We start from the raw sequence: 56,409 nt of genomic DNA on the forward strand, positions 1-56,409 counted from the left end.
ACTGGGTGATCGAACGAACCCTGGCCTGGCTGCTGGGCTACCGGCGGCTGACAGTCCGCTACGAACGCCACGGCCACCTGTTCACCGCCTTCCTCACCCTCGCCGCCGCCATCACCTGCTACAAGAACCTCGCCCAACCCCCCACATGAGACACGCTCTTAGTCACTTTAAGTTGCTCTCCAGTCCGGTTATCGCCTTCTCGGCCTCGTCTCGTTGGCCCGCGACAATCATGATCGCGAATCGGCTGATCGGAGAAGGGCGTCCAGCGTGTCGGCCCGCAGGGCGCAGAGGGCGTGAGCAGACGATGCCACGGATAAGAGAGCCTTATCTGTGGACGCGCAATGCACTGAACCCGGCCCCTGACCTGCGGCCAGTAGGTCAACGGCGGCGGCGAGTTCGGCGAGGGCTTTGGCGGTTTCGGGCCGATATGCGGGAGGATGCCCGAGACTGTGCAGTCCTTGGTGTTCGGACGGGGGCCTGGAGACGCGAGTGTTCGCGAAGCCGCACGCCCGCTGAACAGCCGGCCGTTCAGCGGGCGACGAGGATGTCCTCGCGATCCGGTCAGGCTCTCACGGGCACAGCGCGGCGTTGAGCGCGGTGCCTAGCGTGGTAACGAGTCCCTGCACGGCTTGCGGCCCGTTGAGGGTTGCCGAGGCGGCGAACCAGCGGCGTCCATCCTTGGAGGCGGCGGTCAGCGTGAAGTATCCGGGGACGCCGCCCGCGTGGCCGTAGAAGGTGCCGCACTTCAGCGGGATGTTCTCCACTCCGGCGCCGTAGCTGCCGCCGGGTGTGGGGGTGCGCATTTCGTTCAGCTGCGCGGGGGCCAGTATCCGCGTCAGGCCGCGCTGGAAGGTCGCCAGATCACGGGTGTCGGAGACGATCCGCCCGGCCGCGTCCATGATCGAAGGATTCAGGGCGGTGACGTCGACGTACCGGCCGTTGTCCAGTACGTAGCCCCGGTTGTGCCTTCCCTTCAAAAAGGTTTCCGTGCCCGGCACATAGGTGTGGGTCAGGTTCAGGGGGCGAAGGATGCGTTGCCTGACCGCCGTCGCGTAGCGCGTCCCCGTGACCTTCTCGATGATCATGCCGAGCAGCACGTAGTTGGTCTGCGCGTAGTGGAAGGTGCCGAGCGGCTCGCGTGGTCGGCCCTTGATCGCGGATAGGAGCGCGCGCGGCGTCCAGGTACGGAACGGGTCCTTCAGCGCCCCGCTACCGTCGAACGCGGACTCGTCGGGATACTCCGGCAGCCCCGAGGTGTGCCGCAGCAGGTGCCGCACAGTGATTCCCGACGCCCCGCCGGGGACGGCGCCCGGCAGCAGCCGTTCCACATCATCGGTCAGCGAGAGCCGTCCCTCTCCCACCATCTGAAGGATCACCGTGGCCGTGAAGGTCTTGGTGACGCTGCCGATGCGGAAGACACCCTGCACAGGCGGGGCGTGCCCACCAGCCCTGCGGACCCCGTACCGGAATTCATAGGACCTGCCGTCCACGCCCCACCGGGCGATGACCGAGGGCGCCTTCGCCTCGGTCACCACCTTGGTCAGCGCGTCCCCTGCCGTGGGCGTCTGCGCTACAGCCGTCGCGGGCACGGCCGCGACCATTACGACGGCCAGCGCCGTGGCTCTCATCACTGTCATGCGGGCCAGCCTCCCCAATGATCACCCCCGCCTGGCATCGGGGAAGGACCCCCAGATCCCCCCTAGGCCGCTAGGAGGACGCGAATTGCCTATACGGCCGATTGCGCTGGTCGCCGTACCACGACCTGACCCCCGCTCCCAGAGCGTGATCTTGGTGTCGGCGGTCTCAGGGGCCTATTGGGGGTGTCGCTCGTCCTTCGTCGGGGGCATCGGGGTCGCGGAGCTCACGGACGGCGCCGTGCAAGATCGACCCAGCCGAACGAGTACGTCCCGTGCACGCGCGGGTGTTTGCGTACGAACAAGGACCGCCGAGCGGCGTCGTCCTCGAACACGGATAGCGCCCATCTGGCTCATGTCCGGCGAGGGCCTACGCGCCGACGGAGTCTGCCGGGCGAAAACGGCCAGGTCGCAACGGCGGCCGCCCTCCGGGCTTGGACCCCACCCCCTACAAGCGCCGCAACCTCGTCGAACGCCGCATCAACCGGCTCAAGCAATGGCGCGGCATCGCGACCCGAGACGACAAGCCACCCCTACCAGGAGCCATCACCCTGATCAGTGCACTTCTCTTGAGCAACACATGATCTACCGGACACGCCCTAGGAGTCAGTGTCGCCGTGTCGCCGCCGTGAGGTGCCGGCCAAGCCGGCCTCGCGGCGTTCTTCCTCGCTGAACCCGCGAGTGTCGCGGAACTGCACATACGGTTCGCGGTCGGCCGGCTGTCCGGCGGCGATCGCCCGGCCGCGCTCCAGTTCGGCGTTCATCTCCGCGCCCAGCAGGATCGCCAGATTGGTGATCCACAACCAGACCAGAAAGATGATCACAGCGGCGAGGCTGCCGTAGGTCTTGTTGTAGTTGGCGAAGTTCGCCACATAGAGCGCGAACAGCCCGGACGCCGCCAGCCACACCACCAGCGCTAGCACCCCACCCGGGGTGACCCAGCGGAAGGAGCGCTTGGCGTTGGGTGCCGCCCAGTACAGCAGCGCGAACAGGAAGCTGACCACGAACAGCATGACCGGCCATTTGGCGATGTTCCAGATGGTGACGGCGGTCGAGCCGACGCCGAGCATGTCGCCGAACTTGCGGGCGACCGGTCCCGACACGACCACCGCGATCGCCGACGCCGACAGGAGCACCAATGTCACCACCGTCGTGGCCAACCGGGTCGGCAGCGTCTTCCAGAACGGGCGGCCTTCGGGGATGTCGTAGATGGCGTTGGCGGCGCGCATGAACGCCCCGACGTATCCCGACGCCGACCAGATCGCGGCGAGCAGGCCGATCAGCGCGATGAACCCGGCGCCGCCGCGACCGCCCTGCAGTTGAGTGAGTGCGCTGGTCAGCAGGTTCTTCACCGCGCCGGGCGCGATGGAGCCGAGGTTGTCGATCAGGTCGTTGCTGACGGAGGTGCCGGCCAGCCCGATCACCGAGACCACCACCAGCATCGCCGGGAAGATCGACAACACCGAGTAGTAGGTGAGGGCGGCGGCCCAGTCCGAGAGGTTGTCGCGCTTGTACTCACCGGCGGCCCGTTTGGCCGCCTGCCCCCACGAGCGGGCCGATAGGTCGGAGGGTGCCGCGACTTTGCCCATGATGTCCCTTCTTGAACCTCAGCGGTGTGTCAAAAGCTGACCCGTCTGCGCCGCCCGATCGCCGCGCCGAACTGCGCCGCTCTGGACTTGGCCTGCGGGGCGGTAACGGGCCCGCTTCACCCGCTCGACGCCTTCACCGGCTGCGCCGCAGACCTGCTTGACCTTCTGCGGGGACAACACCTTCCCAACGGCCTTGGCCACCAACGCCTCGATGGTCTCCACGAGCTCGCACCGGGCTCGTCCGCCCTGGCGCTGGCCCTGTGCATGGCTGCTCTGCCACGTGTACTGCATCTTCCGCAGGGGCATCCGTGCGTCGCCCTTTCCGGTGGGGCCAGGCGGTAGGGCCATAGGCTGACGGTCCCTACCCGCTCGGTTCCCTAGCTCTCCCTGGTTGCGACGGCTGACCTTCCATCCGCACAATTCCCCCCTTACTGGCCCTAAACGTGCGGACCAACGGAGTGATCAAGGCAGGAGGGACCAGGTTTCAGTAGATCGTCACGGGTCCGCCCGGACGCAGTCGAGGGAGCCCGGTTGGCTTCAGGGATGACGACCATCGGGATCAGGTCATCCCAAGAAGCGGTTCCGGTTGGAGTTGCGAGGAGGGGCGCGGGCGAGACCCGCACGGCCATCTACCCTGAACCTGATCAACAGCTCGATCAGCGGGGAGCCGAGCCGCAAGGGCACCAGTTCCCCGCCAGAGGCACCATCTCGCTTCCATAGCCGGATCCACCGCCTTGAGCCCGGCGAATCACCAAAGGCCGCCTGTGCCATCTCCGACACGAGACGCCGCACGGCGCGCCCGCCAGGAGGCCGAGCGGGCCGTGTCCGCTGAGGCGCGGCGCACCGCCCTAATGCCAGGCGGGCCACGGAGCGCACCAAGAGCGACACAGGATGCTCCTTGCAGAAGTCTGCGGAGGACGCCACACGTCGGCAGCGCCGAGGAGACCGTCCTACATAGGATCGGCCGGACCACCGGGCCATGCGCCTGGTTCCCCGTCAAGATCGCCGGACGCGCCGCCGTCGGACACTTCAGGAACGCCACGGACGAGTCCGCGCCGCCTTCCGTCCGCGCCGCCTTCCGTCCGCGCTGCCTTCCGTCCGCGCCGTCCCCGGACGGCAGCCGAACGAGCCGACCACGAGATCGAGCACACCGCCTACTGGCAGCCGACTCTTGCCGCAGCCCAGACCGCCGCCGAGCAGGCCCTCGCGTCCACCCTCGCCGTAATACAGACCCGCATCCGACCTGTCTGACCGGCTGATCAGCGTCTGAAGCGACCAACAATGCCGGTACCACTCGGGGACCCTGATTTTGCTCCCGACGCCTGACCTCCTGCAGAGCGCCTTGTACTCGCCGGCTTTGGCCACCTCGTGACCCTCTTCCGGCAGCCGCAACGCTGGCCACGCTTGGTGGACCCGTCATCGCGTGTGCAAGGCACGCTGGGCGCAACGTGGAAGGCGGGCGGCGGGGCGGCCGGGCACTACGGGTGCTGGTTGATGGCCTCCCACTCACGCAACGCCGGTGGTACCGAGCTGGATGCTGCCGGATGGTGCGCGGTCTGGTCGAGCGTGTCTGGGATCGGGGTCCGCGATGCTGTGCCGGGTCGGTTGCCGGACGTCCGGTTCGGTGGAGGGCGCGCCTCGGTGGCCGTCCTTCCAGGATCTATCGAGGGTGGCCGGGACGACGGTCATCAGGGCGCAGCGGATCGAGATCGCCCCGACCACATACAGCAGGACCAGCAGGATCAACGGCGGCGCCAGCACCCCGATCTTGGAGACCGCCGCGACCACGATCCGCTCCAGGCCCTCCCGCTGGACGACCCGGTGGCGGCGTGGGCGAGGGCCTGGCGCAGCATCGCCAGGTCCGCCTCGTCCAGGGTGGCGTCCTCGGCGGGCGGGGGCGGCGGTGCTGGTCGCGCTGGCTGCGGGTGGAGGCGCTCTGTCGACCGCGCAACGACGTCGCCCTGCGCTGGAGCAGAGACGCATTGAAAAGGCCGTCCGGAAGCACCTGAAGGGCTCGAACGTGGTGATAACGACGGTGACCGGACGCGAAGGCACCGAACTGGTCCGTGTCCGTCGAGATGTCCCCGGTGACCGAGGTGATTGAGGATGAGATCGCCGACCGCATTGGTGATGACGGACGGCGTCGACCATCGCGGCTGCATCCCTGCCGATGGTGGGAATCACTCGATCTGGCCTCCGGAGGAAAGGCGGACAGCCGATCAGCTTGGCACTGGCTCCCCCCGGACTTCATCGCTCGCGCTCTTCGATCTTGGTTCGGCCATGCCTGACAATTTCGCGGGTCGGGAAAGTTGGTGGAGGCTCGCCAGCCTGGAGTGGGCTTCGATCCTCGTCGATGGCGGAAGTGCTGGGAACAACCGTCAAGGCGGTCGGGTGGTTGGGGTGGCGACCGGGTGGGCTGCTCGCTGGCCTCATGCTCGGCAGCGGGCTGCTCCGAGCGCAACGGCTGCTGTTCTGTTGCCAACCTGATCGGCGGGACGGCCCTCGGGTGGTGGGGTCAGGCGGCCTGGGGGAAGGGAGGATCGGCGGGGGAGCTCAGGACGTCGTGCAGGCTCGTTGGGAGGGTGTCGCCCCACAGCCAGTCGTTGGTGGTTCCGTCGAAGGTGGGCGGTGGGGCGACGGACCAGAGGCGAGGGGTGATCGGGGTGAGGTGGGCTTCGAAGGCGCTGGGGTGTGTGCGGGGCTCGCGGGTGGAGCCCCAGAAGTCGTTGAAGTCGCTTTCGGTGAGGTGGCGGGCGGCGGTGATGGTGCGGGTCTGGTCGGCGGGGCCGGTCGCCAGCCAGTGCCAGTGGTCGGTCAGCAGGTGGCGGGCCGTGGTGCGGAGGACGTTGAGGGCGACCAGGTCGTGAGGGCAGGCGACATCGGTGATCTGGAGTTCGGGAAGGCCGAAGCGGCGCAGGCCGCAGGTGCGCAGGCGGACGCAGGAGCAGCCGTTCACCCCTTCGGGGTCATGCTCGGGGTCGGCGGCCGTGCAGCGGCCGTTGGCGCGAAACGGGGGCAGGGCGTCGCCGAGCCACTGGTCCGCCAGCACGAAGCTCGTCCTTTCGGTGCGGGGAGGGCTCAGGATGTGGCCGGTGACCAGGTCGGCGACCACTCCGCCGGTGGCGTCGGCGAGGGCGTGGGCGGCGGCTCGGGCGACCTGGGCGCCGCGGGGCTGGTCGGTGACCGGTGCGGTCGATGTGACGACGGCGAATTCTGCCGCCTGGTGGAACGCCCACTGCGCTCGTCGCTGACCGGGATGGACGGCCGTGATCCGTGCGGGGTCCCAGCGGAGGTCGGCGAGGGTCTCGCGCTGGAGGGTCAGTTGCGGTGTGCCGAGCCGTCCGGCCAGGTGGGGGCTGAAGGCCACGATGCGGCTGCGGGCGGCGCCGGCGAGGTCGTGCGGAATGTGGTCTGCCGCCACGGCGAACCGGGACGTCGTGCTGGAGGGGACGGGGAACATGATGCTGGTCATCGGGCTGATCCTTTCGGGACGAGGTCTTCGGCAAGCATGCGTCCCCGCCCGGCGGCGCGGCACTAGAACGCCATTCTGGGGATAACCCGGCTGGGTGGAGCCGGGGTCGGGAGGTGACGAGCAGGTGGTGCTTGGGGGAGGCGGCGGAAAATTCTGTGCGCGAGCCAAGGGGCAGCGGCCAGACTTGGCCCCATGAAGATCGAAGGCGAGCGGGTCGTCCTGCGAGCGGTGAAGGACGAGGATTCCGGGGTGCTGGAGGAGATCCTCCGGGAGCCGGAGGTCGCGGCGTGGTGGGGTCCGACCGACGACTTCGAGGACATGCTCGCGATCGTGCTGGACGGCCAGGTGGTGGGTGCCATCCAGTACGACGAGGAGGACGACGAGGACTACCGGCACGCCAGCATCGACATCTTCCTGAGCGCCCGCCACCACGGCAGGGGGCTCGGCACCGACTCCGTGCGCACGTTGGCGCGGTGGCTGATCCGGGACCGTGGACACCACCGGATCACCATCGACCCGGCGGTCGCCAACACGGTCGCGATCCGCTGCTACACCAAGGTGGGGTTCAAGCCGGTCGGCGCGATGCGCGAGTACGAGCGCGACCCGGTGTCGGGGGAGTGGCGTGACGGGCTGCTGATGGACCTTCTGGCGCGTGAACTCCTCGACTGAGGCCGGATCGGGCCAGTAGGGCCTGGACACGCCGCCGTCGTAACGCTCAGGTACGGCCGTGAGCCCCCGAGGAACCCTCGCCTAGGGGGCCCGGAGGCCGCCAGTCCAGCTTCGACACGCCGTTGACCACGGAAAAGACCAGCTTCGGCCGAATTCGCGTCGTTTCGCACGGCATCGAGAGCGGATTCAGGGGGAATGTGTACGTTGGGTAGATCAATGCAGCTGTGAGCTGCGGGGACGACCCCGCCGCCCAGCTCGGAACAGGAGGTCTCCGTGACCCGAACGCTGTCGAGGGGCACCCGTGTCACCGGTGCCGAGCGGACGCGGCTTGCCGCGGAGCTCGCCCCGCGCTACGTGGCCGGCGAGAGCATCCGCGATCTGGCCGCCGAGACCGGCCGCTCGTACGGATTCATCTACAACGTCCTGAAGGAAGCGGGTATCCAGTTGCGCGGGCGGGGTGGCAACACCCGCCGCAAGAAGGACTGAACCGCTCCCGAGAGAAGAGAAGCAAGCAAGATGGCCGGATGTCCCCCTCGCCCCCCGGGGGGACCCCGTGCGCTAGGAACGGCGGAAGGCTCCGGTGACCTCGGAGCGGCCGTTCAGGCTGGCGAGATCGGCGGCAGCCCGTCCCGCCACCCATCCCTCGTAGTTGGAGACCGAACCCGCCCGGCTCTTGGCCAGGTTGGGGAACATCTTCTCGACGGCCAGTTCGACGGCCTGGTCACGTGCGGCGAGGACGGGAAGCAGATCCTCTCCGTCCGTGCCCGCCGCCGCCCGGCTCGTCGCCTCGTCGGCCGCCCCACGCAGCCGCTCCCCGATGCGGGCCGCATAGGCGTTGAGGAAGGCGTGACGGAACGAACGGGTTCGTGACCGGCCACGCGCGTCCCGTCTGGGGCCCGCGTGGACCATGGCCGCCGTCGCCTGCACCAGCAGCGATGTGAACAGCATCTCCACCGCGGCCAGATCGGCCGGGAACCCCAGAACGGTGGAGAAACCCAGCTCCCTGTGCCAGACCGCGCGGCATCTGTTGGCGTCCGCCACCACGGTGAGCAGGACGGCCTTGGGCGCGTCATAGGGATTGTCCACGGCGATGCGCCGTCCGGCGGGCCCGCCCGGGTTTCCGGTCTCCGCGGCCAGCAAAGCGTGGTCGATGCTGTGCCGGGCTATGAGCTCCTGAGCGCGCGCGCTCAGCGCCTCCGCCTCCTCTGGGAACTCCGTGGATTCGGCCTTGGCGAGCAGGGCCCGTACCTTGGCGAGCATCCGCTGGTCGACGTCGCGGACGCGGTCCCGTGAGGGCGCGTGCGTGCGGGGTGTGCCCGGCGGAGGGCCGATGCTCGCCAGACGAGGCAGGCCCTCCAGCAGGTGGACGAGTTCGATGGCGCTGGTGACGAAGGCCGTGCGGTCGACGCCTTCGCGTTCGCACCAGGACTCGGGGTAGGCGTCGTCGTGCTCCCACCACACCTCGGCTCCGAGGACGGCGAGCTGTTCGCGCCACTGCTCGTCCACCGTCGTGGCGGCGTAGGAGCGCATCTGGGCGGCGATCGCGTCGGTCGCCAGGCGCGCGTGCCGGGCCGTGCGGCGGCGTCCTACGTACCGGACCACGTCGGCCGGCTGCCAGCCCCGCTCCCACGCGGTGGCGACCGACCGCAGCAGCCGCGCGGCCAGGCACCGGTCGGCGACACGGGGCCAGCCGGGTGGGTCCGCGCGTTGCGCGAGCGCCTGGATGAGGCCGGTGAACAGGGTCTCGTCGGCGCGGGGGAGGGCGCGCAGCGCCTCGGCCACCAGCTCCCCGATCTCCTCGGTGGGGGACGGCGGGTCCTCGACGAAGCCCGCGGCGTCGGGGAGACCCGCCGCATCACCCGATCGTGGCTTCCACCACGCCTTCCGCACCCGGCGCTCCCGTCTTCTCGTGACTCGTCAGTAGGCCACGACGATCCTGCCATGCGGAGTACACCGCCGTCGCTGGTGGACGGAACTGTTCGTGGACGGTTCGAGGCGAAAGTCAGCGCCCCTGGCCGATCGGCCAGGGGCGCTCTGGTGAAGGGGTTCCGCGGGCAGGGCTCTACTCGGCGTGGTGCTCCTGGCCGCGCATCTCCTCGACGACCACGCTCTGGTAGGCGCGGGAGGTGTCCGGGACGTAGCTGAGCCGTGCCAGGGGCTTGCCGTCCTGGCCCCGGATCTCGAAGTGGTAACCCTCCCCGGCCTCTCCGACGTGCGCGACGGCCTGGTCGTGCCTGAGCCGGCACATCGTGTCCACCTTCTCTAGAGCGACCTCCAGGCTGCCCGCGTCGCTGATGAGCCGCGCCGGCTCACTCGTCTCCCAGATCTCGAACATCGTCATGTCCTGTCGGCGGTCGGTCGGAGGAACGGGCGGGGCATTCCCTACGTCGGAGCAAGCTTGCGCCGGTTCGGTGGATCTTTCAATCAGCATAGATATCGGATTGATCACTATTCGAAGTTTTGTACGTCCGCAGCTTCATAACGGTGCGTGACGGAGCGGAATCTCGGCCAGGTCAGGATAGGGGGACGGCCGTCGAGACGCGAAATCGAGAGTTGCACGGAGCGTCGCGGAGATGGTCCTGTGGACCACCCCGGAACTCACGGAATCAGAGGACCGCCATGGGTGGGTCAGTCCTCCGCCACCGCCACCACGGTTTCCTTGGCGTCGGGTTCGGTGAAGCGGAGCAGCGAGTGCCCTTCGGTTGTGAGGCTCTCGACGGCTCCGGAAGGCAGAGGTTCGAACGGGCGCAGTGTCATTGTGGCGACCTTGCGCTTATACACCATGTCCCAGATGCCGTGCGCGAAGCCGTCCCACAGGAACACGGAACGGACGCGGAGGTTCTTCGACGTGAGGGACGGGCGGTCCCTGTCGGAGATCACGCGCCTGCGGTCGGCGTGGGCGAGGACGAGATTGTCGAACTCCGGGAGGAAGCGCGCCGGGGCGGGGGCGTCCTCGGGCGGACGAGGCGCATCGGGGAGGTCGAACAGTTCCCGACCCTTGTCATCAGCGAAGACGCGGAGGTCGGGGCGAAGGCGTTCGAAGACCTCGCCGAGCGCGGTCAGCCCGGACCAGGCCTGCGCGTCCGCCGCAGAGGCCGGGCCGAACGCCGCCAGATAGCGCAGCATCAACGCGTCGACTTCCGGCGCGGCGGCCGGCGGCGTATCCAGCCAGGTGTCGGCGAGGGCGAATTCCGATGTACGGGGGAAGGCCCATCTGTCCTGTGTCGGAACCATCACCAACGGTACGCACATCCGGACCGCGTAGCCGAGAGCGCGGTCGTTGACGTCCGGGAATTCGGCCTGGAGCAGCGCACGCACGTCGTTGAAGGTGCGAGGCCGCTTTTCGAGGAGGGCCCTCGCCGCGGGGACGACCTGCTCCAGATCGAGTCCTTCCGCCCGATCGCCCAGGACGCGCATGGCCCCGTCCAGCATCGGCTGTATCGCACTGCGGAACGCTGTGTAATCGGTCGCTGTCACCAAGTGCAGAGTGGCGCGCATCATGGTCGCTCGGACAAGTGTTCGGTCGTGCACCGCGGCATGCAGATCGGCAGCCTGGAAGTCGCTTATGCGGGTCCACAGACCGAGGAAAGGCGGCTTGGGTTCCTGCGCCTGCATTCCGCACAGCCGTGCCACAGCCTCGGCGACCGGCGCGGATTCCCGCGCGAGCAGGAGCTGCCGTGCGAGCGTGGCCCGGTTCAACGCCCGGACGCTCAGAGTCTCCGTCATCGTGACCGTCCTCCCGCAGACCCGGACGCCGCCGGGACACCTCGTTGGCTGCCCGACCCTATCCGCGCCGACCGACATCGCCGCAGGAGCGCGACGCCTTGACCTGGGTCGCTGGCCATCGTGTGTCCGTCGTGCATCACGGAGTCACCGGCGAACGGGCGCCCTTCGCTGGAGGAGCGCGCCCCGATGGCCATGTCGTGTCGTCGGCATCGGGCGCCGCCCTAAGCCGGCGGTGGCGTGCCGGTGTCGTCGGCGATGCCGTGCACCACCTCGCGTACGCAGCCCCGTAGCCATGCGTGCGCGGGATCGGCGTCGTAGCGCGCATGCCATCCCATGGACAGGTGCAGGGGCGGCAGCTCGAACGGGACGGGCACCCATACGAGCCCGAGGCGGTCCACCAGGCGCCGGTGCAACCGCTCCGCGGCGAAGCCCATCAGGTCCGTCTCCTGGACGATCAACAGGGCCGTGCTCACCGTGGGCACCGTCCCCGCCAGATGCCGTTCCCGGCCAGTCTCCGCCAGCAGTTCGTCCATCGGGCCTTGGAGGCGCCCACGCCGGGTGTTGGTGAGCTGGGGTACGGCGGCCCACTCGTCCAGTGTCACCTCGCGGCCCAGGAGGGGGTGCCCAGGCCGGACCACCGATTTGAAGCGGTCCTCCAGGAGCGGCTCGGTACGTGTCTGCGCCGCTTCGCTGATGACGCCGATCTCCAGGTCGACGGTGTCGCGCCTGAGGTCGTGGGTGTCGCGCGGGCCTTCCCCCAGGAACCGCAGGGTCAGGTCCGGAGCCTCACGTCCGACGCGCTCCAGCAAGGGACCGGCCAGGACGGCGACGGTGCCCTCCTCCGCCTGGAGGCTGAAGGTGCCGGACAGTTCCGCAGGGTCGAGGTCGTCTTCCGCTGCGAAGAGCGTCCGAGCGCGCTGGACGAGCTCGTGGACCTCACCTCGGATGGCCAGGGCACGCGGCGTCGGCGCCATCGCCCGGCCGGCTCGGACGAGCACGGGATCGCCCAGGGCTTTCCGAATGCGTCCTAGCGTCCGGCTCATCGCCGGACCCGACAGGTGGAGCCGCTCGGCCGCACCGCTGACGCTGCCCTCTTCCAGCAGGGCGTCCAGCGCCACAAGCAGGTTCAGGTCCAGTCTGGATTGCACAGAACGCATTCCTCATCTGCAAAAGATGCATTTGAAAGCAAGTCAGCCCCACCTTACGTTGGGGGCACGGAGGCGGCGCGCGCGGCCTGGATATCCCCTCCGCCCCTATGGACGCGGCTCCACGCGTCCTCCGATCGACCCGCAAGGAATCCCCATGACACTGGATGCTGCCCGCATCGCCTCGCCACCCGAACGTGGCCGGGCCTCCGCGCGCGGGATGACACCCCTGATGTCCGCGTGCGTCGTCCTGGTCGTGGCGACGGTCGCCGCCATCAACCTGGCCATCCCCAAACTGTCGGCGAGTTCCCTCGCGCCCGGCTCCACCGGCCTCCTCTGGATCGTCGACTCCTACGTGCTGGTCTTCGGCTGTTTGCTGATCCCCGCCGGGGCTCTCGGTGACCGGTACGGGCGCAAGGGGGTCCTGCTCGCGGGCCTCGGCGTCTTCACCGCGGGCTGCCTGCTGTCGGCCGCCGCTCCCGGCGTCGGCGTCCTGGTGGCCGGACGGCTCGTCACCGGCATGGGCGCCGCCCTGATCATGCCCGCGACCCTGTCCCTACTGCTCCAGGTGACAGAGTCCCCACGCAGGCCGCAGGCCATCGCGACCTGGACGGCGGCCACGGGCATCGCGGGAGCCGTCGGAAACCTTGGCGGGGGAGCGGTCCTCCAGTGGCTGCCCTGGCAGGCGCTGTTCCTGTTCAGCGCTCCCCTCGCGGCCGTCCTCGGTGTCCTCGTCGCGCGGCTCGCGCCTCGCGGCGACAGGCATCCGGCCGACCTCGACCTGGTGGGCACCGTGCTCCTCACCGCCGCCCTGTTCACGCTGCTGTTCGGGATCATCGAGGGTCCTGAGCGCGGCTGGACGTCCGCGCCGGTGCTCGGAGGCTTCTGCTCCGCCGCCCTCCTGCTCGCGGGATTCATCCTGCATGCGCTGCGTGCCGAGCATCCTCTGCTCGATCCTCGCGTCTTCGCGATCGCGCCCCTGCGCAGTGGGGTACTCGGAATCGCCCTGGCGTTCTTCGGCCTCTTCGCTCTGTTCTTCGTCAACGCCCAGTACTTGCAGTACGCGAAGGGCTACTCCCCGCTGGTGACCGGCGTGGCGATCGCGCCTCTCGTCGTCGGGATGATCGTGATGTCCAAGCGGAGCGTCGGTCTGGCGCGGCGGTTCGGCGCCCGCCCGGTGGTGGCGTTCGGCCTCCTGACCCTGGCGGCAGGGCTGGGGCTACTCTCCCTGGCGGACGCGTCCACCCCCTACGCGCTCTACGCGGCGGACCTGGCCGTCATGTCCCTGGGCATGGGCCTGTGCGTGCCCTCACTCTCGGTGGGGGTGATGGGCGCGCTCCCGCCGAGCCGTGCCGGGCTCGGCTCCGGGCTGAACGGGGCGGCGCGGGAGATCGGGAGCGCGCTCGGTGTCGCCGTCCTCGGGACGGTCCTCACCGGCCGTTTCGCGGACGAACTGCCGCCCGCCCTGTCGGGGCACGCGCACTCGGCGGGCGAGGCGCTCGCGGCCGCCGACGCGGCGGGGGCCGGACCGTCCACCCATGCGCAGGTCGTCGATGCCTTTACCGAGGCCATGGCCACGGGCTACCGGCTGGTCGCGATGGTCGTGTGCGTCGCCGCCGTGGTCGTCGCTCTGGGCACGCCGCCCCGCGAACGTGAGCCTCGGACGCCCTGACGGGGCGGGCGTCCCACCGGCTTTTCCACAGAATTCCGTTCTAGTGCGCGGCGACCGCCAGGCGTTCGAGCATGGGCGATGGCAGCCTCCGGCGGGCGGATGAACGCCGGAAGTGACGGCTGGGAGTCAAGATGTGTCGCGATCAAGGGAGGGTGAGATGAGCGTCGAGGCGAGGCCGTCCAGGCGTGGCGTGCGGCGGCGGCTGCTCGACCTGGTGTTCGCGCGCGGTCGGGTGAGAGAGGTGCGGCGCGCCGAGGGGCGGGGGCGATGGATCGGGATCCGGATCGGGGACGTGCCGGGCCTGGACTGGACGCCCGGCCAGCAAGTCCGCGTGCATGTGGCGGACATCACCGCCACCCGAACCTGGGTCAGCGGCGCCGTCCGCCACGCCCTGCGGACCTACTCCGTGTGGGACTACGACGCCTCGGCCGGGGTGCTGGAGCTGTACGTCCTCGACCACGAGGGGGACGGACCGGGCGCGCGCTGGGCGAGGGCGCTCCGGCCCGGTCAGGCGGTCGTGTTCGGCAAGCCGGAGGGCGGGTTCATCCTGCGGCCCGCCGCCTACCACCTGCTCGTGGGCGAGGAGACCGCGTCCGTCCCGTTCGGCGCCATGCTGCGGGCCGCCCGCGAACCCGTCCACGGTGTGATCGAGGTTGCGGGGCCCGAGGACCGGCTTCCGCTGCCGAGGGCTGAGAGCCTGACGTGGCGGTATCGCGGGGAGGCGCCCGCGGCCTCGTCCACGAGTCTGGTGGAGGCCGTGCGCGGGCTGGAGTTGCCCGATGAGCCGGGTTTCGCGTACGTGGCGGGGGAGGCCCGCACCGTGCGGGACGTCCGCGCTCACCTGGTGGACGAACGGGGCTGGCCGCGCAGATCGGTGCTGGTCAAGCCGTTCTGGGCGCCCGGCAAGCGGGGGATGGAATGATCGTTAACGAGCGTCGGCGGGAGGGGTTACGGCAAGATTATTCGTCGAAATGCACGTGCATCAGCTCTTGCACCTGCACGGCATTCCTAGCAGGATTACCCCGGACCCCCCCGCACCCCCGCACGTGAACTCCCCGGAGATCGCGATGACCGCACACTTGAACGACAGTGACCGACAGGCGCTGCGGCTGGCCCAGGATCTCCGCGAGGAGATGCGGGCGGCCCTGCCGCAACAGGCCGCCGCGCCCTCGGTCTCTCCCTTCGTCGACCAGACCGGGACGCCTAGCGTCCTGCTCCGGATGGACGCCGACACCGCCCGCGCGCTCATGGCCGTCCTGGCCGAGCGGCGCGTCGAGCGGGCCGCCGCGCCCCCGGTGGAGCCGCGCCGCGCCGACGGCTCCCACGTGCCGCCACCGGTACAGCCACCGTCGCCGCCGACGGCTCAGGCCGCCGGTGCGACAGGCCCGATGGTGGCCGCGGTCTCCCCCTTCGGAGGACCGGCGTTCACGGAGTCGCCCTTCGGGGGACCGGCGTACGCCGATTCGCCTTTCGTTGAGCCGCCTCCCGGCGGTCCGACGTTCCCGGGGCCCACTCCGCTGGTGCCGTCGGTCTACCCGACCTACTGACCGGCCGGCCCCCGGCTTCGCAACCGACCGGTCAGTCGCCCGCCGTGCCCGGCCGGCCGGTCGCTCATCGCCGCCGATCGCCCGTTCCCCGCGTCCTTCCACCCGAACGCCGAACGCTGCCGGTGGTCGCAGGACGCTAGCGTTCGCCACTGGTCGTAGAGCGCCCCCAGCCGCCGAGCGCGGGTCGCCGAGTGCGAGACGTGGAGCGCGGGACGTCGAACGCCGGTCGCCGAACGCCAAGCGCTGCCGGTGGTCGCAGGACGTCGGCGGTCTCCCTTGGTCGTAGGACGCCGCCAGCCGCCGAGCACGGGGCGCGGGACGCAGGTCGCCGCTGGTCGCAGCGCGCCGTTGCTTGCCGGTCGCCGCTGGTTGCAGGGCGCTCCCGAACGCCGAACGTGGCATGCCGGTCGCCGAACGCCGAGCGCCGCCGGTGGTCGCAGGACGTTGGCGCTCGTCACTGGTCGTAGAGCGCCACTGAACACCGAACGTGGTATGCCGACCGCCGACCGCCGACCGCCGCCGTGGTCGCAGGACGTTGGCGGTCGCCACTGGTCGTAGGACGCCGTCAGCCGCCGAACACGGGTCACCGCACGCCAGTGCTGCCTGTGGTCGCAGGACGCTAGGGGGCGTTACTGGTCGTAGACGCCGCCAGCTGCCGAGCGCGGGTCGCGGGACGCAGGACGGCGTTGGTTGCCGGTCGCCGCTGGTTGCAGGGCGCTCCCGAACGCCGAACGTGGCATGCCGGTTGCCGAACGTCGAGCGCCGCCGTGGTTGCAGGACGTTAGCGGCCGCTACTGGTCGTAGCGCGCCGTTGGGTTGCCGGTCGGCACTGGTTGCGGGGCGCCGTTGGTTGCCTGGCGGGCGGTGGCTCATCGTTGGTCAGGCGCTCGCCGGGTCCACTCGTTTGCCGGGGCTGCTTGCTCGCTGTGTCTGCCTGGTCGGTGTGTCTGCTCTCTTGGCGTTTCTGGTTGGTCGCCGTGGTCGTTCGATCTACGGGTGCTGGGGGGTTGGGTCCAGGTCATCGCGCGGTGGTGCCGTCGAGCAGTGCGATCTCAGGTCGGCGGGCCATCGCGGCGGAGCTTGGGAACGGTCGTTGCGTGGGCGGACGGGCGGCAGTTGACCTCCTGGTCTCGGTGCTGGTGGGGCCTTCCGTGTCGTTCGAAGGGCGCAAGGCGGGCTTGGCATGTGAGCTCGACTGCCTAAGACCCGGCTGTGGCGCTCTCAGGGGAAGCTCAGACTCCGCCCTCGGTCCCGGAGTCTCCCTGCCTGGCTGGCTCTTGTGCCTGGCGGTAGACGGGTCTCCGGCGAATCGGGACAGGGTTGCAACGTCCGCCGCTCTCTGGGCCGGCCCGTGAGTTTGGCGCTGCGGCGAGGTCGCCGCTCAGGCGCTTCTGGGCGTCTCGGTTGTGGGCTTCCGGGGCTGCCCGTCGGGTGAGCTCGTGGTTCGCCTGCGGTAGGAACGGGCCTTCGGTGCTTCGGGGCTCCGTTTGGCGTTCGTTCGCGTGCCCAGGGGCGGTCGCGGGGCCGCTGTTCGGGGGTTTGGCGGCGCGGCGAGGATGGCGCTCTGGCGCGTCTAGGCAAGGTCTTGGAGTTCTCGACGACGGCCTCGGGGCTGCCTGCCTGGCTCGTGGGTTCGAGGCTGATCGGTAGGGCCTGGCCCAGCGTGCGCTTCGGCGGGGTTCCGGAGGCTGCCCTTGTATCGCCCGCTGAGCGGCTCATCAGTCCCACTGGTCTTGTCGGCCTCACTCGTCCCATGGGCCCGGGTGGGGGCTCTGGGGGCTGGTGTGGTTGGTGGGGTGGTTGGGGGTGTTGGGGTGGGGGCCGGGGGTGGGGGTTGGCCTTGGCTTGGGTCGGGTGGGTGCAGGGTTGAGCGTTCTCAATCGCCTGTGGGAAAGGCGGATCGGGCGGGTGGCGATTAAATGATCTACCTTTCGAAAGGTAAAGAAATCGCCCGTTGGTAGAAATCTCGGTAATGCCGTATATAGTCGACGCCAGGTCAGGGTCATGAACCGTTGACCTGGCCAAACGCATAACCGTCGCTTCCCGCCCGCCAGGCGGGATCACTTCGCCGAACCGCGGCCGCACCATGCACGGCCGCATCCGTGTGGGGCCCATGAGCCCCCGGTCGGCATTCTTCCCGCTTCATTCGAAGCCCGCGCCGGCGCGCACGCCCAAGGACGGGGTACGCGCCGTTCCCCGCGCACGCCCAAGGACGGGCGCGCGCCCCAGGGCGCGGGTGCGGTCCGCCATGCCCGCGGGCCATCCTCCGCAGTCTTCCTGCGGGCGGGTTCTTCGCGACGGCATCTCCCGAGTCCCGAGTCTCGGACCCGTTCTCCTGCCCGGACCAGCCCCTGTGCTCCGGCGTGCGGAACGGCAGCCCTGTACCCCGAACGAAGGATCTTCATGCAGAAGCGAGCGATCAACGTCGTCCTTACCGGCATCACCAGCGCGGCCATGGCCGGGATGCTGGTGGCCGGCGTGGCAGCGGCCAGCGACGACTCCGCTCCCAGCGGCGACAAGCGACTGCTGTCGCAGCAGGCCATGAACACCCAGGAGCACAAGACCGCCCACAAGGGCGGGAAGAAGGACTCCGCCGAGTCCCGCTCCACGTCCAAGGACTCCGCCAAGCGCGCCAAGAAGTCCTCGAAGGCGCTCCTGTCCGGCAAGACGATCGCGTCCTACTTCTGGGACGACGGTTCCGGCGTGAACGGTGACACCGGCGCGCCCGCGGGCGGCAAGCCCATGCAGAAGGGCCTGTTCGCCAGCCCGAGCTGGCCCCTGCACACCAAGGTCCGCGTGACCTACGACGGCCGCAGCGTGACCGGGTTCGTGGGCGACCGCGGCCCCGGCAGCCCGTCCCACCGGGGCGTCATGCTGGACCTGGACACCTACACCTTCCGCTACCTGCTGGACGGCAAGAAGCCGAGCAGCAAGTACAACGCCGGCACCGGCGAGGGCCACATCAAGGGCGTCAAGTGGGAGGTCCTCAAGTGGGGCTCGGGCGCAGGCAAGCGCGGCGCCCCGCGCCCCCTCGGCTGACCTGCCGAGCGCGACGAATCCGGCAGGGCTGCCGGCGTACGAACGGGAATGTCCCGCCGATCACCATGATCGGCGGGACATTCCCGTTTCCGGTGCCTGGGAGGTCAGCGGCGCGGGAGAAGGGGGAAGGGCGCCGCCGCCGGTTCGCGGGACAGCTCGCGGGACAGCGCCAGCGCCGCCGTGCGGACGGCCGGGGCGAGCCGGTCCAGGTCCAGGCGGCAGACGTTGCCGGTGATCGAGATCGCGGCGATCACGCGGCGGCGGTGGTCCAGGATGGGGGCCGCCACGGCGGAGACCCCGGCCTCGGACTCCTCGCGGTTGACGGCGTAGCCGCGGGTGAGCGTCCGGGACAGCTCCCGCTGGAGCAGGCCCGGCATGACGATCGTGTGCGGGGTGTAGTGGACGAGGCCCGCCGCCAGCACCCGCTCCAGCCGGTCGGGCGGGCCCAGGGCGAGGAAGAGCTTGCCGGTCGCGGTGCAGTAGGCGGGCAGCCGCCCGCCCACCCGGGACACGATGGGCATGGACCGCCGCCCGCTGACCTTCTCCAGGAACAGGGTGTCGTTCCCGTCCAGGACGGCCAGGTGGATGTTCTCGTGCGTCGCCTCGTAGAGGTCCTCCAGGTAGGGGAGGGCGGCCTCGCGGAGCCCGCGGGGGCGGGGGGCGCGCTGGCCGAGTACGAACAGGCGCATGCTCAGCCGGTAGCCCGACTCGGTGCGCTCGACACCGCCCCAGCGCACCAGCTCGCCGAGCAGCCGGTGCGCGGTGGGCTTGGGCAGCCCCGTCCGCGCGGCCAGCTCGGTGAGGTTCAGCTCGGTGTCGGCGGAGCCGAAGGCGTCCAGCAGGCTGAGGCCCCTGGCCAGCACCGACCTCGGCGGCTCGTCGCCGTCGACGCGCGTGTCCATCTTCCGATCGTTCACGTGATCGGGCCTGCCCGCAAGGGGCGGGAACCGGGCGGCGGCCCTCGTCATCGGCCGTGCCCGGTGATGCGCGCCTCGATCAGCAGGGGACGGGTGAGGTCCTTGACGGAGGCGACCGCGTCCCGCAGCGCGTCGGCGGACTCCGGGCGCACCGTGTCGATGTCGAACAGGCGCCCGGCGGCCTGCCAGTCCAGCGCGGGGCCGGTGAGGTCCATGCCGACGTAGCGGCCGTGTTCGGCGGACGCGCCGCCGCCCTGGTCCAGGGTGTCCTTCAACGTGCGGTACTCGCCGTTGTTCATGACGACGAACGCTACCGGGACCTCGTAGCGGGCGGCGCTCCAAAGGCCCTGGAGGCCGAACATGGCGCAGCCGTCGCCGAGCACCGCGACGACGGGGCGGTCCGGGTCGGCCAGCCGGGTGCCGACGGCGGCGCCGATGCCCCAGCCGAGGCCGCCGCCGACCGTGTGGACGTAGGAGCCGGGCCGGTCCTGCCGCAGGACGGCGCGCAGCCGCAGCCCGGTGGTGATCGCCTCCTCGACGACGACCGCGTCGGCGGGCAGCCCGGCCGCGACCGCGTGCGCGGCGGCCCCCGGGTCCATCGGGACGGGCCCGTAGGCGTCGCGGGCGGCGGACTCGACGGCGGCGCGGGCCTGGTCGGTGGCGGCGCCGATCCGCTGCGCGCGGTCCGGTGCGGACGGCACGTCCAGCCGGTCGGCGAGGGCCCGGAGCGTGGCGGCCAGGTCGCCGGTGAGGCCGTGCCGGACGGGGAAGTTGCGGCCGATCTCGGCCGGGTCCTCGTCGATCTGGACGATGTCCAGGCCGTCCGGGACGGCCGAGCCCGGCGTGTAGTGGTGCGGCATGAACGCGTGGCAGCCGACGATGAGCGCCGCGTCGTGCTCGGCGAGGGTCTCGCGGATCGCCGTGTTGCGGGGCGCCAGCATGCCCGCGTAGAGGGGGTGGCCGCCGGGGAAGTCGATGCCGTCGTTCATCGGCTGGTGGTAGACGGTCGCGCCGAGGCCCTCGGCGACGGCGACCAGCGCCTGGACGGCTCCGGCGCGTCCGACGCCGTCGCCCGCGATCACCACGGGACGCTCGGCGGCGGCCAGCAGCGCGGCGGCCTCGGCGACGCCCGCCACGGCCGGGCCCGGCCCCGACACGGGGGAGCGGGCCGGGACGGCGACGTCGACGTCCTCCTCCAGGAGGTCCATCGGCACCGATATCAGCACCGGGCCCGCGGGCGGACGCGCCGCGAGCGCGAACGCGCGCCGCAGCACGAGCGGCAGGTCGCGGGCGTGCTGGACCTCGAAGGCGAACTTGGTCGCCGCCGACGCCAGCCCCACGAGGTCGCCCGAGAGCATCGGGTCCTGGAGGAGGTGGCGGCGGTCCTGCTGGCCCGCCACGATCACCATCGGGGTGCGCGAGCGCAGCGCGTTCAGCATCCCGATCATCCCGTTGGCGACGCCCGCCGCCACGTGCAGGCTGACGAAGGCCGTGCGGCGCGACGCGCGCGCGTACCCGTCGGCCATGGCGACGACGGAGCCCTCCTGGAGCCCGAGGACGTACTCCAGGTCGGGTGCCTCCACCAGGGCGTCCATCAGCGGGAGCTCGGTCGTGCCGGGGTTGCCGAAGATCCGGGTCACGCCCTCGTCCCGGATGATCTCCAGCAGTGCCTCGATCGGCCTCATGGTCTCGTCTTCCTGCCCTTCGTTCTGCTGATCGCGGCCGGGTCCGGCGTCGCCGGGTCGCCCTGCCGTCGTGCTGCCGGCTCGGCGCCCGGGCCGGTCGGCTCACTCGGTGTCGGCTCACTCAGTGTCGGTCCGCTCAGTGCATGGCCGAGCCGCCGTCGACGTTGATCGTCTGGCCGGTGAGGAAGCCGCTGCCCTCGTCGCACACGTACAGGAGCGTGGAGATGAGGTCGGCCGGGTCCCCGACCCTCGGGACGACCTGGAGGTCGCGGACCCGCTCGAACCCGCCGTCCGCGCCGGTGGTGCGGGCGGCGGTCTCGGTGCGGACCAGGCCCGGGGAGATCGCGTTCACCGTGATGCCGTCGCCCCCGACCGCGCTCGCGAGGGCCCGGGTGAACCCGACGAGCCCCGACTTGGACGTGGTGTAGGCGACCAGGTCGGGCGGGCCGAGGAACACCACGGCCGAGACCATGTTGACGATCCGGCCCCAGCCCGCCGCCTTCAGGTGGGGGAGGGCGGCGCGCGAGACGAGGAAGGGCCCGTCCAGGTTCACGCGCATGATGCGCCGCCAGTCCTCCAGGGTGGTCTTCTCGAACGGCAGCGGCGGGTAGATCCCGGCGTTGTTGACCACGATGTGCAGGCCGCCGAAGCGGGCGGCGGCCTCCTCGACGGCGGACTCGACCTCGTCCGGGTCCGTCACGTCCGCGCGGACCGGGTGGAACCGTCCACCGCCGATCAGCTCGGCCGTGCCCGACATGTCGGCGAGGTCGAGCCCCGCGACCAGGTGCCCTCGTGCGGCGAGGGCGATCGCGAACTCGCGCCCCAGCCCTCCCGCGGCACCGGTCACCAGGGCGACCCGCTGCGCTCCGTCTCCCGAAGGCGTCTCACTCATGGACGTCAGAGTGAGGCCGCGCCCGGGAAAGCGACAAGGCGCCGTTTTCACTCACTGAAACGCGCGACTTGTGGTCGAGTGGCGCAGGTCACATGCTCGGCCGCATGTCCGCACCACAGCCGTCGGCCGCGTCGGCCGCCGCAAGCGACCGGGACGGGCCTCCGGCGCCGCGCCGCGCCCGGTTAGGCCGCCCGGTCCCCGACGAGGCCGGAGTCGTCGGGGTACTGGTCCTCCTCGTCCTCGGAGTGGGGCTGTTACAGCCCGACTTCCTCCAGACGGGGAACCTGCTGACCACGGCGCACAACTCCGTCTATGTCGGGCTGATGGCGTGCGGGATGGTGTTCGCGCTCGCGATGCGCGAGGTGGACCTGTCGGTCGGCGGGGTCTACGCGATGGGCGTCGTCGTCGGGGCGCTGCTGATCAGGGACGGCATGAGCACCTGGTTGGCGGTGCTGGTGGTGCTGGCGCTGTCGGCGTTCGTCGGCGCGGTGAACGGCGCCGTCACCACCTACCTGCGGCTGCCCTCGTTCATCGTGACGCTCGCCACGTCCATGCTGCTGCGCGGCGTGGGGCTGGCGCTGGCCGAGGGCAAGCAGATCACCGACCTGCCGCAGGACGACGCGTTCTTCCGGGTGCTCGGCGGCGAGGAGTTCCTCGGCGCCCCGAACGCGGTGTGGGTGTTCGGCGCCGCCGTCGTCGCGCTGACCGTGCTGTTCACGCGGACGCGGTTCGGCGCGCGGGTGCGGGCGATCGGCTCCAACCCCGAGGCCGCCGAGTTCGGCGGGCTGCCCGTCACCCGCACGCGCATCGCCGCGCTGGCGCTGTCGGGGCTGATGGCGGGCCTGGCGGCGGTGCTGGCCCTGGCGTTCTTCATCGCCGGGGACCCCACGATCGGCCAGGGCTACGAGCTGACCGCGATCGCCGCCGCGATCATCGGCGGGACGCCGCTGAAGGGCGGCAGCGGCTCGGTCATCGGCGCGGCGGCGGGCACGCTCATCCTCGGCGTCGTCACCGCGGCGCTGGTGTTCTTCGAGGTCCCGATCAACTGGACCACCTTCGCGACCGGCGGCGTGATCCTGGTCGCCGTCGGCGCCGCGCCGCTGGTGCGCCGCGTCCGTGACCTGCGTGCGACGCGCGACCCGCGCGCCGTGCGGGATCCCCGCCCCGTCGACGGCGACGGGCGCTCCCCTGGGAGGAAACCATGATGCCGCACCTGCGCGGGCCGCTCGCCCTGGCCGTCGCCCTCACCCTCGGCACCGGCCTGGCGGCCTCCTGCGGCGACGACGACGGCGGCGGGTCGGGGAAGGGCAAGAAGCTCAAGATGGGCATCGCCGTCGCCAACTACAGCCTGAACTTCGCCCGCGAGATGTACGAGGGCGCGACCGAGGCGTCCAAGCAGGCCGGCGGCGTCGACTTCAAGGTCGTCGGCCCGCCCAACACCGACGGGCCCGCCGAGCAGCAGCTCTTCCAGAACCTCACCGTCACCCACCCGGACGGGATCGTGCTGGAGAACCTCGACCCGCCGATCTTCACCCGCCCGGCGGCGCAGGCGGTCGGCAAGGGCATCCCGATCGTCGCGCTCGACACCGCGCCGACCGACGGCAGCAAGGTCGACTTCTACGTGGGCAACGACAACTACGAGCTCGGCGGGCTGCTCGCCCAGGAGACGGTGAAGAAGCTCGGCGCGGACGCGAAGGGGACGGTCGTCGTCGGCGTCCCGAACCCCGGCGCGCCCGTGCTGGACAGCCGCGCCAAGGGGATCAAGGACACGCTCGCCAAGCAGGCGCCGGGCATCCGCGTCCTCGGGCCGTTCCAGACCTACAGCGACCCGGCGCAGAACTACGGCGCCTGGCAGTCGCAGGTCAACGCCAACCCGGGCGCGCTGGCCTTCCTCGGCGTGGGCGACGCCGACAGCTACAACCTGGCGCGGCTGAAGGAGCAGCGCAAGGGCAGGTACCTCACCGCCGGCTTCGACGTCGACCCCAAGACCATCGAGGCGATCAAGAAGGGGACGAACTTCACCGGGATCGACCCCGAGCACTACCTCAAGGGCTACGTCTCCACCGCCGTCCTGATCAAGTCGGTGCGCGAGAACGACGGGAAGCTGCCGAAGGGCTGGTTCAAGACGCCCGGACTCGTGATGGACCAGCGCAACATCGACGAGATCATCAAGCGGCAGCAGAACGTCCAGAACGCCTACACCTGGTACAGGCCGCAGCTCGACAGGCTGCTGGCGAACACCGGCGCGAGCATCCGGCCGCTCAAGGAGGCGCGCTGACATGCTGGTGGCCTCCGGCCTGGTGAAGCACTACGGCGGGGTCACGGCGCTGGACGGCGTCGGGATCGCGCTGGCGGCGGGGGAGGTGCACGCCCTCGTCGGCGAGAACGGCGCGGGCAAGTCCACGCTCGTGAAGATCATCTCCGGGGTGGTGCGGCCCGGCGGTGGCACGATCGAGCTGGACGGCCGCCCGGTGCGCTTCGCCGACGCCCGCCAGGCCGCCCGGCAGGGCGTCGCGATCGTCTCGCAGGAGCTGATGATCTACGACGACCTCACCGTGCTGGAGAACCTGTTCCCCTACGGGGCGCCGCGCCGGGGCGGCCTCGTCAGCGCACGGGAGACGCGCAGGCTCGCGCAGCCCGTCCTGGACGAGCTGGGCCTCGACCTGGACCCGCGCGTGAAGGCGGGCGCGCTGCCGCTGGCCGACCGGCAGCTGCTGGAGATCTGCCGGGCGCTGCTCCAGGACCCGCGCGTGCTGATCCTGGACGAGCCGACCTCGGCGCTGCCCCGCGCCGCCGCCGACCGGCTCGCGGGCGTCACCCGGCGGCTCGCCGGGCGCGGCCTCGCCGTCCTGTACATCTCGCACTTCCTGGAGGAGGTCATGCGCGTCGCGACGCGGGTGACCGTCCTTCGGGACGGGCGGGTCGTCCTGCCGGGCGCGCCCGTCGCCGACGTCGGGCTCGACTCGCTGGTCACCGCGATGCTCGGGCAGCCCGCCCGTGAGGCCATCCCCCCGGCCGCCGCCCCGCCCCGCCCCGGCGGGGCGGCGGTCTCCCTCACCGGCGTCACCGTGCCGGGCCGGCTGCGGGAGGTGTCGGTCAGGGCGGCCGCCGGGGAGATCGTCGGGCTGGCGGGCCTCCAGGGCTCGGGGCACCTCGCCGTGCTGGACGCGGTGTGCGGGCGGGCGCGGCCGTCCGCCGGAACCGTCCGGCTGCCGGACGGGCGCTCGCCCCGCTCGGCGCGGCAGGCGGTCACCTCCGGCGTCGCGTTCATCACCGGGGACCGCAAGGGGCGCGGGCTGATGCTCGACAAGCCGCTGTGGGAGAACGTCACGTCGGTGAGCTGGCTCGGCCAGGGGCGCGGCGGGCCCATGCCCCGGCGGTCGCGGCTGGTCGAGCGATCCCGCGGCCACCTGGACCGCCTCCGGGTCCGGGGCGAGGTGCGCGCGAAGGCGAGCGACCTGTCGGGCGGGAACCAGCAGAAGGTCGTGCTGGCCAAGTGGCTGGACGCGGCGCCCGCCGTCCTCGCGCTGGACGACCCGACCCGCGGCGTGGACGTCGGCGCCCGCACCGAGCTGCACGACATCGTCCGCGGCCTCGCCGCCGACGGGAAGGTCGTGCTGATCGCCTCCACCGACCTCGCCGAGCTGGTCGAGCTGTGCCACCGCGTCCTGGTCTTCCAGCGCGGCCGGGTCGTCGACGAGCTGGCGGGGGACCGGCTCACCGAGGCCGAGCTCAGCCTGGCCATGAACGCCGGTTTCGCCGCCACATGAGCCGTGACCGCCGAATGGCGCGTACCACCGGGTGAAGGACGGCGCCGGGGCCGCGGGCCCCGGCGCGCACGGGTTCCGCGGGCCCACGGGGAGCGGCCCCCGAGGGCCCGCGGGCACGCCCGGCAGGCACGCCCCGGCCCGCGTCAGGCTCCGAGCAGGGCGACGACCGGCGCGAACCGCTCCATGTCCGCGTCGGAGACCAGGTAGTAGCCGAACCCGTACCGGTCGCGGCGCGCGGCCATCTGCTCGGCGATGTGCTCGGGCGGGCCGACGAACTGGGACGGCATGTCCAGCACGAGCTCCATCGAGGACGCCCCCCATCCCCGCAGCACCGCGACCTTCGCGGCGGCGGCGCGGGGGTCGGCGCCGAACGTCGGCGACACGAGCATGCTCAGCTCGACGTCGCGGTCCCCGGCGGCCTCGCGGACGAGGTCCACCTTGCGGGCGATGGTCTCGGGCAGCCGCTCGGAGATCTCGTCGGAGATCGTCCCGTCGGGGAGGGCACGGGGGAGGATCCCGACGGTGTCGGCGAGCCGTCCGCCGATGCCGAGCATGCGGGCGCTGCCCGCGCCGACCAGGATCGGCGGCCGCCGCGCGGGTGCGGGGAAGACCGTCAGCCCGTCGACCCGGTAGTGCTCCCCGGCGAAGTCGGCCTTCTCGCCCGCCAGCAGGCTCCGCAGGATCCGGAGGGACTCCTCCAGCCGCCCGACCCGCGTCCCGGCCGCGTCGAAGGCCATGCCGGCCCGCTCGTACTCCGAGCGCAGCCACCCCGCGCCCATCCCCAGCTCGAAGCGCCCGCCGGACAGGTGGTCCAGCGTCGCGGCCTCCTTCGCGAGCATCACCGGGTGCCGGAAGTCGTTGGAGGCGACCATCGTGCCCAGCCCCAGCGTCCGCGTCGCGCCCGCCGCGGCGGCCAGCGCGACCATCGGCGCGAGCTGGTCGCCGAACGGCTCGGCCACGAAGTGGTCGCGCAGCGTCAGCGTGGCGTATCCGAGCTCCTCGGCGCGGCGCGCCGTCGACAGCAGCGCGTCCGCCGAGCGGACCGACTCCCCGACGACGCCGAAGCGGAAGGGGCGCCGGTGCCGGTCCCCGCGGTGTTCGTCCATGCGCCCGAGCATGCCGCCCGGCCGGACGGCCGCGCTGGCAGGAATTCGACACCTGGTTCGGGTTCGGCGAACCGATGCGCCGCGGGGGCTGGTTTCCGCCGGTCGAGGATCGCAGTATTTGCCGAGGGCGGATTCGCCCTGGCCGTTCGTTCCCCCGGCCCTGGAGGTCAGCACGTGAGTGACACGTCCCCCGCCCGCGTCACGGCTGCGAGGAAGGCGGCGGCCGGTGTGCTGCTCGCCGCCCCGTTCCTCGTGTACCTGGCGGTGCCGAGTTACGCCAAGGAGAGCCCGCGCCTCGCGGGCTTCCCGTTCTTCTACTGGTGGCAGCTCCTGTGGGTGCTGCTCACCGCCGTCTGCATCGGCGGAGCCCACCTGCTCACCCGGCGCCGGGGCGGTGCGCGGTGAAGGACGTCGAGGGCGTCGAACTCGCCATCTTCATCGCCGTCTTCGCGGTGGTGACCGTGGTCGGCTTCGCCGCCGCGCGGTGGCGGCGCGGCCAGACCCTCATGCACCTGGACGAGTGGGGCCTCGGGGGACGCAGCTTCGGCACGTTCGTCACCTGGTTCCTGCTGGGCGGCGACCTGTACACCGCCTACACTTTTGTCGCCGTCCCGTCGGCGGTGTTCGCGGGCGGCGCGATGGGCTTCTGGGCCGTCCCCTACGGGGCGATCGCCTATCCGATCGTGTTCCTGGTCGGCCCGCGCCTGTGGTCGGTCGCGCATCGGCACGGGTACGTCACCGCCGCCGACTTCGTCCGCGGGCGGTTCGGGTCGAAGTCGCTCGGGCTCGCCGTCGCGCTCACCGGGATCCTGGCGATGATGCCCTACATCGCCCTCCAGCTCGTCGGCATCCAGGCGGTCCTCACCGTCATGGGCGTCACCGGCTCCGGCTGGGCGAAGGACCTGCCGCTGTTCATCGCGTTCGGCCTGCTGGCGGCCTACACCTACACCTCGGGCCTGCGGGCGCCCGCGCTGATCTCCTTCGTCAAGGACGCGCTGATCTACCTGGTGATCATCGTCGCGGTCGTGTACATCCCGACGAGGCTCGGCGGCTGGGACTCGATCTTCGGGACGGCGGAGACGGCGCTGGCCAGGCCCAACCCGGCTACAGGCAAGCCCGCCGGGTCGCTGTTCACCAACGACATGACGCACTGGGCGTACGGGACGCTGGCGCTCGGCTCGTCGCTGGCGCTGTTCATCTACCCGCACACGGTGACCGGCGCGCTCGCCGCCGGGCGCCGCGACGTCATCCGGCGCAACGCGGCGCTGCTGCCCGCCTACTCGCTGCTGCTCGGCCTGCTCGCGCTGCTCGGCTACATGGCCCTCGCCCACCCGGGCACCGTCGCCGCCGTGAAGGCGGCGGGCAACCCGCAGCTCGCGGTGCCCGAGCTGTTCGAGCAGGTGTTCCCGAGCTGGTTCGCCGGGCTCGCGTTCGCCGCGATCGGGGTGGGGGCGCTGGTGCCCGCCGCGATCATGTCGATCGCCGCGTCCAACCTGTTCACCCGCAACGTCTACGCCGCGTTCCTGCGGCCGGACGCGACGCCCGCGGAGGAGACACGGGTGTCGCAGCTGGTGTCGCTGCTGGTCAAGCTCGGCGCGTTGGTGTTCGTCCTCGGGTTCGACAAGTCGCTGGCGATCAATTTGCAGCTGCTCGGCGGCATCTGGGTCGTGCAGACGTTCCCGGCGATCGCGATCGGCCTGTTCACCCGGTGGCCGCACCGGTGGGCGCTGCTCGCGGGCTGGGCCGCCGGCATGGCCTACGGGACGATCACCGCCTACGGCACGTCCTCGCCCACGCAGAGGCACTTCGGGTCGCCGCTCGACGACATCCCGTTCGTCGGCCACACCGGCTACATCGCGCTGACCGCGTTCGCGCTGAACATGGTCGTGGTGGTGGCGGTCACGCTGCTGCTCCGGGCGGTGAGGGCGCCGGAGGGCCAGGACGAGACGAACCCGGACGACTACCTCGCCGACGCGGACCCCGCCCCGGCGGCGCCGGAGGACCCGGGCCGCTCCCTTACGGGCCGGCCCGTCTGACCTGGGTTCTGGGCCGGTGGAACGGGGCGAGCGGCTCGGTCGCCGTCCGTGCGGCGTAAGGGCGTCACCGACTGCCCGGTTCCACCGGCCTTGCCGGGTTATGTTCCACGATCGCGCCATCCGAACACCCGGCCGACCGCGCGGTCGGCCTCCCCGGGGGGGCCGGCCGGTGTCGCTAGAGGAGGCCCTGGTCCTTGGCGTAGAGGGCGGCCTGGGTCCGGTCGCGCAGGTTGAGGCGCTGCAGGATGCGGGAGATGTGGTTCTTCACCGTTCCCTCGCTGACGTACAGGCGGGAGGCGATCTCCTTGTTGGTGGCGCCGGCCGCGATCAGCCGGAGGACGTCGGTCTCGCGCGGGGTGAGCGACCCGGGGCCGGGGAGGGCGGCGGCGAGGCGACGGGCGACGGCGGAGTCGAGTTGCGTGACGCCGGAGTGGGCCAGCCGCACCGCGGCCGCGAGTTCGGCCGCCGGCAGGTTCTTCAGCAGGTACCCGGAGGCGCCCGCGCGCAGGGCCTGGACGACGTACTCGTCGTCGTCGAACGTCGTGAGCATCACGACCCCGCAGGACGGGGTCCTGCGGCGGACCTCCGCGGTGGCCGCGACGCCGTCCATGCCGGGCATGCGCACGTCCATCAGGATCACGTCGGCGGACGGGGCGGCCTCGACGGCCTCCGCGCCGTCGCGGGCCGTGCCGACCACGTCGATGCCCGGCTGGAGACCGAGGAGCGAGGCGATTCCCTCACGGACGAGTTCCTGGTCGTCCGCCACAAGGACCCGGATGCCGTTCACCAGGGGACCGTGACCGAGACCGTGGTGCCGGTGGACGCGCTCGCGAGCTCGAAGCGGCCGCCGAGGCGGCCGATCCGCTCGCGCATCCCGCGTATGCCGAATCCCTCCCGCATGTCGAAGCCCCGGCCGTCGTCGGTGACGACCAGGCTGGCCCCGGAGTCCTCATAGGACAGGGAGAGCTTGATGCGGGTGGCGCCTGAGTGGCGGCACGCGTTGGTCAGCGCCTCCTGGGCGGCCCGGTAGACGGCGGTGAGCGCCGCCTGGGGGCGTTCCCCCTCGTCGCCGACCACTTCCAGGGTGACGGCGAGGCGGTCGTCGTTGAGGCGGGCGATCAGATCGGTCAGCGCGCCGGTCAGCCGGAACCGGTCCGGCCCGAGCGCGCGCACCGACCGGCGCACCTCGGTGAGGGCGCGGTCGGCCGACCAGCGGGCGTCGGACACCGCGGACCGGGACGCCGCGGGGTCGAGCTCGGCGAAGGCGGCGGCCTTCTCCAACTGGATGCCGATGGCGGTCAGGTGATGGCCCAGGCTGTCGTGGATCTCCCGGGCGAGCCGGTTGCGCTCGTCGGCGGCGGACAGGTCCCGCACCTCGCGCATGGTCCGCTCCAGCCGCACGCGGGCCTCCCGCTCGCGGACGGCGACGGCGGCCATCGTCACGGCCAGGACGATGCCGAGGGCGAACATCACCAGGTCGGAGATGTAGGCGGCGCGGACCTGCCAGTCCGGAACCCAGAGCGTGTACGCGGCCACGATCGCCGCGACGCATCCGGCGCCGAGCGCGACCGCGGCGCGGCGTCCGAACGCGAAGTAGGCCGTGAAGGGGATGAGGACGAACAGCACGCGCGCGACCCCCGAGGCGTCCAGCGCGTTGACCGCCGCGTAGAGGGCCGTCCGGATCGCCAGGAGCGCGGGCGCGGGGACGCGCCGGTCGAGGGCGTCCACCCCCATCACCACCAGGACGCAGGCCGCGAAGCCGGCGGTGCGCAGCGTTGGGCCCGCGTCCACGAGGGCGTAGTAGACGCCGCCGAGCAGTACCGCGAGGCAGAGGAGGGGTGGCACCCAGGGCACGGGGCGCGTCGTCGCCATGCGCGCAGGCTACGCGTGAGGGCGCCGCGCGGGCTACGGGCGCGCGGAGGGTCTGGCCATAGGTCATGTGCCGTCCGGCCGGCGAGGGTCTGGCCACCTCTCACTTATCCGGTGGGGGCGTCGCTTCCTACGTTGCGGGGTGTCCCTACCGAAGGAGTCCCCCCATGGTGTCGCGTACCGCCCTGCTCGTTCCCGTCCTGCTCGCATCCACGCTGAGCCCTACCGCCGTCGCTGACGCGGGCTGCGGTGAACGGGGGCTCGGCGTCCCCGGCGCGGAGCGCTCCGTCGTCGCGTGCCTCCCCGACCTCACGACGGCCGGGACGGTTCCGAGCGGGCACACCGACCCCGCCGACTGGGCCGGGCTGGTGGCGCCCGGGGCGGTCAACCCGTCGGGTGTGCCGGGAATCCAGATCGACGGCTACTTCCCTGACACGTCCGCCACCAACCCGACGCACGGCTGGAACCACGACGCGCAGTTCGTCATCCGGCTCCCCGAGCGCTGGAACGGCGGGCTGGTGGTGAGCGGCCCGCCCGGCGTACGCGAGCAGTACGCCAACGACCGGATCATCGGCGACCACGTCCTGGCCAGGGGCTACGCGTTCGCGGCGACCGACAAGGGCAACACCGGGCCCGCCATCTACCAGGACGGGCGCAGGCCGGGCGAGGCGATCCAGGAGTGGCACACGCGCCTGGCCCAGCTGACCATCGCGGCCAAACAGGTCGCGGCGCGGCGGTACGGCCGGGCCCCGCGCCACACCTACGCCGCCGGCCTGTCGGCCGGGGGATATCTCGTCCGCGCGCAGCTTGAGCGCTACCCGCGCCTCTACACAGGGGGCGTCGACTGGAACGCGCTGACGTTCGCGTCGAAGGGGCCGAGCCTGCTGACCACGCTTCCGCCCGCGCTCCGCACCTACCCCCGGTACAAGGCGGGCAGGCCGGGCGCGCATGAGGAGATGCTCGCCGCCGGATATCCGGCGGGATCGGAGCCGCTCTGGGACTACCACCACAAGAACCAGTGGGACTTCTTCCAGCGGGTCATCCGGGAGGAGCTCGACCCCTCCTACGACGGGGCCGCCCAGGCGGGGACGCCGTTCTGCCCGGAGGGCACCGGCTCCGGATGCGACACCGACTACCGGCTCCGGTCGCGTCCGAAGGCGGTGCGGAAGGCGGTGGAACGCGTTTCCCTGACGGGACGCATCGGACGGCCGCTCATCAGCATCCAGGGCACGCTGGACGTGCTGACGCCGATCAGCAGGAACGGCGACGTGTACGACGAGATGGTGCGCGGGGCGGGCCGGGGGGCGCTGCACCGCTACCACCGCGTGCCCGGCGGGAGCCACACCGATGGACTCGCGGCCGCCTTCCCCACGCTCGTCCGGCCGATGCAGTCCGACTTCCTGAATGCGTTCGACCGGCTGGCCGCCTGGACGCAGGGGGAGGACGAGCCGTCGGCTGAGGGGCCCGCGACCGCCCGGCCTCTTGCGGCCAGGCGGACCGTCTGGACAATGCCGCTCGGCCGCGCGTAGTACTGGCGATGACGGGCCGCGGACCGGCGCCGGCCGACCGCCTGAGGGCGGCGCGGCCGGTATGACCGGCGATCGCCCGGCACCACCAGCTCCCGGCACCACCAGGCAGCCCCGGGGAGAGCCCGATGCGCACCTCCGACGACGACGGTCCGTTCGTCATCGACCCCACCGGCCGTGACGTGCAGGGCGACGCGGCGCGGATCCGCGCGCGAGGCCCGGTGGCGCGCGTGGTGCTGCCCGGCGGCGTGGAGGCGTGGGCGGTGAGCGGTCCGGAACCGCTGCGGCGGCTGCTGACCGACGACCGGGTCTCCAAGGACGCCTACCTGCACTGGCCGCCCCTGACCAACCGGGAGGTCGGGCCGGGATGGCCGCTGTTCGCCTGGGTCGCGGTGCGCAACATGCTCACCGCCTACGGCGACGACCACCGGCGGCTGCGGCGGCTGGCGTCCAGCGCGTTCACCGCGCGCCGCACCGCCGCGCTGCGTCCCCGCGTCGAGGCGATCGTCGCCGCGCTGCTCGACGGGCTCGACGAGCTCGACGGCGCGGCGCCCGGCGAGCCGGTGGACCTGCGCGACCGCTACGCCTATCCGCTGCCGATCAGGGTGATCTGCGAGCTGTTCGGAGTCGAGGACGCGGGCGTGCGCGAGGAGATACGCCGCTGCGTCGACGTGTTCTTCCGCACCACGGCCGCGCCGGAGGAGGCCGCCGCGGCGCTGCCGCGGATGCGGGAGGTCCTGCGCGGGCTCATCCGGGAGAAGCGGGCGCGCCCCACCGACGACCTGTCGTCGGCCCTGATCGCCGCCCGCGACGAGGGCTCGCCCCTGTCGGAGGAGGAACTGGTCGACACGCTCACGCTGTTCCTGAGCGCGGGCCACGAGACCACCGTCAACCTCCTCGACAACGCGATCCACGCCCTGCTGACCCGTCCCACCCAGCTCGCCCTGGTCCGGGCAGGGCGGGCGACCTGGGACGACGTCGTCGAGGAGACCCTGCGGGCGGAGCCTCCGGTGGCCAACCTGCCGCTGCGCTTCGCCGTCGAGGACATCCCGCTGGAGGACGGTGTCACGCTCGCCAAGGGCGAGGCGATCCTCGCCTGCTACGCCGCCGCCGGACGCGACCCGGACGCGTACGGCGCCGACGCCGACCTGTTCGACGTCACCCGGGCCGACAAGGAGCACATGGCGTTCGGCCACGGCGTCCACTACTGCCTCGGCGCGCCCTTGGCCAGGCTGGAGGCGTCGCTGGCGCTGCCCGCCCTTTTCGAGCGGTTCCCGGAAATGGAGCCGGCCGTGGAGCCGGGTGAACTCCTGCCGCTCGATTCCTTCATCTCCAACGGCCACCGCGCCCTGCCCGTCCGCCTCAGGCCCACCGCCTGACGCCCCTCGGACCGGGTCCACCGGTCGGCTGGGAGGGGGCCAGGGTGTGCCCTGCATGGAGGGGTGGGCGAGACTGAGGCCGGGACGGAAGGAACGTCATGAGCCTCAACAGACCCATCGGCGACCAGCCCGCCGCGGAGATCGCCGCCTCGGCCGTGCTCCTCGGCGACGTGCACGTGGGGGCGGGCGCCGTCCTGGCGCAGGGCCTGGTGGTCCGGTCGGAGGACGAGGCGGTGCGGATCGGCGACCATTCGGCCGTCCTGGAGAACGGGGTGATCATCGGCACGCCCGACCACCCCGTCCGGATCGGCCGGCGGACCGTCTTCGGGCATCGGGCGACGATCGTCGGGGCCGCCGTCGGAGACCTGTGCGAGATCGGCAACGGCGCCATCCTGATGCCGGGGTCGCGGCTCGGCGACGGCTGCATCCTCGGTGAGGGCACCCTCGTGCCCGCCGGCACGGTCGTCCCGTCCCAGACCGTGCTCGTCGGCCGCCCGCCGCACGTCCTGCGGACCGCGAACGACACCGACCGCGAACGCGTCGCCGCGCTTCGCGACCACCAGACCGGCCTGACCGACCACCCCGGCAGCGTGCTGCACGGGCCGCTGACCGCGGGAGAGCACATGGGAAGCCTGTACGCCTACCGCGACAAGACCCCGCAGATCGGCGCGGGAACCGTCCTGTTCGACTCGGCCGAGATCACCGGCGACGTCACCATCGGCACCGACTCCCTGATCGGCGCCGGCGTGAAGATCATCGGTGACTCGCACGGCCCGGTGACCATCGGCTCCCGGGTGCAGATCCTGGAGAACACCGTCCTGCACCTGCTGCCCGACAACCGGCTGACCATCGAGGACGACACCGTCATCGGCCCGGGGGCGATGATCCACGGCTGCCATATCGGCCGCGGCGTCGTCGTCGAGCCCGGCGCCATCGTCTGCGACGGCAGCGCGGTCGGCGCCGAGTCGATCGTGCGCGCCGGCGCCTGCGTCAAGCAGCGCGACGCCTTCGGCCCGCGCTCCGACCTGGACGGCTTCCCCGCCCGCCTGACCGCCACCCTGACCGCCGCGCCGCCGCGCCCGACCTGGGCCTTCCCGCCCGGTGCCGCCGCCAGCATCCGCAGGGTCCGCTAGGCGGGCGGTGCCCTTCGCCCGGCCGGTGCCGCCACGGGGATGCGGCTGCACCGGCCGGTCGCGTCGGAGCGTCAGGTGGTGATGGTGGCCACCGGCTCCAGGCCGTAGGTGCGGGCGTAGCCGTTCTCGGTGCCCACGAGCAGGTCCACGACGGTGAAGTAGCGGTCCCAGAAGGGGGTCTCGCGCAACGCGTCGATCAGCAGCCGGTAGGCGTCGTGGTCGTCGGCCTCCCAGACCCAGATGTCGGTGACCCGCGCCGAGTAGAACTCGGTGTCGTAGAAGCGGGAGCGGACGCCGCGGGCGCGGGCCTCGATCACCGGGACGACCTCGGCGGTGAAGGCGCGGACGCGTTCGGCCACGGTCATCGCCAGCCACTCGGGCGTGGTCTTGACCAGCATGAACGCGGTGACCGGCGGCTCGGTGCGGTCAGCGGGCATCGGCTGCCTCCGGCGCGGCGAGGACGGCGGGCCTGAGCGTCCGCGCGCACCACCGCGCGAACCCGGTGGCCGGACCCGTCCGCGAGGAGCGGTCGAAGCCGGAGTCCAGGCCCAGGTCCTTGGCGCGCTTCATGGCGACCATGCCCTCGACGAACGCCTCGTTGAGGCCGTGGGCGAGCATGGCGGACCGCAAGTCCTCCAGCGGCTGCCGGCGGTAGCGGACCGGACGGCCCAGCTCCTCGGTCATGATGCGGGCCATGTCGTTCGGCGACAGGTCCTGCGGGCCGGGCACCGGAACGCTGCCGACGCCGGTCCAGGAGCGGTCCAGCAGCAGGTCCGCCGCCCTCGCGGCGATGTCGGCGGCGGCCACCAGCGGGGCCGGGCGGTCCGCGGCGACGGTGTCGGTGAACACGCCCCGCTCGCGGATCGAGTCGACCTCCTCCAGCAGGTTCTCGAAGAAGGACGGGGCTGCCAGGGCGCGGTAGGCCGCGCCGGAGCCGGCGATCAGGTCGTCCATGGCCAGGGACGCGGTGACCAGACCGGCGTGGGCGGCCTGCGGGGTGCCGCGGCCGAGCGCCGAGACCCCGACGACGTGGCCGACGCGGTGGACGGCGAGCGCCCGCGCGGCCGGGCGGGTGAAGCCGCTGTAGGCCTCCTCGGGCGTGGTCGAGGCGTCCGGCGGCACCAGCCAGAAGACGGCGTCGGCCCCGGCGAAGGCGCGCTCGACGGTCGCGGCGTCGCCGTGCGAGCCGGTGACCACCTCGACCCGTCCGCGGACGGTCGCGGGGAGCCGGGCGGGGTCGCGGACGACGACCCGCACCTCCTCGCCGCGCGCGGGCGCGGCCTCGACCAGGAGCGGCAGCAGCCGGCGGCCGATGTTCCCGGTGGGCGCGGTAATGACGATCATGAAGACCTCGTGGGTTGTGTCGGATCGGTACGGCCCCCTCAGGGTGCGGATCCGGACCGCGTTGCCACAATGGGAACTTCAGCATCCAATCATTGCCTGAAACGGAATAATGCCCTTGAGCAGCCAAGTTCCGCACCTCGACGCCAATCTCGCGATCGCCCTCGATGCCCTGCTGGCCGAGCAGAGCGTCACGCGTGCCGCCGCGCGGCTGCGCACCTCGCCCGCGGCGATGAGCCGCACCCTGGCCCGGCTGCGCCGGGTGCTCCAGGACCCGCTGCTGGTGCGGGCGGGGCAGGCGATGGTGCCCACGCCCCGCGCCGAGGCGCTGCGGGACGAGGCCGCCGCGGTGGTGCGCCGGCTGGAGGCGCTGCTCACCCCGAGCGGCGGGATCGACCCCGCCGCGCTGCGGCGCACCTTCACCGTGCAGACCTCGGACCTGGTCGGCGTGGCCCTCGCGCCGGGCCTGCTCGGGCTGGCCCGGCGCGAGGCGCCGGGCGTCTCGCTGCGGATGCCGCCCGAGGAGTGGGAGGCCGGGCCCGCGCTGCGCGAGGGCCGCGTCGACCTGGAGATCGGGGCGATCGACCACGTCGACCCGGAGACCCGGGTCGAGAAGCTGACCACGGTGCGGATGGCGGCCGGGGTCAGGGCGGGGCACCCCCTCGCCGAGGGACCCCTGACGCCCGCCGGGCTCGCCGCGGCCGAGCATGTGGTGGTCAGCCGCCGGGGGCGCTTCACCGGTCCGCTGGACGCGGCCCTGCGCGAGCGGGGGCTCAGCCGGAGGGTCAGCGTCGTGCTGCCCGGGCATCTGGCGGCGATGGCGCTGGCCGCGGCCGGAGACGTCGTCTGCCTGGTGCCGGCCGCGTTGCCGGGCGAGCCCCCCTCGCCGCTCGGCGACGCGGCGCGCGCGCTGGGGCTGCGCCTGCTGGAGATCCCGGTACCGCTGCCGCCGGTGACGATCGGCATGGCCTGGCACCCGCGCCATACCGCCGACGGGGCCCACCGGTGGCTGCGGGACGGTGTGCGGCGGGTACTGCGCCCGGCCCGGGAGGAATAGCCCCCCGGCCCGGAGATCGTCCCGTGCCGACCCGGCCGGTACCAGAGGGTTCAGGCGAGCAGGGCGGCGACGCCCCCGGTGACCAGGCCGACGACGGCGATCAGCGGGCTGCCCTTGATCGCGGCGGTGAGATGGAAGCGCAGGTCCCGGTACTCGGCCATGCCCTCGGTCCCGGGCAGGACCAGCAGGCGGGGACGCAGCCCGGCGAAGATGATCCAGTCGAGGACGACCAGGTCCCAGAGCGCCAGCGTGGCGAAGACCAGCGCCGCGCACAGGGCGGCGGGCAGGAAGGTCAGACCGCCGTCCAGCGCGCCGTCGAGCCCGACCATCGCCGCGGTCAGCAGCGGCAGCCCGGCCACGCCCCAGACGACCACGCCGAACCAGACCGCGACCCGGCGCCCGCGCGCGCTCTTGGGTCTGCCGTACCGCTCCTGGATCGCCGGCGGATAGTCGTTCAGCAGGAAGTCCCTGCTGAGGGCGGCCCCGGCGAACACCGCGGCGGTGAACACCACGCTGAGCGCCGCCCCGCAGCCCACCCCGTACCCGACGACCGCGGACCACTGCATGCCGACCTCCCGAACGGTTGCGATCACTTTGGTAAGGCTCACCTAAGCTCGGGTGGCCCTTAAAGTCAACACGTGTGAAGTTCAGTGATCGCTACGATGGCCGGGTGCCCCCATCCGACGACGCCGAGGACTCCGCGCGGGCGCGCGACGAGCCCGCCGCCGCGACCCGCAGACGGCCGGAGTTCCGCAAGGGCAGACCCACGTTGACCAGGGAGAGGATCGCCCGAGCGGCGCTGGGGATCCTGGCCGAGACGGGCCCGGCCGAGGTGACGATGCGCGCCGTCGGCGCCCGTCTGCGGGTCTCGCCGCGCGCGCTCTACAACTACGTCGCCGACCGCCGGGACCTGCTCGCGGAGATGGTGGCCGTGTGCCAGTCCGACCGGCCGCGGCCGCGGTTGGACCCTCACCGGTGGCCCGAGAGCCTGCGGGCCTACTGCCGGGAGCTGCGCTCGTGGTACCGCGCCCATCCGGGCATGCCGGCGCTCGCGCGCGCCGAGGACCTCACCCCGTTCGCCTCGTCCGACCTCCTGCGGGCCGACGACGCCCTGGTGGGCTTCTTCCTCGAACTGGGGCTCTCGCCGCGGGACGCCTACCGGGCCTGGTCGGTCACCGTGCTCCAGGTGGCCGGGTTCGCCGAGATCTGGGACGCCGTCCACGACCGGCCGCCCCCCGGCCTGGACCCGGCCGGCTGGACCGGCGTGCCGCCCGGCACGCCGGCCGCGGCGCTCCCGCATCTGCGGCTCCTGGCGGCCGAGTCCGCGGGGGAGCCCCCCGACGCGCTGTTCGAGTCGGTCCTGACCATGCTCGTCGCCGGGGTGCGGGCCATGCTGTGACGCCGCCGGCGCCCCAGGACGGACCTCAACCGGTGATGCGCTGGGAGAGCACCTGGACCGGGGCCTCCTTGACCTTGACCGTGCGGACGGGCTCGAACCCGTGCCGCCGGTAGTAGTCGACCAGCGGACCGCCCCCGCCCGCGTAGCAGTCCACGCGCATCAGCCCGACGCCCCAGGCGCGGGCCTCCTCGCCGGCCTTGGCGATCAGCGCGCCGCCCACCCCGCGCCCGGTGAAGTCGCGGTCGGTGAGCAGCAGGTTGATGTACAGCTCCGGCTCGTCGGCCGCGTCGACGTAGGACGGCGGCTCCTTCCCGACGGCGATGACCCCGGCGGGCCGCCCGTCCAGCTCCGCCATCCAGACGTCGTTGGTGCGGACGATGCCGGTGATCCGCTCCACCTTCGCCGGGTCGGCGGACCAGGGCTCGGTGCCCCACTGGTCCGGCCGCCCGTTCGCCACGAGCCACGCCACGGCGGCGTCGAACATCACCATGATCGTCGGCACGTCCCGCATGCCGCCCTTGCGGATCTCCATGTCGCCTCCTTCGCGCGCCGATCCTCGCAGAACCATGATCGTTGCCGCGAGGCGGCCGTCCTCGGAGGCGGTCAGGAGGCGATGATGGCCTGGGCGCGGCGGAAGAACCCGAGCGTGAGGCCGTGCAGCATGTCACCGGTCCGTCTCGGTGCCTGCCCCGCGCACGCGCGGGCGTGGGTACCCTCCAGGACGATGCCGAGCTTGAAGCAGGCGAGCACCGCGTACCAGGGCATGGCCGACAGCTCGCGCCCGGCGACGGCGTCGGGCCGTCCGGCGTAGGCGTCGACCAGCTCGCCCGGGGCGGGCAGCCCGCCCGCGGCGCCGAGCGGCCCGGCGAGCGCGTCGCCGTCACCCTCTCCGTCGCCGGACGGCCAGGTGGCCAGCAGCCAGCCGAGGTCCAGCAGCGGGTCGCCGATCGTGCACATCTCCCAGTCGACGATCGCGGCGACCTCGGGGCCGTGCGGGGAGTACATGAGGTTGGCGAGGTGGTAGTCGCCGTGCATGATCCCCGGGCGCCACGTCGCGGGACGGTGCGCGTCGAGCCAGGCGGCGACCTCGTCCAGACCGGGGATGTCGGGGCCGGGGTAGCCGGGCAGCGCGCCGTAGGACGCCAGCTCCGACATCCAGCGGCTCACCTGCCGCTCCAGGAACCCCTCCGGCCTGCCGAAGCCGGCGAGGCCGACGGCGCGGTGGTCCACCGCCCCGAGCGCGGCCAGGGCGCGCGCGGCGTTGAGCCCCATCTCGCGCCGGACGGCTGCGTCGCGGGCGTGCGGGCGGGGGAGGGTCACCGTGGCGTTGAAGCCCTCGACCGGCGTCATCAGGTAGAAGACGGCGCCGCCCATGACGCTCTCGTCGGTGCAGGCGGCCAGCAGGCGCGGCGCCGGGACGTCGGTGCCCTCCAGCGCCGCCAGCACGCGGGCCTCGCGGCGCAGCACGTCGTTCGTCCGCGCGCGCAGGTGGGCCGGGCCGCGCCGCAGCACGTAGCCGCGCCCGCCCCGCCGGAAGCGGACCAGCGTGTTCTGCGTCCCGCCGGTCAGCGGCTCGACGTCCTCGAACGGGCCGGGCGGCAGTCCCCGCCCGTCCATCCACCGGGCCAGGACGGCGAAGTCCACCAGCGCGGGGTCGATCTGCTCAGGCTGCACGTCCGTCCCTCCGGCCCGTGTTCCGACTGGTCATGGGCGCCGCACGCGGCGTCGTTGAAGGTCTACCCCGTGTCCCGGCTCCACGCCGGGCGGACGCGCCCGCGCGCCCGGGAGGTCGCATTCGTCCAAGACGGGCGTGTCTCGCCGGGATCAGGATGGGAAGGGTCAGCCGAGGACGATCCACGGGGAGGACGAGATGACCAGCGAGAGCCGCCGGACCATCTACCCACTGATCAATTGCGCCGATCCCGCCGCGTCGATGGAATTCCTGGAGAAGGCGTTCGGATTCACGACGCATTCGGTGCACAAGGACGACACCGGCAAGGTCGTCCACGCGGAGATGGTCTACGGCACCGGAATGTTCATGTTCGGCACCGGAAAGCCGGGCACGAGCGCCGTGTACGTCGCGGTCGAGGATCCCGACGCGCACCACGACGTGGCTCGGGCGGCGGGCGCCGAGATCTTCCGGGAACTGGCCGACCAGGACTACGGGTCCCGCGACTACGCGGCCCGCGACCTGGACGGCAACGAATGGTACTTCGGAACCTACCGCCCCTGAGGCGCGAAACCGGAGGGCCTCGCGGCTACGGTTCGGGAGCTGGCCGCGGGACTCCGGCGCGACTTCCGATACGCGCTCGTATGCGATGGTCTCGCCGTTCGCGCCCCCGATCGCGTGCGAGGACGCGCAGATGTTCGTCAACGCGGCGATCACCTCCACCGGCCAGCGGGAGTTCCACCATGACGAGGGCGACCAGCGCCTCTCGCCGGACCTCCTTCGCGGCTCATGGGGGAGGGGCGCCGCCGTCCTGGACGGCGACGGGATCTCCACCCTGGCCGACCCGCGCGCCGCCGCGACGCGGGCGGAGGAGGAGTGGGCCGGGTTCCACGACGAGGTCATGGCCGGGGGGCTCCGGCACGACGCGGACGCGCGCACCGTCCAGTACCTCGACGGGTTCGAGCTGACCCGCTTCCTGCCCTCTTCGACCCGCGCTCGGAGAACCACATCGGCGAGTGCGTCGCCGACCGGGACGGCCGGATCGCCTACCTGAAGACGTTCCGGCTCTCGGACGGGCCAGGTCAAGCGCGGCGACCTGCTCAAGCGGCTCGCGCGGTACGGCCGGCGGCTCGCCGCCGCCGCCTCGCTCGGGCGTCGGCGAGGACACCCTGGCGCTGCGGCTCGAACGCTCCGGGTTCGGCTACCCGCTGCGCCAGGACGTCCTGGACCACTACCGGGCGCGGGCCCGCCGGAAGGTCACCTGAGGCCGGCGAACAGGTCGTCCTCGTGGGCGGGCGCCTCGACGCGCGACCACTGCCGGACGAACGTCTCGGAGGAGAAGATCGTGGCCTGCACCTTCTCGGGCATCCGCAGGAAGAAGATGTTCTCGCCCTGGCTGGCGTGCGCCTGGAGCGCCTTGACCTTGGCCTCGACGTGCGCGGAGACGTCCACGACGCTGGTGATCAGCTCGTCGGGGGTGCCGAAGTCCTCCGGCGGCTCGAAGTCGATCTCGATGCCGGCCTCCTTGACGAACTCGAACATCCGCTTGATGCCGGAGCGGGGCATGGCCGTGTAGTACAGCTTGGCGGGCACGCCGGTCTTCTCCGCGGCGGCGACGGTGATGCGGTGCGCCTGGATGTGGTCGGGGTGGCCGTAGCCGCCGTCCTCGTCGTAGGTGACGACGACCTGGGGGCGGTAGCGCTCCATCAGCTCCGCCAGGCGCCCGGCGGACTCCTCCAGCGGGATGTTCGCGAAGGCCGCCGGGTCGTCGTTGGTGTCCCAGCCGACCATCCCGGAGTCGCGGTAGCCGAGCAGCTCCACCTCGTCGATGCGCAGGTGCGCGGCCGACTCGGCCAGCTCGGCGAGGCGCCGCCGCGCCACCCCGGCGGCGTCGTGGCCGGGGTCGCCGGGCTTGGCGCCGCCGGTGTCGTCGCCCTGCTCGCCGTTGGTGCAGGTGACCAGTACGGTGCGGATGCCCTCCGCGGCGCAGCGCGCCAGCAGCCCGCCGGTACCGAGGACCTCGTCGTCGGGATGGGCGTGCACCGCCATCAGTGTGAGTTCGTGCTCCATCGCTCCGGGACTCCTCGGGCCGCTCGTCCGGCCGTCCACTCTACGTGGTCCGGGTGGAGCCGATCAGGTTTGCGACGAGGACTCGGTCTCGGACAGATCCGCCACGGTGAGCGGGTGCGCGGGCGCCTCGAACGGGAAGTGCGAGGTCGCGGTGAGGCCGTCCACGACGAGCAGTTCGCCGGGGGAGAGGGCCCGCCAGCCGGGGTCGTCGTCGAGCCGCTCGCTGGCGAGGACGCACGCGGGCGTCGACTCGCGGTGCGCGGCCACCTCCATGCCGCCCTGCTCGCGGCCCGCGGCCAGGCGGCGGGCGGCGCCCGGCTCGCCGGGCCCGGCCAGCTCCGGCGTCAGCACCCAGAGCGGGTGGGTGGCCGGGTAGCGCAGTGCCCACAGCCGCCGCGACTCGGCCAGCAGCAGGTTGAGGGCGAAGACCGGCAGCTCGGCGGCGATCCGCCGGACGGCCGCGACCAGCCCCGCCGTCGTGTCGCCCCGGCGCCGGATCTCCGCGGTGACGTAGGCGCAGACCAGCTCGGAGTCGGTCTGCCCCTGGACGGGCGCGCGGTCCACGTCGGTGAGCCACGACCCGAGCGTGTCCAGCCCGCGGACCACGCCGTTGTGGGCGAACAGCCGGTCGTCCATCACGAACGGGTGCGAGTTGTGGACGTCGGCCCCGCCGGTCGAGGCGTACCGGACGTGGGAGACGAACGTGTGCGACACGACGCGCCGGGCCTCGGCGTTGAAGTCGGCGTCCCGGAACGCGGCGATCGGGGCGCGGTCGCGCACGGGCTCCTCGCCCAGCGAGAACCAGCCGAGGCCCGTGCCGTCGGGCATGCGGCGGCTCTGGGAGGAGAGGCTGTCCGGCGCGTCCAGCAGCCAGAACGTGGCGTGCACGCGGGGGCCGCCGGTGGTCATCCCGAAGAGTCGGCACATGCGGGGACGATGCCCGCTCCGGTGCCCCTCATCCCACCCGGTTCTCGCGGCACCCGGACCTTCGACGCCGGGGCCGCCGATGACGTACGGTCCCGGTATGGGGTCGCCGGTGGTTCTGCTGGACGTTGACGGTGTGCTCAATCCCTTCGAGAGGCCCCACCAGGGGTACGGGCGGCACGCGTGCTCGCCGAACGGGATCACGTTCCAGCTCTGGCTCGACCCGGGGCACGGCCCCTCACTGCTGGAGCTGGCCGAGTCGACCGGCGCCGAACTGGCGTGGGCGAGCTACTGGTGCGACAACGCCAACGAGTGGATCGCGCCGCGCGTGGGGCTGCCGAGGCTGCCGTTCGTCCCGATCCCGCGCTTCCCCGGCGCCGGGGAGGGGCGGACGCTCGGCGCGTGGAAGGCCCGGCACGTCGCCGCGTGGACGCGGGGGCGCCCGTTCGTCTGGTTCGAGGACGAGCCGGACGCCACCGCGTGCCTCGCCGGCGAGCCGGACGTGGCCGACCACCTCCTCGTGGAGGTCGACCCGCTGACCGGACTCACCGGCGAGCACATCTCCGCCGCCGCGGCCTGGCTGAGGGCCCTCGATCTCTGACCCCCGGCCGGCCGGGACGCGGCGGACGGATCAGCAGCTGCCGAGCATGCCGTTCAGCGCCGTCTTCTCCGCCGAGTCGATCGCGAGGTCGTACCGGTACTTCACGTCGATCCAGGACCGCGCGTACATGCAGCGGAACGAGGACAGCGGCGGCGACCACTTCGCCGGGTCCTTGTCGCCCTTGGCCTGGTTGACGTTGTCGGTGACCGCCCACAGCTGCGAGCTGGTCAGGTCGTTGGCGAACGCCTGGCGGCGCGAGGTCGTCCAGGCCGAGGCGCCCGAGCGCCACGCCTCGGCGAGCGGCACCATGTGGTCGATGTCGATGTCGGACGCCTGGGTCCAGGTCGCCCCGTCGTAGGGGCTCTTCCACGTCCCGGAGACCGCGGCGCAGGACGCGTCGGTCTGCACGTTCTCCCCGTCGCGCTTGAGGACGACCTCGCGGGTGTTGCAGGTCCCGGACTGCGTGATCCAGTGCGGGAACTTCTCGCGGCTGTAGCCGGTGAGCGAGCCCTCCGCCTTCACCGTGAGCCCCGCGAGGTGCTGGGCCGCCTCGCTCGCCCCGGGCGGGGGCGGCGGAGCGGCGAGTGCGGCGGACGCGAGCGGTGCCACCAGCGAGGCGGCCGCGCTGAGAGCGGAGATGGTGACGGCGGTGATTCCCGTGATTTTCACGGATAACTCCGTTTCGATCGGGAGCAGATACCGCCAGTCTCAAATAGTTAGATAAACCAGAAATGTCTATTTGGTTAGCGGAGATCACGATCAGGTCACGACATTCCCTTGGAGTAGGTGTCATTCGTCCAAGACGGCCGCCGAGAGGGCCACCTGGCGTCGGCGGCGGTGGGAGAAGCAGGCCGATGACGAGATCACCGCCGATGGACCCGGCCTTCGGTTCCATGCCGGCGTAGATCGTTTACGTGGCCGTCGAACTGGGGCCGGCGACGCCCTGGCGCCCGGCCCGCTGTCGAGCGCGGAGATGGCGAAGGAGGCCGGTGCTCACGCGCCGTCACTGCCGCGCCCGCTGCGGGCGCCGACCTGCCTCGGCGTCGTCGAGCAGCGCGGACCCGACCAGTTCGCGCTGACCGGGGACGGGCAGGTGCCGCGCGCGGACGCGCCGGACTCGATCCGCTCGCTGATCCTGCTGTTCTGCGGGCCGGACGATTGGCGGACCCGGGGCGATATGGCCGAGACGCTTCCCGCGGGCGAGTACGCGTGGCATCGGATGACCGGTATAAGGCTGTTTGAGTGCTTTGCCGCAAATGAATAATTCTCGGCCATTTTCAATCGGGCGATGGCCGAGCGCACCCGCGCCGTCGCGCCCGGCCTCGGCGCCGCGCACGACTTCGCCCGCTACGGGACGGTCGCCCACTTAGGCGGCGGCGACGGCTCGCTGCTCGCCGCGATCCTGCGGTCGGCCCCGGGGTCCAGCGGCATCCCGTACGACGTTCCCACCGGGCTGGAGGTGGCCGTCGGGCCGCTCGCCGAGGCGTGGCCGGCAATTGCAGACGAGGCGCGGCCGGGTATCGCAGACAGGGGAGGGTGCTTCCCCCTAGGCTTGGTTCGAACATATGAGCGAAGGAGGGGCCATGAGCGTCCAGGACCAGATGCTTCCCGCCGCCGAGGCCGCGGCGCGGATCATGCGCGAGACCCCGGCGGACCGGCTGGACGACCCGTCCCCCTGTCCCGGCTGGAGCGTCCGCGACCTGGTCAACCACCTGTGCCTGTGGAACGCGCGGGGCGAGACGGCCGCGCGCCGCCAGCCCCCGGGCGGGCCCGGGGAGGACCACGACTTCACCGCCGAGCCGGACTGGGCCGACCGGTTCGCCGAACAGGCGCGCGGCACCGCCGAGGCATGGGACGACCCGGCGGCCTGGGAGGGCAAGACCAGCCTCAGCGGTCTCTCGGAGGGCATGCCCGCGCCGTTCGTCGGCGGGCTCCTGCTCAGCGAACTCGTCCTGCACGGCTGGGACCTCGCCGCCGCCACCGGCCGCGAGCCGGGGTTCGCGCCCGAGACCGTCCAGGCGGAGTGGGACTACCTGGTCACGACGGTGGAGCTCGGCCGCCGGTACAAGGTGTTCGGGGAGGAGGTGCCGGTCGCCGCCGACGCGCCGCTGCTCGACCGCGTCGTCGGCCTCTCGGGCCGCGACCCGCGCTGGACGCCCTGAGCCCGCCGCCTCCATGACGCGCCGATAAGGGTGAAGCGCGTGGGGCCGGACGCGGGAGGGCCCCGCGCGCTCTACCCTTGAGGCATGTCTTCGAGTTCTTCGATCCGCGTACGCTTCGCTCCGTCACCGACCGGCATGTTCCATGTCGGGGGCGCCCGCTCGGCGCTGTTCAACTGGGTGATGGCCGTGCAGTCCGGCGGCACGCTCGTGCTGCGGATCGAGGACACCGACGCCTCGCGCAACAGCCCCGAGTGGACCGAGGGCATCATCCGCGCGCTGGCCTGGCTCGGCATGGACGGCGAGCAGTACGAGGGCCCCTACTTCCAGTCCGCCAACGCCGACCGGCACGCCGCCGCCGTCCAGACGCTGAAGGACCGGGGCCGCGCCTACTTCTGCGACTGCTCCCGCGAGGCCGTGACCGCCCGCACCGGCGACCAGCACAAGGGCTACGACGGGTTCTGCCGCGACCGCGGCCTGGAGCCCGGCCCCGGCCGCGCCCTGCGCTTCCGCACCCCCGACGAGGGCCAGACCACCGTCGTCGACCTGCTGCGCGGCAAGCCCGTCTTCGAGAACGCCGTCCTGGAGGACTTCGTCATCGCCCGCGCCGACGGGTCGGTGACCTTCCTGCTGGCCAACGTCGTCGACGACATGAGCCAGCAGATCACCCATGTCGTGCGCGCCGAGGAGCACCTGTCCAACGCGCCCAAGCAGCAGCTCCTGTGGGAGGCGCTCGGCGCCGAGCCGCCCGTCTGGGCGCATTTGCCGGTGGTCGTGAACGAGAAGCGGCAGAAGCTGTCCAAGCGGCGCGACAAGGTCGCCCTGGAGGACTACCGCGCCGAGGGCTACCTCGCCGAGGCGATGCGCAACTACCTGATGCTGCTCGGCTGGGCGCCCTCCGGCGACCGCGAGATCGTCCCGTGGGAGGTGGTCGTCGAGGAGTTCCGCGTCGAGGACGTCAACACCTCGCCCGCCTTCTTCGACGTCAAGAAGCTCCGCGCGATCAACGGCGAGTACATCCGCGCGCTGCCCGCCGAGAAGTTCGTCGCCGAGTGCCTGCCGTTCCTGCAGGGGGCCCCCTTCGACGTGGACGTGGCCGTCTTCGCCGAGCTGGCGCCGCTGGCCCAGACCCGGGTGGCGCTGCTGTCGGAGATCGTCCCGATGATCGACTTCGCGTTCCTGGACGAGCCGCCCGCCGACGAGCAGTCGTGGAACAAGGCCATGAAGGAGCCCGCCGAGCGGATCCTCGCCGCCGCCGAGGAGTCCTACCGCGACGCGCCCTGGAACGCCGAGGAGCTGAAGACCCGGCTGGAGCGGATCGGTACCGAGCACGGCCTGAAGCTCGGCAAGACGCAGGCGCCCGTCCGCGTCGCCGTCACCGGGCGCACCGTCGGCCTGCCGCTGTTCGAGTCCCTGGAGATCCTCGGCCGCGACCGCACGCTCGCCCGCATCGCCGCCGCCCGCGCCCGCCTCGCCGCGACCGCCGGCTAGCGGAAGGTGATCGCGCCGGGGTAGTGGCCGGACGCGCAGACGAAGCGCATCCGGCCCGCCCCGGGGACGCCCAGGTCGATCCGCGTCTCCCCGCGTTCGGGGAGGATCACGTCCTCGCCGCGCTGCGGGATCGTGAACGCCCGCGTGTGGCCGCGCGTGCCGTCCGTCCGCAGCACGAGGACGGTGTGCACGCCCGCCCGCGCGGTGACGCGCGAGGGCCGGTACCCCCGGTCGAGCGCCCACACGGTCACCAGCTGCGTGCCGGAGGTGTCGGTCCGGACGAACCGCGCCGAGCCGGCCGCCGTCGCCGTCCCGCCCCGCTCGGGCAGCCAGCCGCCGAGCCGCAGGCCCGACAGCAGCGTCCAGCCGGCGGCGGCGAGCAGCCCGGCGGCCAGCAGGACGGCGGCGCGCCCCCGCACCACCGCGAGGACCCGCCCGACCGTGACCCCGACCGCGCCGAACAGCGGCGCGGTGCCGAGCACGAACCCGCCCATCACCGCGGCGCCGCCCACCGCCGACCGGGACGTGACGGCCAGCAGCTCCGCCGACAGCGTCAGCCCGCACGGCACGACCACGGTGGCCGCGCCCAGCCCGGCGGCCCGCCGCCACCCGCCGCGCGCCGTCTCCGGCGCCCCGCGGTGCCGGTCGCGGCGCAGGAGGCGTCGGGCAGGGCGGAAGCCCAGCAGGTCGAGCGCGAACAGTGCGAGGGACAGCGCGGCGGCCGCGAGCAGGACGCCCCGCACACGCGGGCCCGGCTGGACGGCGCCGCCCGCCAACCCCAGCGAGGCTCCGAGCAGGACGTGCACGACGAGCTTCGCCGACAGGAACGTCACCACGGCCCGCGCGTCGGTGCCGGCGCGGGCGGGGGAGGCCGCGCAACCGGGGGGCGGGGGGCCGGTGGGGCGGGCGCCGGTGACCGCGCCCGTGAGGAGCCCGAGCTGCACGGCGGCGCAGGTCGTCCCTCCGGCCAGCAGCCCCGTTCCGGCGCCGGTCAGGAAGAGCGCGGTGACGTCCATGGCCCACCCCCGCAGCAGGACCGTCCCCGCGCCGGGATGCCGCGAAGCGTAACCGGACCGGCAGCTTCCGGTGGCTCCGCCTAGCCCTCGACGTCGCCTTCGAGCGAGGCGCGCAGGGCGTCCAGGCGGCGGTCGAGCTCGTCGAACTCGCCGCGCAGGCCGGCCGGCACCCGCTTGCCGAGCGTCTCCGCCTGCTCCCGCACCGCCGCGAGGTGCTCCGCCGGGTCCGGACCGGCCGCCGGGTCCCGCTCGTGCGCGGAGTCGGCCGGGCGCACCTGGAGCAGCGCCGACTGCTCGCGCAGCAGTGCGGCCTGCTCGCGCAGCAGCGTCGTCTGGTCGCGGAGCTGCTTGTTCTTGTTGTGCAGCTCCACGAACACCGACACCTTCGCCCGCAGCACCCACGGGTCGAACGGCTTGGAGATGAAGTCGACCGCCCCCGCCGCGTACCCGCGGAAGGCGTAGTCGGGGTCGCTGTTCACCGCGGTGAGGAAGATGATCGGCAGGTCGCGGGTCTTCTTGCGGCGCTTGATGTCGCGGGCCGTCTCGAACCCGTCCATCCCGGGCATCACGACGTCCAGCAGGATGACGGCGTACTCGTCGGTGAGCAGCGCCTTCAGCGCGTCCTCACCCGACCGCGCCCGGACCAGATCCTGATCGAGCGAGCTGAGGATGGCCTCCAGCGCGATGAGGTTCTCCTCGCGGTCGTCCACGAGCAGGATCTTCGCCTTGTCGTCCACGCGTCGTCTCTCTCCGGTTTCCGGTCGGGCCCGCCGCCGGCCGGGCGGGCGCCCAGAGCGACCCTACCCAGCCCGGCCGCACGTCAGCGGACGATGGAGGGTTGCAGCCAGTTCCGCATGACGTCAAGCAGATGATCGACGTCGACGGGTTTGGGCACGTAGTCCGAGGCGCCGGAGTCCAGGCTCTTCTCCCGGTCCCCCTTCATCACCTTCGCGGTGATCACGATGATCGGCAGCTCGGCGAACTGCGGCATCTCCCGGATCGCCGCCGTGGTCGCGTAGCCGTCCAGGCCGGGCATCATCACGTCCATCAGCACGATCGCGACGTCGGGGTTGCGGTGCAGGACGTCGATTCCGGCCTGCCCGTCCTCGGCGTACAGCACCTCCATCCCGTAGCCCTCCAGGACGCTGGTCAGCGCGAACACGTTGCGGACGTCGTCGTCGACGATCAGCACCTTGCGGCCCGACAGCACCGTGTCGAGGAAGTCGGCGGGCGGCCCCTCCATCAGGCCGCCCACGGCGGCCTCGCCCTCGCCCGGGCGGTCGCCGCCCGGGGAGCGCCGCTCGCCCCCCATCCCGTTCTCGTGCCCGGCCGCCACCACGGCTCCGCCTCCGGCGGCTCCCGCGCCGTCGCCGTCGCCCGCAGCCAGGCCGGGCACGACGCCGGACGCGGCGCCCGGCTCGTCCACCGCCGCCGAGCGGCGCCGCCCGTCGGGCTCGCTGTAGTGGGCCGGCAGGTACAGCGTGAACACGCTGCCGCGCCCCGGCTCGCTCTCGGCGTGGATCTCCCCGCCGAGCAGCCGCGCGATGTTCCGGCTGATCGACAGGCCGAGGCCGGTGCCGCCGTAGCGGCGGCTGGTCGTCCCGTCGCCCTGCTGGAACGGCTCGAAGATCTCCTGGAGCTTGTCGGCGCTGACCCCGATCCCGGTGTCGATCACCCGGAAGGCGATCACGTCGGGGGTGTTCCACAGGGCGGGCAGCGTGAAGTCGATGTCGCCGGCCCGCTCGATCAGCAGCCGCACCTCGCCCTCGGCGGTGAACTTCACCGCGTTGGACAGCAGGTTGCGCAGCACCTGCTGGAGCCGCTGCTCGTCGGTGTTCAGGATCGGTGGGACGTCGGCGGCGACCTCCACCCCGAAGTGCAGGCCCTTGTCGACCGACAGCGGCCGGAACGTCGCCTCCACGTAGTCGACCAGCGCCGACACCGACAGCCGCTGCGGATGCACCTCCATCTTGCCCGCCTCGACCTTGGCCAGGTCCAGGATGTCGTTGATCAGCTCCAGCAGGTCGGTGCCGGAGTCGTGGATGGTCTGGGAGAACTCCACCTGCTTGTCGGTGAGGTTGCCGCCCTGGTTCTCCGACAGCAGCTTGGCCAGCACGAGCAGGCTGTTCAGCGGCGTCCGCAGCTCGTGCGACATGTTCGCCAGGAACTCCGACTTGTACCGCGAGGAGATCGCGAGCTGCTCGGCGCGCTCCTCCAGCGTCCGCCTGGCCTGCTCGATCTGGAAGTTCTGGATCTCGATCGCGCGGTTCTGCTGGGCCAGCAGCGCCGCCTTCTCCTCCAGCTCGGTGTTGGAGTGGCGAAGCTCACCCTGCTGGCGCTGCAGCTCGTCCGAGCGCTCCTGCAGCTCCTGCGCGAGCCGCTGCGACTCGTCCAGCAGCGCCTCGGTGCGGGTGTTGGCGCGGATCGCGTTCAGCGTGACCCCGATCGTCTCGATCAGCTGGCTGAAGAAGGCCAGGTGGACGTCGGTGAACCGGCCGAAGGAGGCCAGCTCGATCGCGCCGAGCACCGCGTCCTCGAACACGATCGGCAGCACGATGATGTTGACCGGGGACGCCTCGCCCAGCCCCGAGCCGATCTTGACGTAGTCGGCGGGGGCGTCGGCGATCAGCAGCGTCCGGCGCTCCTGCGCGGCCTGCCCGACCAGGCCCTCGCCCAGCGCGAACCGGACGGCGCCCGTCCGGCCCCGCGGCGTCCCGTACCCGGCGATCAGCACCAGCTCGGTCTCCTCGCCGGTGTTCTCGGCCAGGTAGAACGCGCCGTACTGGGCGCTCGCGGTCGGGGTCAGCTCCCGCATGATCAGCTCGGCGACCTGGAGGAGGTCGCGGTGGCCCTGCATGAGGCCGCCGATCCGCGCCAGGTTGGTCTTGAGCCAGTCCTGCTCCTCGTTGGCGCGGGTCGTCTCGCGCAGGGTCGCGACCATCAGGTTCACGTTGTCCGACAGCTCGGCGACCTCGCCGCGCGCCTCCACCGTGATCGTCCGGGTCAGGTCGCCGGTGGCGACCGCGCTCGCCACCTCGCCGATCGCGCGGACCTGCGTGGTCAGGTTCCCGGCCAGCTCGTTGACGCTCTCGGTCAGCCGCTTCCAGGTGCCCGACACGCCCTCGACCTCGGCCTGCCCGCCGAGCCGCCCCTCGCTGCCGACCTCGCGGGCCACGCGGGTGACCTCCGAGGCGAACGAGGACAGCGTGTCGACCATCTTGTTCAGCGTCGTCTTCAGCTCCAGGATCTCGCCCTGGGCGTTCACGTCGATGCGGCGGGTCAGGTCACCGTGCGCGACCGCCGTCGCGACCTGCGCGATGTTGCGGACCTGGTAGGTCAGGTTCGACGCCATGCCGTTGACGTTGTCGGTCAGGTCCTTCCACATGCCGCCCGCGCCGGGCACGATCGCCTGGCCGCCGAGGCGCCCCTCGGTGCCGACCTCGCGGGCGACGCGGCTGACCTCGTCCGCGAACGCCGACAGCGTGTCGACCATCGTGTTGAGGGTGTCCTTCAGCTGGAGGATCTCGCCCTGCGCGTCCACCTCGATCTTGCGGGTGAGGTCGCCCTGCGCCACCGCCGTCGTCACGGTCGCGATGCCGCGGACCTGCGTGGTCAGGTTGTTGGCCATCGAGTTCACGTTGTTGGTGAGGTCCTTCCAGACCCCGCTGACCCCCGCCACCCGCGCCTGCCCGCCGAGCCGGCCCTCGGTGCCGACCTCGCGCGCCACGCGGGTGACCTCGTCGGCGAACCCCGACAGCGTGTCCACCATCGTGTTCACGGTGTCCTTGAGCTGGAGGATCTCGCCCTGCGCGTCCACCGTGATCTTCTTGGTCAGGTCGCCCTGCGCGACCGCGGTGGTGACCTGCGCGATGTTGCGGACCTGGTAGGTCAGGTTCGACGCCATCCCGTTGACGTTGTTGGTCAGGTCCTTCCAGACGCCGCTGCCGCCCGGCACGCGCGCCTGGCCGCCGAGCCGGCCCTCGGTGCCGACCTCGCGGGCGACGCGGGTGACCTCGTCGGCGAACGCCGACAGCGTGTCCACCATCTGGTTCACGGTCAGCTTGAGCTGGAGGATCTCGCCCTGCGCGTCCACCGTGATCTTCTTGCCGAGGTCGCCCTCCGCCACCGCCGTGGTGACCTGGGCGATGTTGCGGACCTGGTAGGTCAGGTTGTTCGCCATCGCGTTGACGTTGTCGGTGAGGTTCTTCCACACACCGCTGACGCCCCGCACGTTCGCCTGGCCGCCGAGCTGGCCCTCCGTGCCGACCTCGCGCGCCACCCGCGTCACCTCGTCGGCGAACGCCGACAGCTGGTCGACCATCGTGTTCACGGTGAGCTTGAGCTCCTGCAGCTCACCCGACGCCTCGACGGTGACCTTGCGGGTCAGGTCGCCCTTCGCGACCGCCGTGGTGACCTCCGCGATGTCGCGGACCTGCGCGGTCAGCCGGTTCGCCATCGCGTTCACCGACGCCGTCACGTCCCGCCAGCGGCCCGTCATCCCGCGCGAGGGGGCCTGCCCGCCGAGCCGCCCCTCGGTGCCGACCTCCCGCGCGAACTGGGTGACCTCCCAGGTGAACTGGTCGAGCAGCTCGACCATCCCGTTCACCGACCTGGCCATGCGCAGCAGCTCCCCGCGCATCGGACGGCCCCGGACCCGCAGCTCCACCCGCTGGGACAGGTCGCCCTTCGCGACGGCCTCCACCACCTGGTGCATCCCGGTGGCGAGGTCGGTCAGCTTCCCGATGATCGCGTTGGAGTCCTCGACGGCCGCCGCCCACGACCCCTTCAGCGTCCCGGGGGTCAGGCGGCCGTGCAGGTGCCCCTCCCGGCCGATCTCGCGCCGGACGCGGCTCAGCCCCGAGGTCAGCTCCTGGCCGTTCTGCCTGATCTCCTCCAGGATGCCCGCGGCCTCCGCCACGGCGCCCTCGCCCGGCACGTCCAGCTCCTGCGCGATCTTCCCGTCGCGGACGGCGGCGAGCGCCTTCAGCAGCGGTTCGAGGTCGGCGTCGCTGTAACGCGGAGTCCTGTCACGAGACCCGCCGGGGCGGGCACGGGACGCGGTACGCGGCATGCTCTTCATCCTCCTGGCCCGCGATCGTCGTGTTACCCGGATACCACGGATTCCTTCAGCGGGCCGCATCTGTACTCTACGTCCCCGAGCAGCCTGGAACCGGTTCCGCGCGAGCCCGGGTAAAGGTACGGTAACGGCCTGGGATCCGCGCCCGTAGTCTTCGTGTTACGGTCTGTCGTGTTGTGCGAGGGGCCGGTCGACCGAGGTCACGCGCGCGGCGCGGCCCAGATCACGGCTCTCCTGGCCGGGCGGTCGACCAGTCTGTCACGATAGCCACGCCCGGTAGAGACGCATCGAACGAGGGACGACATTGGATCGGCAGACGGCGTCGGCCACCTTCCCGTCCGCCGCCGCGGCGGTGGCGGACGCGCGCCGCTTCGTCCGGAAGGTGCTCGCCGACTGGGGCATGGAGGAGGCCGTCGACGACGCGGTCCTCGCGACCAGCGAGCTGGCGACCAACGCGATCGCCTACGCCGGGACGTCCTTCGAGGTGACCTGCCGCCTGGAGGACGGCGAGATCAAGGTCGAGGTCCGCGACCGGCACCCCACCCGCGGTATCGAGATGCCGGGCGTCACCGCCTCCAGCGGGCGCGGCCTGCCCTCCATCGCCCGGCTCGCCTCGTCCTGGGGCGTCTCCTACGACCGCCGCACCAAGGGCGTGTGGTTCACCCTGCCGCGTCCGGGCGCGGCCAACGGCTCGGGGCCCGCGCGGCCGTTCGGCGGGGAGAACCTCGGCCGCGGCCCCGGCGACGACAACGGGACGTCCGCCCGCGAGGCCGCCGCGGTCCGCGACACCCATCCGGCGCTGGAGCAGGGCGGCGCGTCCGGCGGCCCCTCCGCCCCGGCGCGCGACCCCCGGCTGAGCGGCGACGCGGTCGGCGAGGGGCCCGCCGCGGGCGACCGGCTGCTGCGCTCGCCCGCCGCCGTCGAGGCGCTGGAGGACGGCGTCGCCACCGTCCGGGAGGTCCTGGCGGCCGAGGGCGCCGCCGTCCTGCTCACCGAGCGCGACGGACGGCTGATCATGGGCGCGTCCGCCGGCACCGCCGCCGAGATCCCGCTCGGCGAGCTGTCGGTGCCCGCGCTCGGCCCCGACGCCCGCGCCGGATCGCCCTGGGTCGCCGCCGACTCCTCCGACCCCACCGCCGTGGCCCTGCGCGCCAGGTCGCTCGCCGCCGCGCCGCTGGAGTCCGGCGGCCGCCTCACCGGCCTCCTCGTCGCCGTCTCCTCGGTCTCGGGACGGTTCGCGGAGGCCGACGGCGCCCGGCTCGGACGGCTCGCCGACGAGATGTCGCTGTCGCTGGAGAAGGCCAGGGTCGGCGAACTGGAACGGTCCTGGCGCGGCTGGCTCAGCTTCGTCGCCGAAGCCAGCGACCTGCTCGCCGGCACCCTCGACCAGGAGCGGACGATGGCGCTGGTCGCCCAGCTCGTCGTCCCGCGCCTGGCGACCTGGTGCGCCGTCTACAACACCGACGGCTCCGAGCCGGCCAAGCTCGCCTACGTCTGGCACGCCGACGAGACCCGCGCCGACGGCCTGCGCGAGCTGCTCGACCACGCGGGCGCCACCCCGCCGGTCGACGTCTCCTCCCCCTGGAGCGGCCTCGCCACCGCCCCCGAGGAGGTCCGCGCCGCCGCCGGGGCCACCGCCGACGACCAGGTCTACGCCTTCCCGCTCGTCGCCCGGGGCCGGCGCATCGGCACGATCGTCATCGGCCGCCCGTCCGGCGACCGGTTCCCCCGCAGCGCGATCGAGCTGGCCGAGGAGCTGAGCCGCCGCGCCGCCCTCGCCGTCGACAACGCCCGGCTGTTCTCCGCCCAGACCGCCATGAGCAGCGCCCTGCAGCGCAGCCTCCTGCCGCCCGCCATCCCCGAGATCCCCGGCCTGGAGGTCGCCGTCGTCTACGAGCCGGCGGGGGAGGGCAGCGAGGTCGGCGGCGACTTCTACGACGTGTTCGAGAGCGGGCCGCGCCCCGGCGGGCCCGCCGCGCACTGGCGCTTCGCCATCGGCGACGTCTGCGGCACCGGCCCCGAGGCCGCCGCCGTCACCGGCCTCGCCCGGCACGCGCTGCGGATCCTCGCCGCCGAGGACCTGTCCGTTCCCGCCGTCCTCGCCCGCCTCAACCGGCTGATCCTCGGCGAGGGCGAGCGCGGACGGCTGCTCACCCTGCTGCACGGCGAGATCACCGCCCGGCGGCGGCGCGACGGCGTGACGATCAGGCTGACCAGCGCCGGCCACCCGCCGCCGCTGGTCCTGGACCCGGCCGGCGGCGTCCGCGAGGTCGCCACCCCCCAGCCGCTGCTCGGCGTGTTCGACGGCGTGGAGTTCCACACCGACACCGTCGAGCTGCGCCGGGGCGAGGTGCTGCTGTGCGTCACCGACGGCGTCACCGAGCGGCGCTCGGGCACCCGCCTCCTCGGTGACGGCCGCGGCCTGGAGCGGCTGCTGGCCGGGTGCACGGGGCTGAGTGCGGGCGCGGTCGCCGCCCGGATCCAGCGAGCGGTACGCGACTTCGGGCCCGAGCCGTCGAACGACGACGTTGCCCTCATCGTTCTACGGGCGTCATGATGAAGACCTACAATCGGTAAGGTGGGGTGGCGTGGGGCTTGCCTTGCACACGACGCGACAGGACGGCCGCGCGACGATCGCCGCGCGCGGCTCCATCGACCTGCATTCCTCCGACGAGCTGCGGTCGCGGCTGACCGAACTCGTCGACGCGGGGGAGCGGGTGGTCGTCGTCGACCTCACGGCGGTCGACTTCTGCGACTCCTCGGGTCTGAACGTTCTGGTCCGTGCCTACAAACACGCGC

50 protein-coding genes and 2 pseudogenes (1 of these 52 only partly in view) are annotated in these 56,409 nt (G+C 72.3%); 26 read left to right on the top strand and 26 right to left on the bottom strand.

Annotated elements, in window-relative coordinates; all coding sequences use genetic code 11:
- Positions 1-569: 569 nt before the first annotated feature.
- Positions 570-1,589 carry a serine hydrolase gene (locus KLI87_RS38995; RefSeq protein ID WP_214621008.1) on the bottom strand — a complete coding sequence of 340 codons (1,020 nt, stop codon included), beginning with the start codon at positions 1,587-1,589 and terminating at the stop codon, positions 570-572.
- Between the two features lie 428 nt (positions 1,590-2,017).
- Here KLI87_RS38995 and KLI87_RS39000 point away from each other — a divergent pair.
- Positions 2,018-2,167 (top strand): annotated as a pseudogene (locus KLI87_RS39000) (IS5/IS1182 family transposase); the annotation flags it as partial.
- A gap of 66 nt (positions 2,168-2,233) precedes the next feature.
- On the opposite strand, the gene KLI87_RS39005 reads toward KLI87_RS39000, so the two are convergent.
- The 4 genes from KLI87_RS39005 to KLI87_RS39020 all read right to left on the bottom strand — a co-directional run bounded on the left by KLI87_RS39005 (position 2,234) and on the right by KLI87_RS39020 (position 6,695).
- On the bottom strand, positions 2,234-3,223 hold the full coding sequence (locus KLI87_RS39005; protein WP_156222427.1) for a YihY/virulence factor BrkB family protein: 990 nt from the start codon (positions 3,221-3,223) through the stop codon (positions 2,234-2,236).
- 18 nt (positions 3,224-3,241) lie between these two features.
- On the bottom strand, positions 3,242-3,445 hold the full coding sequence (locus KLI87_RS39010; RefSeq protein ID WP_214621009.1) for a hypothetical protein: 204 nt from the start codon (positions 3,443-3,445) through the stop codon (positions 3,242-3,244).
- A gap of 1,284 nt (positions 3,446-4,729) precedes the next feature.
- Positions 4,730-5,011, bottom strand: a complete 282-nt coding sequence (locus KLI87_RS39015; protein ID WP_214621010.1) for a hypothetical protein — start codon at positions 5,009-5,011, stop codon at positions 4,730-4,732.
- A 727-nt stretch (positions 5,012-5,738) separates the two neighbouring features.
- Positions 5,739-6,695, bottom strand: a complete 957-nt coding sequence (locus KLI87_RS39020; protein ID WP_214621011.1) for a hypothetical protein — start codon at positions 6,693-6,695, stop codon at positions 5,739-5,741.
- 192 nt (positions 6,696-6,887) lie between these two features.
- Here KLI87_RS39020 and aac(6') point away from each other — a divergent pair, with 192 nt between their 5' ends.
- Together aac(6') and KLI87_RS39030 are read left to right on the top strand one after the other, a co-directional pair.
- Entirely contained in the window at positions 6,888-7,364 is a 477-nt protein-coding gene (gene aac(6') / locus KLI87_RS39025; protein ID WP_156222420.1) for an aminoglycoside 6'-N-acetyltransferase, read from the top strand.
- 273 nt (positions 7,365-7,637) lie between these two features.
- Positions 7,638-7,850 (top strand): helix-turn-helix domain-containing protein, encoded by a 213-nt coding sequence (locus KLI87_RS39030; RefSeq protein ID WP_214621012.1) that lies wholly within the window; start codon positions 7,638-7,640, stop codon positions 7,848-7,850.
- A 72-nt stretch (positions 7,851-7,922) separates the two neighbouring features.
- Here the strand turns inward: KLI87_RS39030 and KLI87_RS39035 are convergent, their stop codons facing one another.
- The 4 genes from KLI87_RS39035 to KLI87_RS39050 form a co-directional block, all read right to left on the bottom strand.
- A complete protein-coding gene (locus KLI87_RS39035; RefSeq protein WP_214621013.1) occupies positions 7,923-9,254 on the bottom strand; it encodes a DUF2786 domain-containing protein in 1,332 nt (443 codons plus the stop codon).
- Positions 9,255-9,426: 172 nt separating this feature from the next.
- A complete protein-coding gene (locus KLI87_RS39040) occupies positions 9,427-9,699 on the bottom strand; it encodes a hypothetical protein (protein ID WP_156222418.1) in 273 nt (90 codons plus the stop codon).
- Positions 9,700-9,992: 293 nt separating this feature from the next.
- Positions 9,993-11,090, bottom strand: a complete 1,098-nt coding sequence (locus tag KLI87_RS39045; protein WP_214621014.1) for a winged helix DNA-binding domain-containing protein — start codon at positions 11,088-11,090, stop codon at positions 9,993-9,995.
- A 221-nt stretch (positions 11,091-11,311) separates the two neighbouring features.
- Positions 11,312-12,238: a LysR family transcriptional regulator gene (locus tag KLI87_RS39050; RefSeq protein ID WP_308166562.1), complete on the bottom strand. Its 927-nt coding sequence runs from the start codon at positions 12,236-12,238 to the stop codon at positions 11,312-11,314.
- A 154-nt stretch (positions 12,239-12,392) separates the two neighbouring features.
- Here KLI87_RS39050 and KLI87_RS39055 point away from each other — a divergent pair, with 154 nt between their 5' ends.
- The 4 genes from KLI87_RS39055 to KLI87_RS39070 all read left to right on the top strand — a co-directional run bounded on the left by KLI87_RS39055 (position 12,393) and on the right by KLI87_RS39070 (position 18,493).
- Positions 12,393-13,907: an MFS transporter gene (locus KLI87_RS39055; RefSeq protein WP_214621016.1), complete on the top strand. Its 1,515-nt coding sequence runs from the start codon at positions 12,393-12,395 to the stop codon at positions 13,905-13,907.
- Positions 13,908-14,064: 157 nt separating this feature from the next.
- Positions 14,065-14,829 carry a siderophore-interacting protein gene (locus KLI87_RS39060; RefSeq protein WP_214621017.1) on the top strand — a complete coding sequence of 255 codons (765 nt, stop codon included), beginning with the start codon at positions 14,065-14,067 and terminating at the stop codon, positions 14,827-14,829.
- Between the two features lie 145 nt (positions 14,830-14,974).
- A complete protein-coding gene (locus KLI87_RS39065; RefSeq protein WP_214621018.1) occupies positions 14,975-15,454 on the top strand; it encodes a hypothetical protein in 480 nt (159 codons plus the stop codon).
- A gap of 2,403 nt (positions 15,455-17,857) precedes the next feature.
- Positions 17,858-18,493, top strand: a complete 636-nt coding sequence (locus KLI87_RS39070; protein ID WP_156222380.1) for a hypothetical protein — start codon at positions 17,858-17,860, stop codon at positions 18,491-18,493.
- A gap of 104 nt (positions 18,494-18,597) precedes the next feature.
- Here the strand turns inward: KLI87_RS39070 and KLI87_RS39075 are convergent, their stop codons facing one another.
- From KLI87_RS39075 to KLI87_RS39085, 3 genes are all read right to left on the bottom strand, one after another.
- On the bottom strand, positions 18,598-19,395 hold the full coding sequence (locus KLI87_RS39075; protein ID WP_156222378.1) for an IclR family transcriptional regulator: 798 nt from the start codon (positions 19,393-19,395) through the stop codon (positions 18,598-18,600).
- 62 nt (positions 19,396-19,457) lie between these two features.
- Positions 19,458-21,095, bottom strand: coding sequence for a thiamine pyrophosphate-binding protein (locus tag KLI87_RS39080; protein ID WP_214621019.1), 1,638 nt, complete (start codon positions 21,093-21,095; stop codon positions 19,458-19,460).
- 136 nt (positions 21,096-21,231) lie between these two features.
- Positions 21,232-21,987 (bottom strand): SDR family NAD(P)-dependent oxidoreductase, encoded by a 756-nt coding sequence (locus KLI87_RS39085; protein ID WP_156222374.1) that lies wholly within the window; start codon positions 21,985-21,987, stop codon positions 21,232-21,234.
- Between the two features lie 104 nt (positions 21,988-22,091).
- Between KLI87_RS39085 and KLI87_RS39090 the strand changes: the two genes are divergently transcribed.
- The 3 genes from KLI87_RS39090 to KLI87_RS39100 are packed head-to-tail and all read left to right on the top strand — an operon-like array spanning position 22,092 to position 25,757.
- Complete coding sequence (locus KLI87_RS39090) at positions 22,092-23,192, top strand: ABC transporter permease (protein WP_156222372.1); 1,101 nt, start codon at positions 22,092-22,094, stop codon at positions 23,190-23,192.
- Positions 23,189-24,265, top strand: coding sequence for a sugar ABC transporter substrate-binding protein (locus KLI87_RS39095; RefSeq protein ID WP_214621020.1), 1,077 nt, complete (start codon positions 23,189-23,191; stop codon positions 24,263-24,265). Before KLI87_RS39090 ends, KLI87_RS39095 begins: the two co-directional genes overlap by 4 nt.
- Before the next feature lies 1 nt (position 24,266).
- Entirely contained in the window at positions 24,267-25,757 is a 1,491-nt protein-coding gene (locus tag KLI87_RS39100; protein ID WP_214621021.1) for a sugar ABC transporter ATP-binding protein, read from the top strand.
- A gap of 143 nt (positions 25,758-25,900) precedes the next feature.
- On the opposite strand, the gene KLI87_RS39105 is transcribed toward KLI87_RS39100, so the two are convergent.
- Positions 25,901-26,863, bottom strand: a complete 963-nt coding sequence (locus tag KLI87_RS39105; protein WP_214621022.1) for a TIGR03621 family F420-dependent LLM class oxidoreductase — start codon at positions 26,861-26,863, stop codon at positions 25,901-25,903.
- A 174-nt stretch (positions 26,864-27,037) separates the two neighbouring features.
- Between KLI87_RS39105 and KLI87_RS40790 the strand changes: the two genes are divergently transcribed.
- Complete coding sequence (locus KLI87_RS40790) at positions 27,038-27,268, top strand: DUF3311 domain-containing protein (protein ID WP_214621023.1); 231 nt, start codon at positions 27,038-27,040, stop codon at positions 27,266-27,268.
- Positions 27,265-28,899 carry a monocarboxylate uptake permease MctP gene (gene mctP, locus KLI87_RS39115; protein WP_214621024.1) on the top strand — a complete coding sequence of 545 codons (1,635 nt, stop codon included), beginning with the start codon at positions 27,265-27,267 and terminating at the stop codon, positions 28,897-28,899. The genes KLI87_RS40790 and mctP overlap by 4 nt, the downstream gene beginning before the upstream one ends.
- Before the next feature lie 175 nt (positions 28,900-29,074).
- On the opposite strand, the gene KLI87_RS39120 is transcribed toward mctP, so the two are convergent.
- Positions 29,075-29,686 carry a response regulator transcription factor gene (locus KLI87_RS39120; RefSeq protein WP_214621025.1) on the bottom strand — a complete coding sequence of 204 codons (612 nt, stop codon included), beginning with the start codon at positions 29,684-29,686 and terminating at the stop codon, positions 29,075-29,077.
- A complete protein-coding gene (locus KLI87_RS39125; protein ID WP_214621026.1) occupies positions 29,683-30,771 on the bottom strand; it encodes a sensor histidine kinase in 1,089 nt (362 codons plus the stop codon). The genes KLI87_RS39120 and KLI87_RS39125 overlap by 4 nt, the downstream gene beginning before the upstream one ends.
- A gap of 164 nt (positions 30,772-30,935) precedes the next feature.
- On the opposite strand from KLI87_RS39125, the gene KLI87_RS39130 reads away from it, so the two are divergent.
- The 3 genes from KLI87_RS39130 to KLI87_RS39140 all read left to right on the top strand — a co-directional run bounded on the left by KLI87_RS39130 (position 30,936) and on the right by KLI87_RS39140 (position 34,806).
- Complete coding sequence (locus KLI87_RS39130; RefSeq protein WP_214621027.1) at positions 30,936-32,297, top strand: tannase/feruloyl esterase family alpha/beta hydrolase; 1,362 nt, start codon at positions 30,936-30,938, stop codon at positions 32,295-32,297.
- Positions 32,298-32,422: 125 nt separating this feature from the next.
- Positions 32,423-33,673: a cytochrome P450 gene (locus KLI87_RS39135; protein WP_214621028.1), complete on the top strand. Its 1,251-nt coding sequence runs from the start codon at positions 32,423-32,425 to the stop codon at positions 33,671-33,673.
- Between the two features lie 98 nt (positions 33,674-33,771).
- Positions 33,772-34,806, top strand: coding sequence for a gamma carbonic anhydrase family protein (locus tag KLI87_RS39140; RefSeq protein ID WP_214621029.1), 1,035 nt, complete (start codon positions 33,772-33,774; stop codon positions 34,804-34,806).
- A 71-nt stretch (positions 34,807-34,877) separates the two neighbouring features.
- On the opposite strand, the gene KLI87_RS39145 is transcribed toward KLI87_RS39140, so the two are convergent.
- Together KLI87_RS39145 and KLI87_RS39150 are read right to left on the bottom strand one after the other, a co-directional pair.
- The gene (locus KLI87_RS39145; protein WP_156222354.1) at positions 34,878-35,243 is read right to left on the bottom strand and encodes a darcynin family protein; all 366 of its coding nucleotides are present in this window, start codon (positions 35,241-35,243) and stop codon (positions 34,878-34,880) included.
- Positions 35,233-36,150 (bottom strand): NAD(P)H-binding protein, encoded by a 918-nt coding sequence (locus KLI87_RS39150; RefSeq protein ID WP_214621030.1) that lies wholly within the window; start codon positions 36,148-36,150, stop codon positions 35,233-35,235. The genes KLI87_RS39145 and KLI87_RS39150 overlap by 11 nt, the downstream gene beginning before the upstream one ends.
- 115 nt (positions 36,151-36,265) lie before the next feature.
- Between KLI87_RS39150 and KLI87_RS39155 the strand changes: the two genes are divergently transcribed.
- Positions 36,266-37,204 (top strand): LysR family transcriptional regulator, encoded by a 939-nt coding sequence (locus KLI87_RS39155; protein ID WP_156222350.1) that lies wholly within the window; start codon positions 36,266-36,268, stop codon positions 37,202-37,204.
- 50 nt (positions 37,205-37,254) lie between these two features.
- Here the strand turns inward: KLI87_RS39155 and KLI87_RS39160 are convergent, their stop codons facing one another.
- Positions 37,255-37,797, bottom strand: coding sequence for a hypothetical protein (locus KLI87_RS39160; protein WP_214621032.1), 543 nt, complete (start codon positions 37,795-37,797; stop codon positions 37,255-37,257).
- 77 nt (positions 37,798-37,874) lie between these two features.
- On the opposite strand from KLI87_RS39160, the gene KLI87_RS39165 reads away from it, so the two are divergent.
- On the top strand, positions 37,875-38,603 hold the full coding sequence (locus KLI87_RS39165; RefSeq protein ID WP_214621033.1) for a TetR/AcrR family transcriptional regulator: 729 nt from the start codon (positions 37,875-37,877) through the stop codon (positions 38,601-38,603).
- 25 nt (positions 38,604-38,628) lie between these two features.
- Here the strand turns inward: KLI87_RS39165 and KLI87_RS39170 are convergent, their stop codons facing one another.
- Positions 38,629-39,135, bottom strand: coding sequence for a GNAT family N-acetyltransferase (locus KLI87_RS39170; RefSeq protein ID WP_214621034.1), 507 nt, complete (start codon positions 39,133-39,135; stop codon positions 38,629-38,631).
- A gap of 71 nt (positions 39,136-39,206) precedes the next feature.
- The gene (locus KLI87_RS39175; RefSeq protein WP_308166564.1) at positions 39,207-40,277 is read right to left on the bottom strand and encodes a phosphotransferase family protein; all 1,071 of its coding nucleotides are present in this window, start codon (positions 40,275-40,277) and stop codon (positions 39,207-39,209) included.
- 196 nt (positions 40,278-40,473) lie between these two features.
- Between KLI87_RS39175 and KLI87_RS39180 the strand changes: the two genes are divergently transcribed.
- Positions 40,474-40,836, top strand: a complete 363-nt coding sequence (locus KLI87_RS39180; protein WP_156222342.1) for a VOC family protein — start codon at positions 40,474-40,476, stop codon at positions 40,834-40,836.
- Between the two features lie 85 nt (positions 40,837-40,921).
- Positions 40,922-41,326 carry a hypothetical protein gene (locus KLI87_RS39185; RefSeq protein WP_214621035.1) on the top strand — a complete coding sequence of 135 codons (405 nt, stop codon included), beginning with the start codon at positions 40,922-40,924 and terminating at the stop codon, positions 41,324-41,326.
- A gap of 203 nt (positions 41,327-41,529) precedes the next feature.
- Here KLI87_RS39185 and KLI87_RS39190 read toward each other — a convergent pair whose 3' ends face one another.
- Complete coding sequence (locus tag KLI87_RS39190) at positions 41,530-42,342, bottom strand: PIG-L family deacetylase (protein ID WP_156222338.1); 813 nt, start codon at positions 42,340-42,342, stop codon at positions 41,530-41,532.
- A 63-nt stretch (positions 42,343-42,405) separates the two neighbouring features.
- Positions 42,406-43,269 carry a class II glutamine amidotransferase gene (locus tag KLI87_RS39195; RefSeq protein WP_214621036.1) on the bottom strand — a complete coding sequence of 288 codons (864 nt, stop codon included), beginning with the start codon at positions 43,267-43,269 and terminating at the stop codon, positions 42,406-42,408.
- 97 nt (positions 43,270-43,366) lie between these two features.
- Here KLI87_RS39195 and KLI87_RS39200 point away from each other — a divergent pair, with 97 nt between their 5' ends.
- A complete protein-coding gene (locus KLI87_RS39200; protein ID WP_214621037.1) occupies positions 43,367-43,867 on the top strand; it encodes an HAD domain-containing protein in 501 nt (166 codons plus the stop codon).
- Between the two features lie 30 nt (positions 43,868-43,897).
- Here the strand turns inward: KLI87_RS39200 and KLI87_RS39205 are convergent, their stop codons facing one another.
- A complete protein-coding gene (locus KLI87_RS39205) occupies positions 43,898-44,536 on the bottom strand; it encodes a DUF1524 domain-containing protein (protein ID WP_308166565.1) in 639 nt (212 codons plus the stop codon).
- Positions 44,537-44,840: 304 nt separating this feature from the next.
- Here KLI87_RS39205 and KLI87_RS39210 point away from each other — a divergent pair, with 304 nt between their 5' ends.
- The 4 genes and pseudogenes from KLI87_RS39210 to gltX all read left to right on the top strand — a co-directional run bounded on the left by KLI87_RS39210 (position 44,841) and on the right by gltX (position 47,517).
- Positions 44,841-45,131, top strand: coding sequence for a hypothetical protein (locus KLI87_RS39210; protein WP_214621038.1), 291 nt, complete (start codon positions 44,841-44,843; stop codon positions 45,129-45,131).
- 9 nt (positions 45,132-45,140) lie between these two features.
- A pseudogene (locus KLI87_RS42010) lies at positions 45,141-45,320 on the top strand (methyltransferase); the annotation flags it as partial.
- Between the two features lie 130 nt (positions 45,321-45,450).
- Positions 45,451-46,029, top strand: coding sequence for a TIGR03086 family metal-binding protein (locus KLI87_RS39220; RefSeq protein ID WP_214621039.1), 579 nt, complete (start codon positions 45,451-45,453; stop codon positions 46,027-46,029).
- Positions 46,030-46,113: 84 nt separating this feature from the next.
- Positions 46,114-47,517 carry a glutamate--tRNA ligase gene (gene gltX / locus KLI87_RS39225; protein ID WP_214621040.1) on the top strand — a complete coding sequence of 468 codons (1,404 nt, stop codon included), beginning with the start codon at positions 46,114-46,116 and terminating at the stop codon, positions 47,515-47,517.
- Here gltX and KLI87_RS39230 read toward each other — a convergent pair.
- From KLI87_RS39230 to KLI87_RS39240, 3 genes are all read right to left on the bottom strand, one after another.
- Positions 47,514-48,533 (bottom strand): sulfite exporter TauE/SafE family protein, encoded by a 1,020-nt coding sequence (locus KLI87_RS39230; RefSeq protein ID WP_214621041.1) that lies wholly within the window; start codon positions 48,531-48,533, stop codon positions 47,514-47,516. The two genes, gltX and KLI87_RS39230, sit on opposite strands and share 4 nt — an antisense overlap.
- An 80-nt stretch (positions 48,534-48,613) precedes the next feature.
- Positions 48,614-49,270, bottom strand: a complete 657-nt coding sequence (locus KLI87_RS39235) for a two-component system response regulator (protein ID WP_214621042.1) — start codon at positions 49,268-49,270, stop codon at positions 48,614-48,616.
- Positions 49,271-49,353: 83 nt separating this feature from the next.
- On the bottom strand, positions 49,354-53,604 hold the full coding sequence (locus KLI87_RS39240) for a HAMP domain-containing protein (RefSeq protein ID WP_250904682.1): 4,251 nt from the start codon (positions 53,602-53,604) through the stop codon (positions 49,354-49,356).
- Positions 53,605-53,914: 310 nt separating this feature from the next.
- Here KLI87_RS39240 and KLI87_RS39245 point away from each other — a divergent pair, with 310 nt between their 5' ends.
- Together KLI87_RS39245 and KLI87_RS39250 are read left to right on the top strand one after the other, a co-directional pair.
- A complete protein-coding gene (locus KLI87_RS39245) occupies positions 53,915-56,167 on the top strand; it encodes a SpoIIE family protein phosphatase (protein ID WP_156222916.1) in 2,253 nt (750 codons plus the stop codon).
- Between the two features lie 43 nt (positions 56,168-56,210).
- Positions 56,211-56,409 carry the 5' portion of an STAS domain-containing protein gene (locus KLI87_RS39250; RefSeq protein WP_246251342.1) on the top strand. 128 nt of this gene lie beyond the right edge of the window, so only the first 199 of its 327 coding nucleotides appear in the window; the start codon lies at positions 56,211-56,213; its stop codon lies beyond the right edge, outside the window.

It is taken from the genome of Actinomadura sp. NEAU-AAG7 (assembly GCF_018603865.1).
Taxonomy (GTDB): Bacteria; Actinomycetota; Actinomycetes; order Streptosporangiales; family Streptosporangiaceae; genus Spirillospora; species Spirillospora litoris.

Excerpts from the sequence above, each read along its gene's own strand:
- KLI87_RS39005 (WP_156222427.1), bottom strand. The coding sequence starts at position 3,223 with ATGGGCAAAGTCGCGGCACCCTCCGACCTATCGGCCCGCTCGTGGGGG.
- KLI87_RS39020 (WP_214621011.1), bottom strand. The coding sequence starts at position 6,695 with ATGACCAGCATCATGTTCCCCGTCCCCTCCAGCACGACGTCCCGGTTC.
- KLI87_RS39040 (WP_156222418.1), bottom strand. The coding sequence starts at position 9,699 with ATGTTCGAGATCTGGGAGACGAGTGAGCCGGCGCGGCTCATCAGCGAC.
- KLI87_RS39045 (WP_214621014.1), bottom strand. The coding sequence starts at position 11,090 with ATGACGGAGACTCTGAGCGTCCGGGCGTTGAACCGGGCCACGCTCGCA.
- KLI87_RS39055 (WP_214621016.1), top strand. The coding sequence starts at position 12,393 with ATGACACTGGATGCTGCCCGCATCGCCTCGCCACCCGAACGTGGCCGG.
- KLI87_RS39060 (WP_214621017.1), top strand. The coding sequence starts at position 14,065 with ATGAGCGTCGAGGCGAGGCCGTCCAGGCGTGGCGTGCGGCGGCGGCTG.
- KLI87_RS39065 (WP_214621018.1), top strand. The coding sequence starts at position 14,975 with ATGACCGCACACTTGAACGACAGTGACCGACAGGCGCTGCGGCTGGCC.
- KLI87_RS39070 (WP_156222380.1), top strand. The coding sequence starts at position 17,858 with ATGCAGAAGCGAGCGATCAACGTCGTCCTTACCGGCATCACCAGCGCG.
- KLI87_RS39075 (WP_156222378.1), bottom strand. The coding sequence starts at position 19,395 with ATGGACACGCGCGTCGACGGCGACGAGCCGCCGAGGTCGGTGCTGGCC.
- KLI87_RS39080 (WP_214621019.1), bottom strand. The coding sequence starts at position 21,095 with ATGAGGCCGATCGAGGCACTGCTGGAGATCATCCGGGACGAGGGCGTG.
- KLI87_RS39085 (WP_156222374.1), bottom strand. The coding sequence starts at position 21,987 with ATGAGTGAGACGCCTTCGGGAGACGGAGCGCAGCGGGTCGCCCTGGTG.
- KLI87_RS39090 (WP_156222372.1), top strand. The coding sequence starts at position 22,092 with ATGTCCGCACCACAGCCGTCGGCCGCGTCGGCCGCCGCAAGCGACCGG.
- KLI87_RS39095 (WP_214621020.1), top strand. The coding sequence starts at position 23,189 with ATGATGCCGCACCTGCGCGGGCCGCTCGCCCTGGCCGTCGCCCTCACC.
- KLI87_RS39100 (WP_214621021.1), top strand. The coding sequence starts at position 24,267 with ATGCTGGTGGCCTCCGGCCTGGTGAAGCACTACGGCGGGGTCACGGCG.
- KLI87_RS39105 (WP_214621022.1), bottom strand. The coding sequence starts at position 26,863 with ATGGACGAACACCGCGGGGACCGGCACCGGCGCCCCTTCCGCTTCGGC.
- KLI87_RS39125 (WP_214621026.1), bottom strand. The coding sequence starts at position 30,771 with ATGGCGACGACGCGCCCCGTGCCCTGGGTGCCACCCCTCCTCTGCCTC.
- KLI87_RS39130 (WP_214621027.1), top strand. The coding sequence starts at position 30,936 with ATGGTGTCGCGTACCGCCCTGCTCGTTCCCGTCCTGCTCGCATCCACG.
- KLI87_RS39135 (WP_214621028.1), top strand. The coding sequence starts at position 32,423 with ATGCGCACCTCCGACGACGACGGTCCGTTCGTCATCGACCCCACCGGC.
- KLI87_RS39140 (WP_214621029.1), top strand. The coding sequence starts at position 33,772 with ATGAGCCTCAACAGACCCATCGGCGACCAGCCCGCCGCGGAGATCGCC.
- KLI87_RS39145 (WP_156222354.1), bottom strand. The coding sequence starts at position 35,243 with ATGCCCGCTGACCGCACCGAGCCGCCGGTCACCGCGTTCATGCTGGTC.
- KLI87_RS39150 (WP_214621030.1), bottom strand. The coding sequence starts at position 36,150 with ATGATCGTCATTACCGCGCCCACCGGGAACATCGGCCGCCGGCTGCTG.
- KLI87_RS39170 (WP_214621034.1), bottom strand. The coding sequence starts at position 39,135 with ATGGAGATCCGCAAGGGCGGCATGCGGGACGTGCCGACGATCATGGTG.
- KLI87_RS39180 (WP_156222342.1), top strand. The coding sequence starts at position 40,474 with ATGACCAGCGAGAGCCGCCGGACCATCTACCCACTGATCAATTGCGCC.
- KLI87_RS39185 (WP_214621035.1), top strand. The coding sequence starts at position 40,922 with ATGGTCTCGCCGTTCGCGCCCCCGATCGCGTGCGAGGACGCGCAGATG.
- KLI87_RS39190 (WP_156222338.1), bottom strand. The coding sequence starts at position 42,342 with ATGGAGCACGAACTCACACTGATGGCGGTGCACGCCCATCCCGACGAC.
- KLI87_RS39195 (WP_214621036.1), bottom strand. The coding sequence starts at position 43,269 with ATGTGCCGACTCTTCGGGATGACCACCGGCGGCCCCCGCGTGCACGCC.
- KLI87_RS39200 (WP_214621037.1), top strand. The coding sequence starts at position 43,367 with ATGGGGTCGCCGGTGGTTCTGCTGGACGTTGACGGTGTGCTCAATCCC.
- KLI87_RS39210 (WP_214621038.1), top strand. The coding sequence starts at position 44,841 with ATGGCGAAGGAGGCCGGTGCTCACGCGCCGTCACTGCCGCGCCCGCTG.
- KLI87_RS39220 (WP_214621039.1), top strand. The coding sequence starts at position 45,451 with ATGAGCGTCCAGGACCAGATGCTTCCCGCCGCCGAGGCCGCGGCGCGG.
- gltX (WP_214621040.1), top strand. The coding sequence starts at position 46,114 with ATGTCTTCGAGTTCTTCGATCCGCGTACGCTTCGCTCCGTCACCGACC.
- KLI87_RS39230 (WP_214621041.1), bottom strand. The coding sequence starts at position 48,533 with ATGGACGTCACCGCGCTCTTCCTGACCGGCGCCGGAACGGGGCTGCTG.
- KLI87_RS39240 (WP_250904682.1), bottom strand. The coding sequence starts at position 53,604 with ATGCCGCGTACCGCGTCCCGTGCCCGCCCCGGCGGGTCTCGTGACAGG.